Source organism: Nocardia sp. NBC_00508 (genome assembly GCF_036346875.1).
Classification (GTDB): domain Bacteria; phylum Actinomycetota; class Actinomycetes; order Mycobacteriales; family Mycobacteriaceae; genus Nocardia.
In genome coordinates this window covers 5159971-5216482 of sequence record NZ_CP107852.1, presented here as the reverse complement: position 1 = coordinate 5216482, position 56512 = coordinate 5159971, and the positions used below count along the sequence as shown (strand labels likewise).

Below are 56512 nucleotides of genomic sequence, written 5' to 3'. Positions count from 1 at the left end.
GAACCGGATGGCGCCGGGCCTGATCGGCTCCGACCGCGCCGACGCCTATCTGCGCGCGACGTTCGAGGCGGTGCGCCGATGATGCGGGCACTACAGCTCACCGAGCCGGGCGTGCTGGAACTGCGTGAGGTACCGATCCCGGAGATCGGTCCGGCCGATCTGCTACTGCGCGTGGGCGCGGCGGGCATCTGCCATTCGGATCTGCACGTGCTGGACATCCCGTTCCGGATGCGCGAGCAGCCGCTGACTCTGGGTCACGAGATCGCGGGCACCGTCGAGGCGATCGGCGGCGCGGTCGACGGCCGCCGCCCCTGCGAGCGCGGCGTGGTGTATCTGTGCTGGTCGTGCGGGGTGTGCCGGGAGTGCGTCGGCGGCAACGAGAACGTCTGCCGTGCCGCGGGCCGCACCGCCATGCCACCCTGCCCCGGGCTCGGCCCGGACGGCGACATGGCGGAGTACATCCGCGTGCCCGCGAGTTCGTTCGTCCCGATCGGCGACCTGGATTTCCTCCAGGCCGCGCCGCTGGCCGACGCCGCCCTGTCGAGTTATCACGCCATCCGCGGCGCTCGCGAGCAGCTCGGCCCGGGGTCGGTGGCAGTGGTCATCGGGATCGGCGGGCTCGGTCACGTCGCGGTGCAGATCCTCACCGCGACTACGGCGGCCCGGGTACTGGCCGTGGACGTGAGCGCCGACAAGCTCGAACTCGCCGCGCGGTGCGGTGCGGCCGAGGGACTCACGGCGGGCGCCGACACCGCGCGCGAGATCCTCGACCGCACCGAAGGCCGGGGCGCGGACGCGGTGTTCGACTTCGTCGGCGTGGACGTGACCGCGCGGCTCGCGGTGGAGTCGGTGGCGCCCAACGGGGCCTACCGGATGATCGGCCTGGGCGGCGGCGCTCCGGAAATCACGGCGGCACCGGCAGGCGGGCCGGGCTGGCCGTGGGGTGCCTCGATCCGAAAGTCCTATGGCGGCACCAAATCCGACTTGATCGACGCCGTGGCATTGGCCACCTCGGGCAGGCTATGGGTCGAGGTGGAGCGCTACGCCCTTGCCGAGGGCCGCGACGCCCTCGACCGGCTGGAGCGGGGCCTGGTCACCGGCCGAGCGGTCCTGGTCCCCGAGCCGTGACGAACCAATCCTGTGCAGTGACGAGGAAGTACCCGATATGACAAAGCCATTCGACCCGCAGGCAATCGCGGCGCAGGCGGCAGCCCAGCTCATCGGACCCGGCGGCCGGTTCGAGATGGTGGTGCAGGACGTGCTCGGCGCACCCATGCCGGTCGTGCGCCACCGCCGATCCTCGCTGCGCGAAGTGCTCGCCGCCTCGGTCGCCTACGGCGACCGGGACTACCTGGTCACCGCCGACCGCACAATGTCCTTCACCGAGCACGCCGCCGCCGTCGCGGCGCTGGCCACGGCTCTGCGTGACCGATTCGGCGTCGGCAAGGGCGACCGCGTCGGCATTCTCGCGGCGAACACGCCCGAATGGGTGGTCACGTTCTGGGCCGCGCAAGCGCTCGGCGCCATCGCGGTGGGCTACAACGCGTGGTGGGCGCCCCGCGAGGTCGCCTACGGCGTGCAGCACACCAGCCCCACCGTGCTCGTCGTCGACGCGAAGCGCGCGGCACTGGTGGCGGAACTGGACCTCCGGGTCCCGGTGCTCACCATGGAGCACGATGTCCCCGCGCTCCTTGCCGACTTCCGGACCGACACACTGCCACACATCGAAATCGACGAGGACGACCCCGCGGTGATCCTCTACACCAGCGGCACCAGCGGACGGCCGAAGGGCGCGGTGCACTCGCATCGAAACCTGGTGGCGGTCATCGACTATCACGTCTTCAACGACGCGCTCGCCGCCGCGTTCACCGGAGCCACGGAGCTGCCCACCGGACGGCGCTACTTACTCACCTCGCCGCTGTTCCACATCGCCAGCCTGCACAACTTGATAGTGCCCCGGCTGGTCACCGGGGATGCCGCCGTCATCCATCAAGGGTCGTTCGACGCCGACCGGGTGCTGCGACTGATCGAGGCCGAACGAATCACCAACTGGGGCGCCATGCCGACCATGGCCACCAGGATGCTCGAGCTCGACCTGTCCGCCTACGACCTGTCCTCGCTGGCGGCGTTCTCGCTGAACTCGGCGCCGTCCTCGGCCGCGCTGCAACAGGGACTGCGCGATCAGCTGCCTGTCGCGCGCAACGCCCTGGTGACCAGCTACGGGCTCACCGAATGCAGCACCGCGGCGACGCTGGCCGGCTCGGCAGAGCTCGCCGCGTTCCCGGACACCGTGGGCCGCCCGGTTCTCGGCGTCACGCTGGAGATCCGGGACAACTCCGGGAACCTCGTGCCCGACGGCACCGAAGGCGAGATCTACCTGCGCAGCCCATACGTGATGCTCGGTTACTGGCAGGACGAGGCGGCGACGGCCGCGGCGATCACCGCGGACCGGTGGCTGCGCACCGGCGACATCGGCGTCCTGGAGGACGGCAGACTGCGCTTGTCCGGACGCCGCTCGGATCTCATCCTGCGTGGCGGGGAGAACGTCTATCCCACCGAGATCGAGCAGTGCCTCGAGGAGCACCCCGCGGTGCGCGAATGCGCCGTCGTCGGCGTGCCGGATGCCGACCTCGGGCAGCAGGTCGCCGCCCTGGTCGTGGTCGAGAGCGCGACGGCGACAACCGAAGACGAGCTGCGCGCGTTCACCGCCGAACGGCTCGCCTACTACAAGGTGCCCGCACGCTGGCGGCTCACCACCACCGCACTCCCGCGCAACGCGACCGGCAAGGTCGTACGTACCGGCCTGGAGGTGTGAACACCCATGTACGACACCATCATCGCGAACGGACGCTGGTTCGACAGCACGGGCGCGCCCTCGGCTATCCGGCACCTCGGGATCCACGACGGCCGGATCGCGACCGTCTCGGCCGACCCACTCGACGATCCGGACTGTCCGACCATCGTCGACGCCACCGGAAAGTGGGTGATCCCCGGCATGATCGATATCCACACCCACTACGACGTCGAGGTGCTGCAACATCCGGCGCTGACCGAATCGGTTCGGCACGGCGTCACCACGGTGCTGCTGGGCTCATGTTCGCTGTCGACCATCCACGTCGGCGCCGCCGACGCGGGTGATCTGTTCGGGCGCGTCGAGGCGATTCCGCGCAAGCACGTGCTCGCCGCGGTCGGTGCGCACAAGACCTGGCGTTCGGCGCACGAGTACGTGGCCGCGCTGGAACAGCTGCCACTCGGCCCGAACATCGCCGCGTTCATCGGGCATTCGGATATCCGCGCCGCGCAGCTCGGCTTGGAGCGTGCCACCCGCAAGGACGTCCGGCTCACTGCCGGCGAACTGGCCGGGATGGCGGCGAAGCTCACCGAGGCGCTGGAGGCCGGGTTCGTCGGCATGTCCTCCCAGCAGCTGATGTTCGACAAACTCGACGGAGAGGTGTGCCGATCGCGCACCCTGCCGTCCACCTACGCGACCACCCGGGAGCGACACCGGCTCAACGCGATTCTGCGCCGGTGCGGACGGGTGCTGCAGGGTGGGCCCGACGCGGCACGGCCGCAGAGCATGGTCACCATGGCCGCGAGCAGCCTCGGCCTGTTCCGCCGCCCGCTGAAGGTCAGCCTGCTCGCGGCCGCCGACATCAAGGCGATTCCCGCGGTGGTGCACGTATTTCCGCTGATCGCGCGGGTGATCGGCGCGCTGGGCGGCAACTTCCGCTGGCAGCACCTTCCGGTGCCGTTCGAGGTCTATGCCGATGGCATCGACCTGGTGGTGTTCGAGGAGTTCGGTTCCGGCGCCGAGGCACTGCACCTGGCCGATCAGGTGGACAACCGACGGGAACTGCTGCGCGACGAACAGTACCGCCGCCGCTTCCGCGCGGACTACGACAAGAAATTCCGCCCCCGGGTGTGGCACCGCGATTTCTTCGACGCGCACATCGTCGAATGCCCCGACGCGGCGGTGGTCGGCAAGACCTTCGGCCAGGTCGGCCTGGACCGCGGTGGCGTGCATCCGGTGGACGCGTTCCTCGACCTCGTGGTCCAGCACGGCAGCAAGGTTCGTTGGCGCACAACGATTTCCAACCATCGACCGGACGTGCTCGATCGGCTCGCCGCCGATCCCGGTGTGCAGGTGGGATTCTCCGACGCGGGGGCGCATCTGCGCAACATGGCCTTCTACAACTTCGGGCTCCGCTTCCTGCGCCGAGTGCGCGATGCGGCCGACGCTGGTCGGCCGTTTCTGTCGGTGGAGCGGGCGGTGCACCGGCTCACCGGTGAACTCGCCGACTGGTACGGCCTGGAGGCCGGGCACCTGCGGGTGGGTGACCGGGCCGATGTCGTCGTGCTGGATCCGGACCGCCTGGACGATTCGCTGGACGCCTATGCCGAATCGCCGATCGTCCCGTTCGACAACCTGTCGCGCATGGTGAACCGCAACGACGAGACGGTCACCGCGGTGTTCGTCGGCGGCGTGCGGGTATTCGCCGACGGCACACCGGATCCCGTGCTCGGCACGCGCCGGACCGGCCGCTTCCTGCGCGCGACGACCATCGGCCGGTAGCCCCGAAGCACCTGCTCGGTCGGACTCGGCCACGTAAAATCGCGAGATATCCCGGCGATTCGTTCGCCGGGCAGCTCGCAGGGAGTCAGTGTGGACGTGTTCGAGCATCGAGGCAGGGCCGTGGTCTTCGATCGCGGGGGTAGCGGGTCTCCGGTCGTGTTCCTGCACAATGCAGGTGCGCAACGCCGCATCTGGGACGACCAGGTCGCGGCGCTGCGGCACGAGCACGAGGTCTTCGCGCTCGATCTTCCCGGATACGGGCGATCCGAGCAGCCCGCGGCGGGCTACCGGCTCACCGACTATGTGGACATGCTCGCGGCGTTCCTCAGCGCTCACCGGCTCACCGACGTGGTGTTGATCGGCAATTGCCTCGGCAGCGCCACCTCGCTGCGCTACACCATGCAGCATCCGGCCGGGGTGCGCGCCCTCGTCCTGATCAATCCGCTCACCTGGGACACCGTGAGTTCGGGGCAGTCGGCGGGACTGGCCTGGGCCGACGCGCGGCTGCCGCTGGCACCGGTGGCCGGCCGGCTCAGCCTGCCCGGCTGGGTGGTCTCGCTGATCGTCGCGAATCAGCTGGGCCCGCGTGGCCGCGGGCGGAAACAACAATACGAGCCGCGAGTGCGGGCGCACTGGTCCGATCGGGGCAGGCTGACCGCCCTGCACGGCCTGGTCCAGGATTTCCCGGCCTACCGCGCGTTGGACACGTTCGATCCGCCCCCGGGCTTCCCGCCGATCTGCACGATCTGGGGTCGGCGCAATCGCATCCTCTCCGCCGAGGCGGGCAAGCGACTCGATCGTGCGCTGCGGCCGCATACCGCGGTGGAGCTACCCGACTGCGGTCACCTTCCCATGGTGGAGGACCCGGATCGGGTCACCGAGATCATCAGCGGCTTCCTCGCGGCGACCGGCACGGCAGCCGTCCGCGCACAAACGAACGGCTGAGCCGCGCTCAGAGCGGAAAGCGGTCGGGCACAACTCGGTGACAGCAGGATCGTTTACGGATCAACCATTCCGCGCGATGACGGCACGGCACACCGTCGAAGCGGAACGTGCACACCGGCGCGGCGGGTAGCGCGGCGACGATGGCTTCGAAAGTCGTTGTAGAGGTATCTGTTCGCACAGCGGATACCTTCCGGCAGAGCAGGGTGGGGTTAGGAGAACGGGCCCGGGTGGAACCACGGCATCCTTCTCGGTAATCGGCCGCCATGGATTTGCCGTTAGCCAGGTGAGGCGGCGTTCACAGAGTGGCCTCCGGGCGTGTTTGGCCACGCGACTTGCGGGAATCCGGTCGGTAACGGCATCGAGAGAAGGGGTTTTGTCATGTTGTTGCGCCGACTCGCCCGGCCGCTACTGGCCACTGCGTTCGTCATCGATGGAGTCGATACGCTGCGGCGCCCGGACGAGCGGGTCAAGGCCGCGACCGAACTGGTAGAGCGGGGACAGCGGCAGCTTCCCGACGAGATTGCCGGAAAGTTGCCCTCTGATCCGGCGACCGTGGTGCAGATCAACGCGTTCGCCCAGGTGGGCGGCGGCGTGTTGCTGGCGCTCGGGAAGGCGCCGCGCCTGGCCGCCCTGGTGCTCGCCGCGACCGTCGTGCCCGCGACCATCACCGAGCAAGATTTCTGGAACGAGCAGGACCCCGCGCGGAAGTCAGCGAAGCGCACCGCGTTCCTGAAGGACCTCGGGCTGCTCGGCGGCCTGATGATCGCCGCCGCCGACACCGAGGGCAAGCCGTCCCTGGGCTGGCGCGGACGCCGGGCCGCACGTGACGCAGCCGCCACGGTATCGGCGGCGCTACCGTTCGGGGCGACCACGAACGGCGTTACCGGAGCCGCACTGCGCAGGCAGGCGCATGAGGCGGCGGAGCGAGCACGGGCGCTCGGGGCCGTCGCCGCGAGCAAAGGCGCGGAGCTGGCCGAGACGGCACAACGGCACGGGCCGGACTGGGCGGAGGTGGCGAAGGAACGCGGCAGCGATCTGGCCGGGGCCGCGAAGGTGCACGGCGCCGAGTGGGCCGAAATCGCCAGAGAACGCGGCACCGACTGGGCCGAAATCGCGAGGGAACAGGGCGCCGACTGGGCCGAAATCGCGAGGGAACACGGCGCGGACTGGGCCGAAATCGCGAAGGAGCACGGCGCCGACTGGGCCGAAATCGCCAAAGAGCGCGGGGGTCACTTCGCGGATCTGGCCAAGCAGCGCAGCGCGGAGTGGGCCGAAATCGCCAAGGAACGTGGCGCCGAGCTGGCCGAGGTCGCCAAGCACCGCGGACCCGAGATCGCGGGCGAAGCGCGGGAACGCGGGGCGCACACGGCCCATCTGGCACGAGAGCGTGGCGCACGAGCCGCACACGCCGCCCGCGAGAAGCTCGAGGCACAACGCCACTGACAGGACGTAGTCGGCCCGTGTTGCCGACGCCCCGCCCGGCGCGGACGTCAGTCGGGCTCCCTCCGACCGCGCCGGTTCAGCGGCCGCTTCGGACTTCGCACAGCCCTGTGCGAGCTTCAACCGAATCCCGCCGAGGACGGCCTCCCAGGGCCTGACCGCGTCGGTTCTGCGGCTGTTTCGACCTTCGCAGAACCCCGGCCGTGAGCTAAAGACGGATATCCGCTGGCGGCCCCTCCACAACTGCCTCGCCGCGAGAAACGTGACCGGCGACAGTTCGAGCACGAGGGTCGTTGTGTGGCACAGGGACCCGCGCGTCAGCTCGGCGCGAAGCCGGGGCGCGGTGGCGAGGTCGACCTCGCCGATCACCATCAGCATCGTCACGTCGCGGCACGGTCGGCACACTGAAAACCGAAGCGGGTCAGTCCGTTCGGTGTGACGAGACATGCGCTGACTCCTGGCTGGACGCTGGCACTGCACAGACCGTGTGAAGCACTGCGCGACGGGGCCGTACAGGACACCCTCGGATGAACCCCGCTCGCCGCCTGCCCATTTCGACCGGACACAGGCGTGCGGCGAAAGGTCAGGACGTACTCGCGCTACCCCCGCACGAAATCGTCACCGCTTCACCGTTGAAGTGGCGGCCGTGCTCGGAAACCAGCAGCAGCACGGCCTCGGCCACCTCGGTGGGCTGGATCAGATCGGCGTTCGGCGGGCCGGATTCGATGATGGCCATCCAGTCCTCCTTGGTGGGGTCCTCCTTGTCCGGCACCATGAGGCGCCAGGTGGCGGGATTCTGGATCATGGCGGTGTCCACGCCGGAGGGCAGCAGCGCGTTCACCGTGATGCCGTACTCCGCCACCTCCAGCGACAGCGATTTCACCAAGCCGAGTACGCCCCACTTGGTCGCCGCGTAGTGCCCGGCGTTGCGCACGCCCATCTTGGCCACGATGGACGAGGTGGCGACGACGCGGCCCCAGCGGCGCTCGATCATGTGCGGGACCACCGCACGGAAGCTGTGGAAGACGCCGGTCAGGTTGGTGTCGATCATGTCCTGCCACATCTGCTCGTCCATCTCGGCGATGGGCGAGTTGGACGCGATGCCCGCGTTGGCGATCAGGATGTCGATGCGGTCGAACTCCTCGATCGCGCGCTCGGCCACCGAGCACATCTGCTCGAGGCTGCGCACGTCGGCCCGCACGGTGATGCAGCGGCGGCCGGTCCGCTCGACCAGCTCGGCGGTCTCGGCCAGATCGTCGGGGGTGCTCAGCGGGTAGGGAAGACCGGGTAGCGATGCGGCGATATCGCACACCACGATGTCTGCGCCCGCGCCGGCGAGTGCCAGCGCGTGTGCGCGGCCCTGCCCACGGGCGCCGCCGGTGATCACCGCCACCCTGCCGTCGAGATTCCCCATGTCGGCCCCCTCACCAGTCGGTATTTGCATCGGCCGCCACCCATCGTGTCATGTGCGGGGTGCGGTCGGCGCCCGATTTCCGGCGGTACTCGCGGCGGTGCTCGACATCGGGGGCGCGGCGGCTCCGGTTCCGCGTCGCCTTGCTCGACCTCGCCCTCGACCGAGCACCAGCACCGGCGGCATGCCGGGCAGTGCGGCCTCCGACGCAGCGGATTTCCCAGGAATGGGCACTGGGAGTTGGGGTGCACCGTCCACCATCGGTCAGGGACGGAGCACGCCGACGCACGGCGTCGGAGGGGTGGTGCGTCGAAAAGCACAGGGGCAGTGGAACAATGAGTATCGTCCCTACCCCGGAGCGGGCACGGCTACAGCACGGGCGAGCCGATCCGACTGCGGCAGGGACACCACGTGCAACCCCTCCGACCTGGTCCCGTGACGCAGTGGGTGCGAGGTACGCTGCGCCCCGGAACGATCCCGCCCGTACCTCCTCGTCGTTCCGGGGTGCGGTCCAGCGCATCCACCATGGTTCCTGGAGCCCGATGACCGATTGTGAGTACCCTGGCGTGAATCTCGACCGAAAGCTCGGTGCCACACCGACCGAGCACGACAGCCCGACGGAGCACGATGGCGCAGTTGCCGACCGGTTCGCCGGCCAGCGGCTGCGCAGGCTGATCCACACGGCCATCGGCCTTTCCGATGATTCCATCGATTTGCTGACCGCCATGACCAGTCGCCTCCGCGCCGCCGAAGGGATGCTCTCGCGCGACCCGCTCGACGAGTATTGACCCGCCCGTGCACAGCAGGACGACCCGACGACCCGGAGCACACCGCTCGGCCGCATGTCGCCCCGACTGCCGGGAAGGCGTTGCCGAAGCGGCAACGATATTTGCCGATTCTTTACAAGCGGTGGATCGTAGGGCTCATGAGCACACATCAGCACGCGGACGGGGCGACGCCGACGACGGTGGAGTACTGGGAGGCCTTCTACTCCGAGCGCGAGCAGGTCTGGTCGGGACGGCCCAACGTTCTGCTCGTGCGCGAGATCGCCACGGTAGCACCGGGTTCGGCGCTGGATCTGGGCTGCGCCGAGGGCGCCGACGCGATCTGGCTGGCCGAACATGGCTGGCAGGTCACCGCCGCCGACGTCTCGGAGACCGCGCTTGCCCGCGCGCGGGCCGAGGCACAGCGGCGGGGGGTGTCGGAGAAGATCGATTGGCAGCGGCACGACCTCGCCGAGAGTTTTCCATCCGGGCTTTTCGATCTCGTCACGGCACAGTTTCTGCACTCACCGCCCGCTCAGGACGGTGAGCGGACGAGGATCCTGCGCCGGGCGGCCGAGGCGGTCGCGCCGGGTGGGCTGCTGCTGATCGTCGGGCATGCGGAATGGCCGAACTGGGTGGTGGAGCCGCCGTTCGACGTTTGGTTCCCGACCACCGCCGAGGTGCATACCGGGCTGGCGTTGGACCCCGCCGAGTGGCAGGTGGAGGTCGACGAGGTCGTCGAGCGCGAACACGCCGGACCGGAGGGACAGCCGGGCACCAGGAAAGACAACATCCTACGAATTCGCCGCCGCTGACGGTTCCGCAAACAACACGCGAATCTCCTTGCAACAGAGGGGAATTCAACGGCCGACTGCGGCGCGTTTACCCTGATATTACCCAGTTTTCATCGATTCGATACGGATTTCTCGATAGTCTGGACAATACCTACAGCGCGGTGGGGATTGAGAATCTCACGTCGGTCGGGGGGAATGTCGCCCGTAGGAGAGCTCCCGGTGAATAATCCAGTGTACGCGCGCGTGTTAGGTCCATTGACGCTCGCTCTCAACAATCACAATGCAACGCCGACCGCGCAGAAGCAGCGACAGTTGCTGGCTTTGCTCCTGGTCAGGCATGACACCGTCGTCCCGGTGACCACACTGATCGAAGAATTATGGAATGCCGATCCGCCGCGCAGCGCGGTCACGGTCGTGCAGACCTATGTGCTCGGCATTCGGAAGAAGATGGCCGAACGGCTCGGTGTGGGACAGGCAGAGGTGGCCGAACGTTTTCTCCGCACCCGCAGCAAGGGCTATTCGTTCAATGTGAAGGACTGCGTTTTCGATTTGCGTGACTATCAGTCCATGTCCGTGGCCGCCCGGTGCGCCGCCAAGGCCGGCGACGACCAGCGCGCGGTGGATCTGTTCAGCGCGGCGGAGGCGCTGTGGAGCGGTCCCGCGCTGGTCGACGTGGAGGGCGGAATCCCGCTCGCGGCGGAGATCTCGCACCTGGACCACCTGCGGCTGGCCAACATGGAGCTGCGGGTGGAAGCGGAGCTGCGCCTGGGCAGGCACCGCGAGGTGTGCCCCGACCTGGCGCGGCTGACCATCCAGCACCCGCTGCACGAGCGGCTGCAGGCCTACTACATGTTCGCCCTGTGCCGCTCGGGCCAGCGTGCCCGCGCCTTGGCCTCCTACCAGCAGTTCAGCCGCTCGATGCAGCGTGAGCTCGGCCTCGACCCGTGCCAGAAGCTGCAGAAGCTGCACCGGGACATCCTGGCCGCCTCCGATGTCTCGGTGAGCGCGATGCTGAACAGCCGTCACGCCCGCTATCTGATCGGATGGCACTCCCCCGAGTTCCGCACCACTTCTGCCGAAACCGCCTGAGGGACGCGGCCGACAGCCCGGGCCCGGCCCGGGCGAAGGCCGCCCCATCTCACGTCCGCCCGAGCAGCTCGTCCACCAGCGCGGTGGTGTGCGTCGCGGCGCGCATAGCCGGGTGGTCGAGCACCTCACGCAGAAAGTCCCTCGTCGTCGCCACGCGGGCGCCGGAGATCCGGAACTCCTCCAGCGCCCGCCGCATCCGCGCGAGCGCCCGGTCGCGGTCCGGCGCCCAGACCACGAGTTTGGCAAGCAGCGAATCGTAATGCGGCGGTATCGAATAACCGGCGTGCGCGTGTGTATCGACACGGACGAAAGGACCCCCTGGTGGAGTGAATTCGGCCAGCACTCCGGGCGCGGGTGCGAATTCATAGGACGGATCTTCGGCATTTATTCGGCATTCAATTGCCGCGCCGCGAAGCACGATATCTTCCTGATTGATGCCGAGCGGTTGCCCGGCCGCGATACGGATCTGTTCGGCGATCAGATCGATGCCCGTCACCATTTCGGTGACCGGATGTTCGACCTGAATTCGGCAGTTCACCTCCATAAAATAGTAATTGCCGTGCAGGTCGACCAGAAATTCCACGGTTCCGGCGCCGACATAGCCCACCTCGAGCACACCGTCTACCGCAGATTTGCCCATCCGCCCGGCCAGCCCCTCCGGAAGCAGCGGCGCGGGGGATTCCTCGATCAATTTCTGATGCCTACGCTGCACCGAGCAGTCCCGCTCGCCGAGGTGCACTCCGTTGCCGTGACCGTCGCACAGCACCTGGATCTCGACATGCCTGGCCGCGGCGAGGTACTTCTCCAAGTACACCCGGCTGTCGCCGAACAACATCCGCGCGGTCGCCCTGGTCTCCTGATAGGCCTGTGGGAAGGCGGCGCTGTCGTGCACCACCTGCATGCCCCGCCCGCCGCCGCCCGCCGCGGCCTTGATGATCACCGGGAATCCGATCGAGTCCGCCAGCGCGTGCGCCTCGTCGAGTTCCAGCGGGTCGAGGCTGCCCGGCAGCAGCGGCAGGCCCGCCTTCGCCATCAGCGTCCGCGCGGACTGCTTGTCACCGAGTTGGGCCATCACGTCGGCGGGCGGGCCGATCAGGGTGACGCCCGCCGCGCGGCAGGCGTCGGCGAAATCCGATGACTCGGAAAGGAATCCGTAACCGGGATGGATCGCATCCGCTCCGGTGAGCTCGGCGGCCGCCAGCACGGCCGCGGCATTCAGGTAACTGCGTTTGGCCGCGGGCGGACCGATCTGCACCGCCTCGTCGGCGAAATGCACCACCGCCGAGTCGGCGTCGGCGACCGAGTGCACCGCGACGGTGCGGATGCCGAGTTCACGGCACGTGCGCGCGACGCGCAGCGCGATCTCGCCGCGATTGGCGATCAGGATCTTCTCGAACATGGTCCCAGCCCCTACGCCACCGACCGGACGAGCACCTGCGGCCGTGCACCGAACCGCCGGAACCGGGCGCGGCGCTCGTCGGCCAGCTCCACACCGCTGCGCCCGACGAGCTCGCCGAGCGTCGCGGCCAGTGCGCGATACAACTGCTCGGCAGCGGCCACCGGAGCGGCAGCGACATCGTCGCCCGGCTCCGGCAGCACTGCGTCGACCACCCCGAGCCGAAGCAAGTCCCTGGCGGTCAGCGCGAGCGCGGCCGCGGCCTTCGGCGCCGCCGCGGGGTCGTTCCAGACGATCGCCGCACAGCCCTCCGGACTGATCACCGAGTACGTTCCGTTGGCGAACATCAGCACCCGGTTGGCGACGCCGAGCGCCAGCGCTCCCCCGCTGCCACCCTCGCCGATGACCACGCTGACCACCGGCACCCGCAGCGCGGACATCAGCCGGATGTTCTCCGCGATGACGATCGCCTGACCCTGCTCCTCGGCGGTCGCGCCGGGATAGGCACCCGGCGTGTCGATCAGGGTGATGACGGGCAGACCCAGCTTCTCGGCCATACGCATGAGTCGTGCCGCCTTGCGATACCCGGCGGGTGTCGGCATGCCGAAGTTGCGTTCCATCAGCTCTTTCGGCTCGTGACCCTTCTGGTGCCCGATCACCATCACCGGTTGCGTGCCGAGCCAGGCCGTTCCGCCGACCACAGCGGGGCAGTCACCGGAGATCCGGTCGCCGCGCAGCTCACGGAACTCGTCGAAGGCGAGTGCGAAGTAGTCGAGCGCGGTCGGCCGCTGGGGCGTGCGCGCACGGCGCACCTGCGCCCAGGGATCGTTCTCGGCGAGGCGGTCCGGATCGGTGATGACACCCGGGTCCGCGGAAACCAAGCTTTCGGTCGGATCGACCAGCGCCGCGACCCGCAGCAGTCCACCGAGCGCCTGGCGCAGGCCCGCGCGCGGCACGATCATGTCGATCAACCCGCGTTCCAGCAGGAATTCGGCGGTCTGGAACTTCGGCGCCAACTCCTGGCGAATGGTCTGCTCGATCACCCGCCGTCCGGCGAATCCGAGGCGTGCGCCCGGCTCGGCGATGAGCACGTCGGTCAGAGTGGCGAAGGACGCCGCGACGCCGCCGTAGGTGGGGTCGGTGATCAGGGTGACGGTGAGGATGCCCGCCCGGTCCAACTGTTCCAGCGCCGCACTCGTCTTGGCCATCTGCATCAGCGACAGCGGGCCCTCCTGCATCCGCGCGCCGCCGGACGCGGTGACGATGAGTAGCGGAATACGCTGCGCGAGCGCCGTTTCGGCCGCCGCGGTGATCATCTCGCCGACCGCGGTGCCGAGGCTGCCGCCGAGGAAGCGGAAGTCCATCGCGGCAATCACCACCGGGTGCCCTTCGACCGTGGCGTGCGCGCACAGGACCGCGTCGTGCATGCCGGTGCGGGCGCGAGCGGCGGCCAGCCGATCCCGGTAGGGCTTGGTGTCGGTGAAGCTCAGCGGGTCGTCGTCGGTCGCGGTCCCGGGCAGCGGCTCGAACCGGCCCTGGTCGGCGAGCTGGACGATGCGCTGCTCGGCGGTGATCGGTGTGTGCCTGCCGCATTCGCCGCACACGCCGAGATCGCGGGCGAATCGCTTGCCGTACAGCGGGATCAGGCATGCCGGGCAGAGCACCCAGTCCGCGGCGCCGTCGGGGCGGTGTGCTGACTTCATCACGCGTGTCTCCTGTGCTCGGGGAACGGGTGATCGGTCCGGACAGCGCCGGCCGGGCGATCACAGCGACAGCCTGCGCGCCCCCGCTAGAGAACAACTCGACTCCTCGGCTCGAGCGAGGTTCGAGCACCGCCCCCGATGCTTGGTCGCACGATCGAAGGGAGATAACGCCATGAACACCCACGCATCCGGTGGTGCGCGATGAGCCGCCGCGTTGTCGTCACCGGACTCGGTGTCCGCGCACCCGGTGGGTCGGGCAAGGACGAGTTCTGGAAGCTGCTGTCCGAAGGCCGCACCGCGACGCGCCGGATTTCGTTCTTCGACGCCTCACCGTACCGGTCCCAGGTCGCGGGCGAGGCGGATTTCGACCCCGTCCGGGAGGGATTGTCGCCCAGAGAGATTCGGCGCATGGACCGCGCGGTGCAGTTCGCCGTGGTCTGTGCGCGGGAGGCGGTGGCCGACAGCGGACTCGACGTCGCCGCGGTCGACCCGCACCGGCTCGGCGTGAGCCTCGGCAGTGCGGTCGCTGCGGCCACCAGTCTGGAGCGCGAATACCTGGTGCTGTCGGACTCCGGGAAGAACTGGCTGGTCGACGAGTCGTATCTCTCGCCGCACATGTTCGACTACATGGTGCCCAGCGTGATGCCCGCGGAAGTGGCCTGGAGCGTGCGGGCCGAGGGCCCCGTGGCGATGGTCTCCAACGGCTGCACGTCGGGCCTGGACTCGGTGGGCCACGCGGTGCAGTTGATCCGGGAAGGTTCCGCCGACGTCATGGTGGCGGGCGCGTCGGACACCCCGATCACGCCGATCGTGGTGGCCTGCTTCGACGCGATCAAGGCGACCACGCCGCGCAATGACGAGGCGGAGGTGGCCTCGCGGCCGTTCGACAACTCGCGCAACGGTTTCGTGCTCGCCGAGGGCGCTGCGATGTTCGTGCTGGAGGAGTACGAGAGCGCCCGCAAGCGCGGCGCGCGCATCTACGCCGAGATCTCCGGGTACGCGACCAGGTGCAACGCCTATCACATGACCGGCCTGAAGGCCGACGGCCGCGAGATGGCCGAGGCGATCCGGGTGGCGCTGGACGAATCCAGGATCGACCCGACCGGCGTGGACTACATCAACGCGCACGGCTCCGGCACCAGGCAGAACGACCGGCACGAGACCGCCGCGGTGAAGCGCAGTCTCGGCGGGCACGCCTACGCCACGCCGATGAGTTCGATCAAGTCGATGGTCGGGCACTCGCTCGGCGCGATCGGCTCGGTCGAGATCGCCGCCTCGCTGCTGGCGCTGGAGCACCAGGTGGTGCCACCGACGGCCAACCTGCACGAGCCGGACCCGGAATGCGATCTGGACTACGTGCCGCTGGTCGCCCGGGACCACCGGATGGACACGGTGCTCACCGTGGGCAGCGGGTTCGGCGGTTTCCAGAGCGCGATGGTGCTGCGCAAGACGGAGGCGGTGGCGGCATGATCCTCGTGACCGGAATGGGAGTGCTCGCGCCGAACGGCATGGGCGTGGAACGTTTCTGGGATGCCGTGCTGGCCGGACGTGGCGCAATCGCGCCGCTCGCCCGATTCGACGCCGGCCGCTCGGCGGCGCGCCTGGCCGGACAGGTGGCCGATTTCGACGCGGCCGAGCATCTGCCCAGCCGACTGCTGCCGCAGACCGACGTGTCGACCAGGATGGCCCTGGTCGCCGCGCAGTGGGCACTCGACGACGCAAAGGTCGACACCACGACGCTGACCGACTACGACATGGGCGTGGTGACCGGAAACGCCTCCGGCGGTTTCGAATTCACCCACCGCGAGTTCAACAAGCTGTGGTCGCTCGGCTCCGAGCACGTCAGCGTGTACGAGTCGTTCGCATGGTTCTACGCGGTCAACACCGGCCAGATCTCGATCCGGCACGGCATGCGCGGACCGAGCAGCGCGCTGGTCGCCGAGCAGGCGGGCGGGCTGGACGCGATCGGTCACGCCCGGCGCACGGTGCGGCGCGGCACGCCGCTGGTGGTCACCGGCGGTGTCGATTCGGCGCTGGACCCGTGGGGGTGGGCTTCGCATCTGGCCAGCGGTTCGGTCAGCACGTCCACCGATCCCGAGCGGGCCTACCTGCCCTTCGACGTCGGCGCGGCGGGGTACGTGCCCGGTGAGGGCGGCGCGATGCTGGTCGTCGAGGACGCCGCCGCCGCGCGGGCCCGGGGGGTGCCCAAGGTGCACGGCGAAATCGCCGGGTACGCCTCGACTTTCGACCCGCCGCCCGGCTCGGACCGGCCATCGGGTCTGCGCCGGGCCGCCGAACTCGCCCTGGCCGACGCCGGGATGACGCCCGGCGACATCGACGTGGTGTTCGCCGACGCCTCCGGCATCCCCGATCGCGACCGGGACGAGGCCGCGGCCATCGAGGCGATCTTCGGAGCCGGTGGCGTTCCGGTCACCGCGTCGAAACCCCTGACCGGACGACTGTTCTCCGGCGCGGGCCCGCTCGACATCGTGACCGCGCTGCTGTCGGTGCGCGATTCGGTGATCCCGCCGACCGCGTACACCACCACACTCGCCGAGGACTACCGGATCGACCTGGTTCTCGGCGCCCCGCGCTCCGCCACTGTCGGCGGCGCGCTCGTCCTGGCCCGCGGACGCTGGGGTTTCAACTCCGCGGTCGTCGTGCGCGCCGTGTCCGACTGAATACTCCCAGGAGCGAACCATGACCATCACCATCACCGAACTACGCCGGATTCTCGTGGAATGCGCCGGCGGCGAGGACCTCGCCGAACTCGACGGCGACATCGCCGCGGTCGAATTCGAGGAACTGGGCTACGACTCGCTCGCGCTCATCGAGACCGCGGCGCGGATCCAGCGCGACTTCGGCGTGACCATCCCGGAGGAGCAGCTCATCGAGGTCAGGACACCTCAGGAGCTGGTCGATATCGTCAACAGCCAACTGCAGGGTGTGGCATGAGCCGCGTGATGAGCCATCGAAAGGTGATTCAGGCCGCGCCCGACGTCGTCTACGACCTGGTCGCCGACGTGACCAAGTGGCCGGTGATCTTCGCGCCGAGCGTGCTGGTGCGCCACCTGCACCGCGGGCCGGACGACGAGCGATTCCGGCTGTGGGCGACCGTGAACGGCGCGGTGAAGAGCTGGACCTCGCGGCGGGTGCTCGACCCCGAGCAGCGCCGCATCGTCTTCGAGCAGGAGCGCAGCCAGGCGCCGATCGCGTCGATGGGCGGCTCCTGGTCGTTGCGCGAAACCGGCGCTGCCACCGAAGTCACGCTGGACCATCACTTCACGGTGGTGGACGGCGCCGATCCCGAGGAGATCGCCACGGCGGTGGACCGCAACAGTGAGACCGAGCTCGCGGCGCTTGCCCGCATCGCGGAGCTGGGCCACCCGGTCGAGGAGGTCGTCCACACCTTCGAAGACACGGTGACACTGCAATGCTCGGCCGCCGACCTGTACGACTTCGTCTATCACAGCGAGCGGTGGCCCGAGCACGTCCCGCACGTCAGCCGGATCGAGCTCACCGAGGACGACGACGGCGTGCAGCTGATGGAGATGGACACGGTGACCGCGGGCGGCATCCCGCATACCACCAAGTCGGTGCGTATCTGCTTCCCCGGCGAGCGGATCGATTACAAGCAGCTGCTGCCACCGGCGATGCTCTTCGGGCACAGCGGCGCGTGGGAATTCGCGGACGGCCCGGACGGCGCGGTGGTCACCGCACGCCACACGGTCGCGATCAATCCCGCCGCCGCGCGCGAGATTCTCGGCGCTGAAACGGATCTCGCTGATGCCCGCGCCTATTTGACCGAGGCGTTGTCCACCAACAGCCGCAATACGCTGCTGTGCGCGGTGCGCTACGCCGAGACGACGAAGTCGCCGACATGACAGCCACCAAGTCCTCCGCACCGCCGGTTGTGCGCGAGATCGCCGACGGGGTCTACGCGTACACGCACAGCCGCGGCGGGTGGTGTGTGAGCAATGCCGGTGTGCTGGTCGGGCCGGACGGCGCGGTGGTCATCGACACGCTTGCGACCGAGGGACGCACCCGGGCGCTCGTCGAGTTCGTCGACGGGCTCGGCCTCGGACCGGCCCGCACGATCGTGAACACCCACCACCACGGTGACCACAACTTCGGCAACCACCTGTTCGGGGCGACCGCCGTCGTCATCGGCCACGACCGGATCCGGCCCGAGATGGCCGAGACCGGCCTGGCACTGACGAAGCTGTGGCCGAACGTGGACTGGGGTGACGTGCGAGTCACGTTGCCGGGCATCACGTTCGGCGAACAGTTGACTCTGCACCTCGGCGAGCGGCGGGTGGAGCTCCGCCATCTCGGTTCCGCCGCGCACACCACCAACGACGTGGTGGCGTGGTTGCCCGAGGAGCGCGTGCTGTTCGCCGGGGATCTGGTGATGTCCGGCGCGGCGCCGTTCTGCCTGATGGGGTCGGTCAGCGGGTCGGTCGCCGCGGTGCGGCGGCTGGCCGCACTCGGCGCCGAGACGGTCGTCGCCGGGCACGGTCCGGTCACCGGACCAGAGATCTTCGACCAGACGCTGCGATATCTGCGGTGGGTGCAGGATCTGGCGGCGGAGGGACGCGCGCTGGGGTTGACGCCGCTGGCGATCGCGCTGGAGGCCGACCACGGCGAGTTCGCCGACCTGGTCGACCAGGAGCGGCTGGTCGGCAATCTGTATCGCGCCGATGCGGAACTGTCCGGCGGCCCGCTCGGCGAGCCGCTGGACGTGCTGTCCATCTTCGACGAGATGGTGCTCTACAACGGCGGGCAGGTGCCGGCATGCCTGGCGTGAGAACCGAATCCGTGCGGGTCTGCGTGGTCGGCGGCGGACCGGCCGGGCTGATGACGGGCCTGCTGCTGGCCCGTTCCGGCGTGGACGTGCTCGTGCTGGAGAAGCATCCGGACTTCCTGCGCGATTTCCGGGGCGACACCGTGCACACCTCGACGCTGCTCGCGATGGACGATCTCGGCCTGGCCGAGGAGTTTCTCGCGCTGCCGCACGTCGAGCTGTCGCAGCTGCCGATGGCGACGGCAATCGGTCCGGTCGTCTTCGCCGACTTCAGCGCACTGCCGGGACGTTTCCCGTTCGTGGCGTTCATGCCGCAGTGGGACGTGCTGAACTTCCTCGCCGAGGCGGGCCGCCGCTACCCGGGTTTCCGGTTGGTGCAGCAGGCGGAGGTCACCGAGTTGATCCAGCGCGACGGCGTGGTGACCGGGGCACTGGCCCGAACTCCCGAGGGACCGCTCGAGATCACCGCCGATCTGGTGATCGCCGCCGACGGACGCCATTCGATCGTGCGCCGCTCCGGGCTGCTCGAAGTCGCCGCCAGCGCCGCACCGATGGACGTGCTGTGGTTCCGGGTGACCAAGCCCGAGGGTGAGCGCCTGCCCACGGTCCGCAGTGGAAAAGGGTTCTTCATCGTCTGTATCGACCGCGGGGACTATCTCCAGGTCGCGTACATGATCCCGAAGGGCGCCTTCGCGATCATCCGGGACGCGGGGTTGGCGCGGTTCCGCGCGGATCTGGCCACCATCTATCCCGTGCTCGCGCCGCACTTGGATGCCGAGATCCTCGACTGGGACAACGTGAAACCGCTCGACGTCCGGGTGGATCGGCTGCGCCGCTGGTACCGGCCGGGACTGGTCGCGATCGGGGATGCGGCGCACGCGATGTCGCCGGCGGGAGGCGTCGGGATCAATCTCGCCGTGCAGGACGCCATCGCGGCCGCCAGGCTGCTGGCACCGGTCCTCACCGCGGGCGCGACACCGACCACGGCCACCCTGCGCGCCGTTCAGCGGCGCCGCGAATTCCCGATGCGCGTAGTGCAATTCGCGCAACTGCACCTGCTGTCCGACCTCTATCCCAGCGCTGGGCGCCCCGGCACCGACAAACCGTTGCTCGTCCGTCTGCTCCGGCGTTTCCCCCGCCTGCCCCGGCTGGTGGCCCGCGTGATCGGACTCGGCATCCTCCCCGAGCCCGTGCCGCCTCCGGCGAGCGAAACCGCCACGGCCCTATCGAAATCCAGGGAGAAATGATCATGTCGACCTACCTGCTCGTCCACGGCGCCTTCCACGGCGGATGGGTCTGGCAGCGGGTCACCCCGCTGCTCGAGGACGCCGGGCACCGAGTCCTCGCCCCTTCGCTGGTCGGTCTCGGCGACCGCGCCCACGCACTGACCGCGGACGTCGGCCTCGACACCCATGTCCGAGACCTGATCGACCTGGTCACCGCCGAGGACCTCACCGACGTCATCCTGGTCGGCCACAGCTACGCCGCCATCGTCGTCACGGCCCTGGCCGACGCCGTCCCCGACCGCATCGCCGAACTCGTCTACATCGACACCTTCGTCCCCCGCGACGGCGAAGCGGTCGCCGACATCATGCCCGGCATGGTCGAGGCCTTCGTCGCCGCGGCCGCCGCCCACGGCGATGGCTGGCGAGTACCGCCCCAAACCGAACCTATGGGCGACGGCGGGCTCTACGGCGTCACGGAGGAACCCGACCTCAGCTGGGTCGCGTCGATGCAGACCCCGCAATCCTTGAAGACCTTCCAGCAACCGCTGAAACTAACGAACCCCCAAGCCCTAGCAGCGATTCCGGTATCGCACGTCTATTGCAGCGAAGGCGGCGAGACCTTCAAAGCCATGCGCACCGCCATGCCCCGCACCCTCCCGCCCGCCGACCTCCCCGCCGATAGGCTCCTGGTCCTCCCGACCGGCCACGACTGCATGATCACCATGCCGCGCGAGCTAGCCGCGCACCTGCTCACTTTGGTCCACCGCCCAGCACCGGCACCTTAGCCCGGCAGACGGTAAGAATCCCCTCCGTGCTGCCCGACCTGCCAAAGGGCGGTGCTCGATGGACGGCAGTGGACTGTTCCGGCTCAGTGGACACACTGCGGGTTCGCGCAGCCGCTGCGGGGTCGCCTTCCGGAAACGCACGTCGAGTTCGATCCCCGTGCCGCGGCCGAGTCGGTGCTCGCCGGTCTCGACGCCTTCACCGACACCATCGACGCCGAACTTACCTGTGCCACACTGCTGTCCGGTATCGCCGCGATTGTCGGCGATGACGCCGAGATAGAGCCGGGCGATGCCGGTACAACCATCGATCAAGTCGGGCTGGAGTTCGAGCCAGCCCGACCATGGCGACCACGACGGGAGTGGAGGCGCAGGCGCGGCGATCAGTGGTAAGGCAATGGCTGCGGGTGCCGGTATCCGCGCATGGCGCGAGAAGTACCAGGTAGCAGGGCGGTGACGGTTGCCGCCAGCCAAACAAGCTGGGCTATGCCGATCCAGGTGAAGTGCTCGGCGGCAGCGCCCAGGTCGACCAGCCGGATCAGACCGTAGACATAATAGAGACTCACCAGTGCGCCGATGCCTGCCAGGATCCAGCGGGCAAATCCCAGCCGGACCACCAACAGGATCGTGAACACGGCCGAGACGCCGCCGACAATGATGGTCACGTACACCGCGAAATCCAGAGAGCCGGTTGTGTACTCGACGAGCGCCGCGCCGATGAGAGCGTCCAGCATGGACCCGTTGTGCAGGTCGGGGCCATCCCAACCGGGAACAACAGCCAAACCGGAAACAACGAGAACGGCGCACAGCAGGACGCACAACATGAAGAATCCACTTGACACATACGCCATGGCCGGGCTCGGCGACCGCTGCGGATACGAACCGGGCTGAGGGTACGGCCACTGCTGCCCGGTGTTGGGGTAGTTGGGCGGCTGGCCGCCGTGCCATGGCGCCTGCTGCGGCCCCCGGTTCGGCGGGTGGTACGGGTTGGACACTTGAATTCCCCTCGGTGCGGCAGCACCAGCCACAATAGCCGAACCCGCTCGAGTGGCCGCGGCCGCGAAACCGGTTGGCCTGCCCGATATTCCGCTCGTCAGGGCTTGCTTCCAGCGATTACGGGACCTACGCCGCACGTGGTCGATCCATATCGACGGCGTTGTAGGACCTCAGTGCCGGAGAGCTGGCCGGTTTGCGACCCGCCACTCAGCTCGAGTCCCCGCCCGCGTCGTATGCGGCGCGTGCCGCCAGCACCTCTCCCAGGTGCTCGCTGGACCATTCCACGATGCTGCTGAACACCGGGGCCAGAGTCGCGGCCAACGGGGTCGCCGCGTACTCCACCCGTGGCGGGACCTCGGCGTGGTAGGTCCGCGATACCAACCCGTCGCGTTCGAGTTGGCGTAGGCGCTGGGTGAGGACCTTGGGGGTGAGGCCGGGGATGCGCTGTTGGAGTTCGGTGAAGCGGAGGCGCCCGTCGTGGGTGAGGACCCAGAGGACCTGGGTGGACCAGCGGCCGAAGACCAGATCCCCGGCGCACCCAATCCTTCGGGTCACTCCCTCGACTCTCGCCATCCGTCGATGCTGTAGCCGGGCTCGAGCGGAGTCGAGCACGCTCGGACACCGAGAGACTGAACCGAGGAACCGCTGGGGTGCGATGTGACCATGCTCGAGCCGATCGATGTCGATGATGAAACGCTGCGCGCACACGTGGCCGGCGCGCAGATACCCGCGCTGCTGATGACCGTCGCGCACCTCACCGGCGACTATTCCTTGCTGCGTGCGGAGTATCGGCCCGCGGCCATGCCGTCCCAGCCGCGAGGTGGCCTCACCGACGCTGCGGAGGCCGACGTGCGAGAACAGGCACTCCAGGCGTTGGTCCGGCTGCGTGACGGCGACATCGAGGTGCCGCCGGCGCCGAAACCGGAGGAACTGCGGCGGATTACCAGCTGGGCCCTGGGATCGGACACCGAGGATCTGGTGCCGCTGCTTGCCGAGCAGATCGTGCTCGCAGGCACCGACCCGAAGGCGCCGACGTGGACGAAGGCGCAACTGGCTCCGGGCCGGGAGTTCCGGGTGGCAATCATCGGCGCCGGGCTGAGCGGGCTGCTCGCGGGCTACCGGCTCGCCCAGGCCGGTGTGCCGTTCACGATCTACGAGAAGAACCCCGGCCTCGGTGGAACATGGCTCGTCAACACCTACCCGGGCTGTCGCGTCGACGTCCCGAGCCATCTCTACAGCTACTCGTTTGCCCCGAGACTCGACTGGCCGGACCACTTCTGCACCCAGGACATGGTGCTCGACTACCTCCGCGACTTCGCGCACCGGAACGGACTGGTCGAGCACATTCGGTTCGGTGTCGAGGTCACCGCGATGGCGTGGGAGGAGAATTCGTCGTCATGGCGGCTCACCCTGCGCACCGCCACGGGGACCACCGGCGCGGTGTGTGACGGTGTTGTCAGCGCGGTCGGTCAGCTCAGCCGACCGCGCCTGCCCGCTATCGAAGGTCGTGACGACTTCGCCGGACCCGCGTTCCACTCTGCCGCATGGGACCACTCGGTCGATCTCGCCGGCAAGCGCGTCGCGGTCATCGGAACCGGTGCCAGCGGGTTCCAGATCATCCCGGAGATCGCCGGGACAGCGGCCGAAGTCGTGGTTTTCCAGCGGAATCCGCCCTGGCTGCGGCCGACCCCGCAGCTGCGCCAACCGATTGCGGCAAGTGCGCAATGGCTGTTTCGGCACGTGCCGTACTACGCGCAGTGGTACCGCTTCTGGTTATCCGCCCCCGGCCTGCGCGGCCTGCTGGACAGCTGGATTGTCGACCACACCTATCCACCGAGCGAACGAGCGGTATCGGCAGCGAATGAGCAGTTGCGCTCGCTGCTGCTTGCCGCGATACAGACCCAGCTCGCGGACGCACCGGAGATTCGCGAGCACGTGGTGCCACAGTATCCGGTGGGCGCCAAGCGTCCGCTGTGCGACGACGGTCGATGGGTTGCCGCACTGCAGCGGGACGATGTGCGGCTGGTGACCGAGCCGATCGAGCGGATCACGCCACGCGGCGTTGTCGCGGGACAGCAGGAGTCCGAGATAGACGTGATCGTGTATGCGACCGGATTCGAGGCGTCACGTTTCCTGGCCCCGATGTCGGTCACCGGCCGCCGAGGGCTGGACCTGCACGCGATGTGGGACGGTGCGCCACGCGCGTACCTGGGCATGACCATCCCCGGCTTCCCGAACCTGTTCTGCCTCTATGGCCCCAACACCAATATCGTCGGGCAAGGCGGCAGCATCATCTACTTTTCCGAGTGCGCGGTCAGCTACCTCCTCGACGCCGTGCGCCTGCTCCTCGTCACCGGGCAGCGTGCGCTGGACGTCCGCAAGGACGTGTACGACGAATTCGGCGCGTGGGTCGACCACGGCAACGAGAACCGCGCGTGGGGCTTCTCGACAACGTCCGGCTGGTACAACGAGGGTGGTCGCTCAGCGACGAACTGGCCCTACTCGGCCGACGAGTACTGGCGGAGAACGCATCACATCGACCCCGCCGACTATGACATCGCCTAGAAGAACGTCGGTACGAGCCCGACGGGCACGCCGACCAGGAGTCGATCGACTCGCGCCGTGCTCGTAGCACGCGAATCGGCCTGCTTCCCAGCCGAATCGACGACCTCCGCTCAATGTGCGCCGTCGCCCGCGTCGTAGGCGACGCGGGCGGCCAGCACCTCTCCCAGGTGCTCGCTGGACCATTCCACGATGCTGCTGAACACCGGGGTCAGAGTCGCGGCCAGCGGCGTCGCCTCGTACTCCACCCGTGGCGGGACCTCGGCGTGGTAGGTCCGCGATACCAACCCGTCACGTTCGAGTTGGCGTAGGCGCTGCGTGAGGACCTTGGGGGTGAGGCCGGGGATGCGCTGTTGGAGTTCGGTGAAGCGGAGGCGGCCGTCGTGGGTGAGGACCCACAGGACCTGGGTGGACCAGCGGCCGAAGACCAGATCGATGACCGGCGTGATCGGGCAGGGGTCGATGTCGGGCACGGTCGTCATGCGTCCTCCCGGTTGGTCACTTTCCGCTTGGTTACTACTATACTTTGGAAAGTACTGTGGTTCCAGGGACGCGAAACCCGAAGGGAGCACAGTCATGACGACGACAACAGTGGACGGGCGACTCGACCTGCCGCGCCGCTCCGGCGACCGCCCGCGGACCCGCGAGCACAACCCGCACCAGCAGCTCAGTCAGATCGCCCCACCGGACCTGCAAGAGGAGCTGTGGTCCCGGATGACCACCCTGGACGGCGTCCTGCTCGGCCGCAGCGGCATTGCCCTGCCCGATACCCGTGCCCTGCACCTGCGGCCGACCATTGCCGAGGGTCCCGGCGAGGCGTATCTCGCCGGCACCGAATTCGCTCACCTGCACGGACACGGCGATGGCAGCTTGCACATGTGCCTGCCGAAAGACGTGGTGGCACAGACCGTCCAGCAGGGCTGGGCGGAGCTGCACCCGATGGCCAGGCAGGGGTTCATGCCCGGGACGCTGGTGATGGTCTACGGGCCACGCGATCACGAGGAGCTGGAGATCATCTGGCGGCTGGTGCGGATCAGTCACCGCTTCGCCCGCAGTTCGGCTACAGCGTGATTAGAGCGGCGGCCGCCATCGTTGGTCCTATGAACGCGACCGATCTCGTCGGGACATGGGAACTCGTATCCTATTTCGACATCGACGAACACGATGCGACCAGCCAGGGGCCACTGGGAGATGACCCGCGCGGCCTGCTGATCTACGGCGCGCACGGCTATATGTCGGTGAGCATGATGCGCACGGACGGCGCCGCGGGGGCGACCCCGTTCATGGGCTACGCGGGTACCTGGCGGCGATCCGGCACGGAGGTGGTGCACGCGATCAGCGTGTGCTCCAACCCGGCGTGGGCGGACACCGAGCAGGTTCGCCAGATGTCGCTGACCGGAGACGTGCTGAGGCTGATCGGCTCCGCGCAGGTCGGCGGGCGGACCCAACGCCGGGTGCTCACCTGGCGACGCAGCCGCCCGCCTGCCTGAAATCCACTGTCATTCCGGAGAATACGAGAACAAGGGTTCGTCGAATTGCACCGGTTCGTTGTCTTCCTTCAGTATCCCGGTGACCACCCCGCCCGTCTGGGCGGTCACCGGGATCATCAGCTTCATCGCCTCCACGATGGCGATCTGCTGTCCCGCCTGCACTCGGTCGCCGACCTCGACGAAGGGGTCCGCGCCCGGCTCGGGGCAGCGGTAGAACACGCCGACGCTGGGTGCGCGCACCACCGCGCCGAGCGCCGGAGAGTCCGGCGCTGCAACGGATTCCACCGGAACCGCGGCGGTCGTCGCGGGTGTGGGTGCCGGCGCGGTGGCCTGCCACTCTGCCTCCACGGTCACCTCCCCCACCTGGAAACGCAAGGCGCTCGGCTGCTGTGGGAAGCCCGCGAGCAGTTGCAGGGCGCCGGTTTGAATCGCTTCCAAGACCCGGAGATAGTCCTCGTGTCCGGTGTCGCGGGGAGCCACGGCGTTCTCGTCTAGTGCGGTCATCGGCCCGGCCTCTCAGTAATTGCCCAGTCCGCCACAGACATTCAGCGCCTGTGCGGTGACCGCGCCCGCGCCGGGCCCGATCAGGTAGTCGACCATCGCCGCCACCTCGAACGGCTGCACGTAGCGCCCGATGGGCACCCGCGCGCTGACCCTGGCGTGCACCTCGTCGGTGTCGACACCCCACAGCCCGGAATACACCTCGCGAACCCGCTCGGCCATCGGTGTCTCCACGAATCCGGGGCACACCGCGTTCACGGTGATCCCGGTCTTGGCCAGCTCGAGACCGAGCGCCTTGGTGAAACCGACCACGCCGTGCTTGGACGCGGAGTACGGGGCGCCGTGCACCACGCCCTGTTTGCCGCCGGTGGAGGCGATATTGATGATGCGGCCGCTCCCGCGCTCCAGCATGCCGCCCGCGGTCAGCGCCGCCTTCGTCATCAGGAACACGCTGTTGAGATTGGTGTTGATCACGTCGAACCACAGTTCGTCGGTCACCTGCGCGGTGACGCCGCCGCCGCTGCGGCCTGCGTTGTTGATCAGGATGTCGATCGGGCCGTAGCGCCGCACGCCCGCGTCGACATACTCGCGGACCTGCGCGGCGTCGGCGACGTCGCAGACGGTGCCGTCCACCTCGTGGCCCTCGTCCTGCAGGCTCTTCACCGTGTCGGTCACCCGCTGCTGGTCGCGAGCGCAAAGGAACACCGCAATGCCCTGGGCCGCCAGGCTTTTGGTGATCTCAAGGCCCATTCCGCTGGTTGCTCCGGTGACCAGCGCGACGCGCCGATTTTCCGCCATGACTCCTCCATCGGTCGATCTTCCGAACTCGCCGGGCTTCTCGACCACCAGGGTCGCCGGGCGTCCTATAGATCCGGTCAACCGGCGGTTGCACGCTGCGGCTCAACCGAGGCTCGAGCGACGTCGGCCACGGTGGCGTACAGCCGCGGCCCGCCGAACCTTAGGGAGCAACCATGACCACCGTCGCAAGCCGCACCGAGTTGTACGCCGAGGTCCAGCAGTTCTACGCCGAGCAGATGCAGCGGCTGGACAACCGCGACATCCCCGGATACGCCGAGACCTTCACCGAGGACGCGGAATTCGAGCACACACCGGGCATTCCGCCCGCCCGGACCAGGGCGGGCATCATCGCCGACCTGATCGAGTTCCACAAGCGCTTCGAGACCGACCCGATGCAGCGCAGACATTGGTTCAACATGATCAACCTGCGACCGCAGGAGGACGGGACCATCGTGTCCACCGCCTACTGCCTGGTGGTGAAGATCCGCCCGAACAGCAAGCCCGAGATCGCGCCGAGCTGCGTCGTGCACGACGTGCTCGTCCGCGTCGACGGAGCGCTGCTGACCCGATCGCGGCGCGTCGTCCACGACTGAGCACATCCGACCGTCCCCGAAAACTCTTCGAGGAGAGATTACGTGAACTCCGTTCAGCCAGACTTGCTCACGCTCGCCGCCGAGGCCCAGGAGCTCCTGTTCCGGGAGGCCCGCACGGCGAATACCTTCACCGACGAGCCGGTCACCGACGAGCAGATCCGCGCGATCTACGAATTGGTGAAATACGGGCCGACGTCGATGAACCAGCAACCGCTGCGCATCGTGCTGGTGCGCGGCCAGGAGGCGCGAGACCGGCTGGTCACCCACATGATCGACAACAACAAGCCGAGGACGGCCGCCGCGCCGCTGGCGGCGATCCTGGCCGCCGATCTGAATTTCCACGAGAACTTGCCGAAGGTGTTCCCACACGCGCCCGACGCCAAGGACTACTTCGCCGACGCGGACCACCGGGCCGAGTCCGCGCGGTTCAATGCCCTGATCCAGATCGGCTACTTCATCCTCGGCATCCGCGCGGCGGGACTGGCGGCAGGACCGATGAACGGGTTCGACGGCGCGGGGCTGGACAAGGACTTCTTCCCGGACGGCAACCACACCGGTCTCGTCGTGGTCAATATCGGCCGGCCGGGCGCGAACGCCTGGTTCCCACGCTCGCCGCGATTGGACTACGACGAGGTGGTCAGCACGATTTAGGCCGGTCCGGTCACCAGGCCTCCTCGGTCCGGCTCGGAGACGCTACGGCGTTGCCCGCGAGAGACTCTCGCGGGCAATGTCCGCGCCGACAGCACTACGCCGCGGTACTGTCGGCGCCCCAGCTCACACACCACTGAGCTGGGGCGCCGATTCGGCAAAGCGAGCGCGCCGGACACCGGCGGCCAGTAGTCCGACCGCGACCCAGGCGAGCGCCCAGGGGGCGGGCTCCAAAGTCACGGCGGCGACCACGGACCAGATGCCCAACGTCCAGGCGATGAACAGCGGCGGCACGATGCCCCGGCGATCCAGCCACAGGACAACCATCCCGAGCACCATCAACGGCACGCCGAAGCTGCCCGCGGTCAGCCAGAACGACGCCATGGCCGGGCTCATCTCGGTGACTCCCTCTTCCGGTTTCCACAGCTCCGCGCTGAACCACGAATCGGCGTGCTCCGGAGCCGTCAATACGTAACTGGCCGCCGTGTGCCCGAACCCGAGGAAGACAAAAAGACGACCGGCCCACTTGATCATGTGAATCACCCATTCATTACGGAACTGTCAGTTTCGATACTGCTAGTTCCGTATAGTAGGAGCGTGCCGAAGCCGAAACAAGCCGTGGGACGGCCCCGCAACCGTGAGGTCGATCTCGCTATCGTCCGGGCCACGCGAGAGCTGCTTGCCGAGAACGGGTATGCCGGACTCACCGTCGACGCGGTGGCGGCGCGGGCGGGTGTCGGCAAGGCCGCGATCTACCGCCGGTACGCCACAAAGCAGGAAATGATCTTCTCCGTAGCGGTGCACGACATGCGGGAGCAGCCACCACCCGACGGAGGCTCCTTGCGCGCGGACCTGGCCGCGGTAGCCCGCACCATCGCAGCGCAACTCGTCCGCGCCCCTTCCGACGTTCTCGCCGGTTTACTCGCCGACGTCTACGCCGACGACGCGCTGGCAACCCGCTTCGCGGAGACCTTCCTCGAACGCGAGCGACACGTCCTGACCGAGGTGCTCACCCGCGCGGTCGCCCGCGGCGAACTCGAAACCCTGCCCGACCCGACCACCGCGCAGGCACTCCTGCTCGGCCCGATCTTCGCCTGGCTACTGATCCTGGACGGCGACCGCGACAAAATGCCCGAACTCACCCACACAGTCGCCGAAGCAGCAGCAAGCGCACTGCTGTCCGCGAACCCCGACTAGGTCAACCCAAGCCCACCGAAGGGTGGAAGTGTCCTCGCGACATCAGACCCCGGACGTCGGCGACCCGGTCCACCGCGAGAGAAGTCTGCGCTTGCCACTGATCATCCGACAGGACGGCAATCAGATCGGCGAAGTCGGCGCGTTCGGCGCGCGCCAACGCTTTGGCGTCCACACTCACCAGTACATCACCGGCAATCCTGGCGACCTGCCGGTGGCACCCCTCCCGGGGTATGTGTCCGGCAGCCCCGAGAGGCCCCGAGGCCCGGCGAATGGTGACTTCGGTCCGCGCACTGTCCGCGCTGGGTCGTTGGCAGCGGTCGGGTTTCAGCGATGTGCGGGCTGGAAGATGTCGTCCAGCGGGGTGCCGGAGGTGGGGGCGGCGCCTTCCTCGGCGAACCATTCCCAGCGCATGACGCGGGCCAGAACGGGGTTGGGCATGCGCAGTAGCGTTTTTGCGATGGTGGCGAAGCGGCTGGAGCCTTCGATGATCGAACGGTGGGCGGACAGCGCGGTTTTGCGTTGGGCGGTGGAAGCGCTGACGTCGATTCGATGGGTGATTTCCAGGCGTGGGCTGTACAGGGCGGCGAGGGCCGACGGGTCGTAGCGCAACGGGAACCGCAATCGTTCGAGTGAACGTACGAGGCGTGTGAAGCTTTCGCGGGGCAAGGTGGCGTCGAGGACGCGCGGGACCCCGGCCAGTTCGGCCGCGCGCTTGCCGACCTCGTGCACGCGAACGTGGTCGCGGTGTCCGTAGCCGCCGTTGCGGTCATAGCTGAGCAGGACGTCGGGACTCTCCTCACGCAGGATAGCGGCCAACCGCTCGGCCGCCTGCTCGGGATCTGCCCGCACGAACCGCACCCGATCCGGCGGGTCCGCGTACAGCACCGCGCCGTGACCGCTGTCGGCATAACCGAGGTGCGCCACCCTGGTCACGCCGAGTGCGGCGGCGCTGGTCTCCAACTCGCACAGCCGCACGGCCTTCCGGCCATCCAGATCTGCCATGTGGCCGTCGGTGGCCACCACTATCACCGTCCGATGCCCGGCGGCGGCCAGCTCGGCCAGTGTCCCTCCGGTCAGCAGCGTCTCGTCGTCCGGATGCGCGTGGAATGCCACAACGGTCGCCATCGCCCCAGTGTGCCAGGGGCGCTCACCACAGGTCCCTGGCCAGCTTGGTGGCGCCGACGAGCATATAGCCGCCGGTCAACGCGACCATGGCGATCGCGGCCGGGCGCGGGACGTCACCGCGGGCGACGCGCACACCCCCATGGGTGGTGTCCAGAATGTCCACCATCAGAGCGAGCCGCTGCCAGCGCGGCAATTCCTCCTGCGGCGCGGTCAGATAGCCGAGCCCGAGCGCGATCGCCCTGGCGCCGAAGATCCGCGTCAGGTAATCGAGTTCGGGCGTAGGACGCACACCCAGCACCCTGGTCAGTGTCCGCGGCGCCGCGAGGGCGGCCGCGCCGAGCGCGACACGGCCGAGTGCGAGGCCGCGCAGCGCACCGGCCAGCGGGGAGCGGGACTGCCGCATGATATTCGTCGCCATGTCCCGAGCCTGGCCTACCACGCCGATCAGGTCGATTACCCGCGAGGTAATCGACCTGCGGCGCCCGGGCAGCCCTCGTCCGTCCGCCCGAGCACCGCGGCGCGATCAGAAAATCATCAGAATCAGCGCTTTCTGCACAGTATCCAGAATGCGGCCGATGGTGATCGCGATTTCGACGGTGCCCATGACGAGCCCCTTTCCTCGGGATGGCAAATCCTCGACTCATCAATTCAAGCTCGGCCGAACAAGATTCGGAAGCACCAGCGGTGTCCCGATTCGAAACGCGAGACCAGGCGTTAGTACACGGCGGACTGCCGAGACCATCCAGGACGCCGATTCGATCGGTGAATCCTGCTCGGCGACACTATATTCCGATGACATCAATGATCGGCGCCAGCACAAAGTTGTCATGGACCCGCAGGTCGCGGCTGAACAATGCGATCGTGACGGTCATCGGAGGCAATCCCGCTCTACGGCCACCCGACCTGACTCAGCCAGCGATCCTGCCGAGCAGATGACGCAGCGCCGGTTCCAACGCGGGCGCGCGGAACTGGTGACCCGCCTGCGCCAGCCGGGCGGGGACGACGCGCTGGCTGGCGGACGCCAGCTCCCGGTTGCCTTCGCGGCCGAGCAGCAGCGCGGGCCCGAACCGGGGTACCGGGAGCAGTGCGGGACGGTGCAACACCCCGGCCAGCACCCTGGTGTACTCGCTATTGCGAATCGGTTGCGGCGCAACGGCATTGACCGGTCCGGATAGCGCGGTATCCCATAATGCGCGGTAATGCACATCGATCAGGTCATCGATCCCGATCCACGACCACCACTGGCGCCCGTCGCCGATACGTCCGCCGAGCCCCGCCGTGAACAGCGGGCGCAGTAGCCGCAGCGTGCCACCGCGCGGGGACTGCACGATCCCGGTGCGCACGCGAACCACGCGGACACCCGATTCCGCGGCGGGGGCCGAGGCGGACTCCCAGCTGTCGACCAGGTCGGCGAGGAAGCCGTCACCGCGCGCCGCATGCTCGGTCAGCGTCTCGTCGCCGCGATCGGAGCCGTAGTAGCCGATCGCGGAGGCGCTGACGAAGACCGGCACCGCCGCCCGCGCCGCGACCTCGGCCAGTCTGCGCGTCGGCCCGATCCGGCTGTCGGCGATGGAGCGCTTGTGTTTCTCGGTGAACCGGCCCGCGATCGACGCACCGGCCAGATGCACCACCGCGTCCACGCCATCGAGCAGATCCCGTGCCGGATCGGTGGTACGCCACTGCCTTTCGTCCGCGGCCCGCGGCGGGTGGCGGACCAGCCGCACCACACGGTGCCCTCCAGTGGTCAAAAACGCGGTCAGGGCCGAACCGACCAGGCCGGACGACCCGGTCACCGCGATGGTCTTGGACACGAAACCCGCCCGCATCGCCCGCGCGTGCGCCGCAAGATCGTCGGCGAGCTGACGATGCCGGTAGGCGAACATGGGACGCAGCACCGCGGCGGGCACCGGCGCGTCCACCTCGTCCACCACCCGGGTGTGCCGCTCGTCGACGACCTCGAAATCGTGGGTGTGCCGCCAAGGCAGCAGCCCAGCGGGCAGCGAGCCGATTCCGTCGACGGTCACCGCGTCGACGAACCGGTGCGGCGGGTCGTATTCGCGCGGATCGTGCCGAGCCACCCAGCGCAGCCCGCCGGGCAGCCCGAGCACGACCTGTCCGTCGGACAGCGAATCCGATTCGGCGCGGGGCGACACCGGCTGCCACGGTGGGGCCAGCCGGGTGAGCGCGCCGGGGCGGGAGTGCCAGGCGAACACCTCGGACCGAGGGAGATCGATGACGCTCGCGTACTCGATGCCCATGCCGCAACTGTAGTTCGAAACCAACCGCCCGCACGTTTGCCAAACGTTTGCTGTATCGAAATCTTCCCAAACCGTAATAAATGGTCACCCGGAAGCAGCCGGCAGCACGAGGCCAAGATTAGAACTTGTTCTACCATGTGTCGTGTCCCGGCCGACGCCAACGGAGGAGCTGCCATGCCGCTGGACCCCACGCCCGCGGCGCTGCGGACGGCCGTCGAGGCGTCGCCGCGTGCGGTCGCCGCACACGACAAGGCCGCGTGGGTCGACCTGTTCACCGACGATGCCCAGGTCAACGACCCAGTCGGCGCGCGCCCGCAGATCGGCCGCGCGGCCATCGAACGCTTCTACGACACCTTCATCGGGCCGAACACCATCGCATTCCGCGTCGACCGCGACCTGGTACACCCGCCCACGGTGCTACGCGACCTGACCATCGTCACCACGATGCCGACCGGCGCCACCGTCTTCGTCCCGATGCACCTTCGCTACCGCTTGGTCGAGCAGGACGGGGTCTGGAAGATCACCTATCTGGCGGCGCACTGGGAGTTGGCGGCCATGATCTGGCAACTGCTGCGCACCGGATTGCCCGGGATCGCCGCCGCACTGAAGCTCGGTCCGCAGGTGATCGTCAACCAGGGCTTCGGCGGGATGCTCGGACTCATGCGGGCGCTCGGCGGCGTTGGTCGCGGCGGGAAGCGCGCCACGACAAAAGTTTTCGCCGCGGCGGCGAGTACCGACCTGCCCCGGGTCCGCGAACTGCTCGGTAATCGAGCGGACATCGAGTTGCCGGTGGGAACACCGGTCTCCACGGAAGAGTTCACCAATCGGGCGCGAAATATGCGCTGGAAAAAGGTGATCGCAGCAGGCCGCACAGTCACCGCAAGCGTCCGACTCGGCGACGCATCCGGGGTTGCGGTGGTGGAGTTCGCCACCAATAGCAATCATATAGCAACCATTCAGTTCCACCTCGCCGCCGTCTGATCTCAGCTGCCAGGGCATGGATCGCCGTGCTCAGCCGTGCGCGGTCACCGTGCAGCCGCCGGAACCACGTCACTCGCCTGCGCCCCGACGCGGCATAGCCGGACGCACTGCGGCGCCCGGCTGTCCAAACGAATTCCTTATCTGGTGCAACCGTTCGTGATATCAGCCGTGCGCGCTGGGCTTCGGACGATCACGAGGTCAGCTGCGCGGCTCCAGCGCGGATATCGGCTCGATCGGACACCGACTCCTGAAGGCGGCCGGGCGCAGAGGCCGGGTCCTCGGCCCAACCCGGCGGGCCGAAGATGTACCCGAGCCGTCCACGCCAGGTGGTGGCGCCGCGCACGTCACGGACCAGTCCGGCGAGCTCGTGATAGTTGACCTTCAGCGGATTATCGGTGCCGATGTTCTTGGTGAGGCCGTACCGGATGGGTTCGGTTTCGGCTGCGAAGCTACCGAACATGCGGTCCCAGATGATGAGAACACCGCCGTAGTTCTTGTCGATGTAGGGCTGGTTGGAGCCGTGGTGAACGCGGTGATGCGCCGGAGTGTTGAACAGGAACTCGATCGGGCGCGGCAGCGTCTTGATGCGCTGGGTGTGGATCGGGAACTGGTAGAGCAGGCCGATACTCTGCAAGAGGAAGATCATCCATGCCGGGAACCCGAGCAGAGCCGCGGGCACCCACGCCACACCGCGCAGGGTACTGGCGACCGGATGCAGCCAGGGCAGCCGGATCGCGGTGGAGAGGTTGAAGTACTCACTGGAGTGGTGCACGCTGTGCGCGGTCCACAGCAGGCGGACCCGGTGGTCGGCGCGATGCGCCCAGTAGTAGCAGAAGTCCGTCACCACCAAGCCGAGTGCCCACACCCACCACGCTCGCGGCGAGAGATACAGCGGTGTGATCGCCGCGGCGGCGACCACGGCCGAGAATGGCAGCAGATGCTGCAGCAACGGTTTCGCCACCCTGCTCAGGGTGAACGTCGCCACGTTGGAGGCGGTGTCGCGGGCCGAGCCGCTGCTGTCGGATCGGTCGGGATCGCGGCGGAAGGCGATCCACTCCACGAACATCAGCACCGCGAACGCCGGAATGGCCCAGATAAACAATTCCACACGGCCCATGAGTTCTCCTTCAACCGTCTGCCGTCGACTTCGACGCTACGGGCGCTCGCCTGCGCGAACATCGCGCCGACGAGTGATTCCGCGTCCCCCACGCGGGGGACGCGGACGCGCTGGATCGCGGGCACCCTGAACAATCGGCGTACCGGAGCAGCCGGGCTTGCTCGCTAGGATCGCCCGCGAAACCCGACGGGACCAGAGACGGAGGCGGTGGCGAACTGTTGGATGTGAGCAGATCGCTGGCCCGCCAGTCGGCGGTGGTCGCCGTGGTCGCCGCGCTCATCGACGCGGTGGTGCTCGGACTGTCCGGCGTGTTCGCCATGGCCCCATGGCAGACGGCGGCCGCCGTCACAGTGATCGTCGCCGCCGACCTGGCCTTGGCGGCACCGCCTCGAACGGCGGGTGTGGTGGCCGTGGCGCAGGTGCTGGTGCGATTGCTCGCCGTGCTGCTGCTGTATCGGTACGGATTCCCGGTCCGGTTCGCCGACGTGGGATTCCTGGTGGCCGGATATCGCGCGGGGGCCTGGCTCGGCGGTCCGAAGTCCGTGCTGACCATGCTGCTGTTGAGCTGCGGCGTCGCGTCGGCGCATATGTTCACCGACAGCCCGGCGGCGCACGACTGGCGGCTGCTGCTCGCGTCCACCGTCGCGGCGGGCTGCGTACCGTGGCTGGTCGGCCGCTACACCGCCGCACGCGGCGCCTACATCGCCGACCTCGAGCAGAGCGCGCGGCTGCGTCATCAGGAGCACCGGGCCGCGCTGGAGCGCGCCGTGACCGAGGAGCGGGCCGCGATCGCACGGGACCTGCATGACGTGATCTCTCATCACGTCAGCGCGATCGGCATCCATGCGGGCGCGGCGCGGCTGGCGCTGGGCGGCGCGGCGAGCACGGCGGCCGTGCGATCGCTGGCTGCCGTGGAATCCAGCAGCAGGGCGGCGATGACCGACCTGCGCCGCCAGCTCGATCTCTTGCACGGACGCGACGACGACGGGCAGCGCCAGCCGGGACTCGCGGACATCGACGGGCTGATCGAGCACGTACGCGAAGCCGGGCTGGAGGTTGAGGTGACGGTGCGCGGAACTCCCGTCGACCTACCGGATTCGCTGAACCTCACGATGTATCGCATCGTGCAGGAGATGCTGACCAACGCGCTGCGGCACGGCGACGGAACGCGGGCGCGGCTGGAGGTGGAGTACCTCCCGAAGCGGGTGGTGCTGCGAACGACCAACCCCCTTCCGCTCGAACCCGCCGCAGGCACCTCGCTCCCGCGCGGTCTCAACGGCATCCGCCGCCGCGCCGAGCTGTTCGACGGCGAACTGGACTACGGCCGTACTGCCGACCACTGGCACACCAGCGTCTCCATGCCGATCGGAGGATCGTGAACACAGCCATCCGCGTCCTGATCGCCGACGACCACAGCATGTTCCGCTCCGGTCTGCGTGCCGTCGTCGACAGCCAGGACGATCTGGACTGCGTCGCCGAGGTGAGCGACGGCCGCGCCGCGATCGCAGAGACCGCCCGGCTGCGACCGGATGTCGCGATCCTCGATGTCCGGATGCCGAAGCTGGACGGGCTGGCCGCCACCGGTGCGATCGTTGCCGCGGGCGGCACGCACGTCCTGGTGCTCACCACCTACGACAGCGATGCCAATCTGTATCGCGCGTTGCAGGCAGGCGCGAGCGGATTCCTGCTCAAAAGCCTGCCGCCGGAAGAACTGGTCGCCGCCATCCGCATCGCGGCGCGCGGCGACGCGCTGATCGACCCGTCGATGACCCGCCGCCTGGTATCCCGGTTCGCGAGCAGTCTCGCGCCGCCGCGCACACCGCCGGAGGTGGCGCAGCTCACCGCCCGCGAGCTGGAGGTGTTGCTCCTGCTCGCCGACGCGCGCAGCAATGCCGAGATCGCGGCCGTGCTCGGCGTCGGCGAAGAAACGGTGAAGACACACGTCTCGCGCATCCTGGCGAAACTCGACGTCCGCGATCGCATCCACGCGGTCGTCTATGCCCACCAGCACGGTCTGGTCTCCCGCGGATCTCCGCGCGCGGACTGAGCGGGACCAGCCCTGCCAGTCGATCTCGCAGCGCTCCGGACCGCTCGAGCAGCGTCCTACGACCTGGCTGTCCCGCTAGCCTTCGCCACCACGCACCGCCGCCGTCGATACCGACTACGGCAGCGGTGCGTGGTTGTGGTGTTCACCGGCGGGTGGCCCTACTGCGCCACACCGGCTGGCAACCGGCCCCGCGACCGATCAGGCGCCGGTAGGCGGTTCGCCGACCGTGGTCGTGGGATCGATGATGCCGAAAACCTCGCCCTGCGCTCCCTGCACGATGCCCATGCGGCCGAAGGGGCTGTCGTCGGGGCCCGACATGATTGTGGAGCCCAGATCGCGTGCCTTGTCCAGCGCGGTATCGGCGTTGTCCACCTGGAACCAGGCCAGCCAGTAGGACGGATTGTCGCCCGGCATCTTGGTCGAGTCGTTGATGCCGCCGATTCCATCGCCGTCCTGGGTACGGCTGAAGGTCGAGTAGATGAAGTTCTGACCGTCGCCGATTTCGGTATAGTGCCAGCCGAAGACGTTGGCGTAGAACTCCTGCGCGCGCTTGTAGTCGCTGGTGTGCAGCTCATTCCAGCAGTAGGCGCCGTGCTCGTTGTAGATGGCCGCGCCGCTGTGCGCCTTGGACTCCCACACGCCGAAGACCGCACCGGTGGGATCGGCGCCGACGAACATCCGGCCGACGTCGAGGACGTCGAACGGCGCCATCATCAATGCACCGCCCGCGGCGGTGACCTTTTCGGCGACGGTGTCGGCGTTGTCGGCGGCCAGGTAGGTGGTCCACACGGAGGGCATCGGCATGCCCTCCGGCTTGGGTCCGATTCCCGCGGCCGCGCGGCCGTTGCGCATCGCCATGAGGTATCCACCCGCCTCGGGCGGACTGTCCTGGATCTCCCAGCCGAAGAGTTCGCCGTAGAAATCGCGGGCCCGTGCGGGGTCGTCGACCTGGCAGTCGACCCAGCACGGCGTTCCCTGCGGCCAGCTTCCGTCATGAGTGGGCATTGCGGTGCCTCCTGACATCGGTTGCTGAGGTGCGGCCGAGACAGCCGACACAGGGCTTAGTCAACCATCAGGAGTGCGCCGAGGTGGCCCGAATCGACCGACCGCGCCGGCTCGATTACCGAATCGCGATCCCCCACATAAGACCCCCTATACAGAACAGTCCCCGGTAGTCTCCATCGAAACCGTGAGTCTCAGTCGTCGCTGACGACTCCGGTGTTTCGACTGGCTTGCCGGGGGCCTAGCCAGATCTTGGATCAGTGTCGTCACTGCCAACAGACGTCTCCGCCGACAATATGCACTTCTCCGGTGTTCCGGTGTAACTTCCTATTTTCCTCCCGGATTTTTCTCCCGTCAATAGGTCCGCGCGCCCGAATTATGGCCGTGTCCGACTCCCGCTTCCCCAGGCTCGCACCGGAGCCGCGAGGCGCGCCGCGGTAGACCCGGAGTCCGTCGCGACGATGTGCGACCGGCTTGCTCCTCCTATATCTTGTCCGAGTCGGTGCCGAACCGCTCTTGTTCGAGGGCGACGATTTCCACGAACCGACGTCGCGGTCGCAGTGCTGCCCGATATCGGCGCAGGAGACGAATTGACCGCGTTCGCTCGATGACCTGCATAGCCTCCGGCCGCAAATGCACCGCGAAACCGCCGCTCGCCGGTGGCGAATTCCCCCATTGGGCGACCAGGGAGCTCCGCGCGATACACGAAGATCGTTCCTGCGGTGTGCACTGTAATAGGTTGTGGCACAATCGCATAGACATGCCGACCGAGGGGAGTCGCAGTGATCGGAGACCGGAACGCCGCCGAAATGTCAGCTACCGGAGAAGGTCTGGACGAGGATCCGGCACTGCTGCGCCGGGTACTCGGGGCGCGATTGCGACGGCTACGCGAGGCGGCTGGGATCAGGGGTGAAGCCGCGGGCCGAGCGATACGAGCCTCACACTCCAAGATAAGCCGCCTCGAGGCCGGGCGGGTGGGCTTCCGCGCGATGGATATCGATGACCTGCTGACTCTCTATGGCGTGCACGACGCCGATACGCGGGCCGAGTACCGGCAACTGGCGCGGCGAGCCAATGCCGTGGGGCGCTGGCAGGCCGATGCGGATCTGACGCCGCCGCGGCTGGACACTTATCTAGCGCTCGAGGACGCTGCCACGTTGATCCGTTGCTACGCGCCGGGTTTGGTGCCGGACCTGGCGCGGACACCGTCCTACGCCCACACGGTCTTCGCCATCGCCCATCCCGAACCGACAGGCGAGATCCAGCGCCGCATCGAGTTGCTGATGCGGCGACAGCACCTGCTCACCCGCTCCGACCCGCCCTGGGTGTGGTTCGTCATCGAGGCAGCCGCGCTGCGCCGCCCGATCGGCGGACATGAGGTCTGGGATGCGCAACTGGACCACCTCGCCGACCTGGCGGCGCGCCCCAACATCACCGTGCAGGTGCTGCCCGACCACGTCGGCGGCCCCGCCATCAACGAAACCCCCTTCACCCTCCTGCGTTTCGCCGCACCCGAGCTCAGCGACCTCGTCCACCTCCCGCACGCTACCGGCGCCCAGTTCCTCGACAAACGCGGCGACCTCGACCGCCACAACGCGATCTGGGACCGACTGTGCGTGTGCGCCACACCACCGGAACAGACCACCGAGCTCATCGACGCGCTCCGAACCACGCACTCCCCCACCGCATAACCACAACAGCTAGAGGCACTACCGAAACGCATGTCCGACAACTACATCAGCGCGCAGCCGCCGACCGAAATCGACGTCACCATCGCCCACGAAGCCCGCGTCTACGATTACTGGCTCGGCGGCAAGGACAACTATCCCGCCGACCGGGCACTCGGCGATGCCATCGCTGAACACATCCCCACCATCAAGACCATGGCCAGGGCCAACCGGGCCTTCCTCACCCGCGCAGTCCGCTACCTGGTCATCGAGGCCGGGATCACGCAATTCCTCGACATCGGCACGGGCATCCCCACCGCGGGCAACACCCATGAGGTCGCCCAGGGGCTCGATCCCGCCGCTCGCATCGTCTATGTCGACAAAGACCCGATCGTGCTCGCCCACGCGCGCGCGCTCATGACCAGCACACCGCAGGGCCGCACCCGCTTCATCCACGCCGACCTGCACGACCCCCACTCCATCCTCGACCACCCCGCGCTCGCAGACACTCTGGACCTGACAAAACCCGTCGCCATCATGCTCGTCGCGATCATGATGTACTTCCGCGACAGCGACCACCCCCACGACATCATCGGTACGCTCCTCGACGCCCTCCCGTCCGGCAGCCACCTCGTCATCACCCACCCCACCGCCGACTTCGACCCCGACGCCATGGCCGCCGTCACCGCCGCCGCGGAAGCCTCCGGAATCGCGTTCCACCCCCGAAGCGAGACCGAGACCGCCTCCCTGTTCACCGGCACCACCATCGTCGACCCCGGACTAGTCCCGGTCGCCACCTGGCGGCCCGAACTCACCGACCGCCCCACCGCCGTCACCAAGGCCGACAGCGCGTGGTACTGGGCCGGCATCGGGCACAAACCGTGACTATGCGGTCCACCTCGGGCAGCCGCCATACCGGAGGTTGAGCCGACCAACTCAACCCTGAAGCGGCGTCCTGCTGCGCCACCTCGACAGCTGGCGCTGCTGCGCGCGAACCCGGAGCTGCTGCGCCGGTCGAGTACTCCACACATGACTCAGGCCAGGGAGATCGGAATCTCCCTGGCCTGAGTCGCTTGTAGCGGGGACAGGATTTGAACCTGCGACCTCTGGGTTATGAGCCCAGCGAGCTACCGAGCTGCTCCACCCCGCGTCGGTGAACACAACATTACACATGGGTTCGCAAGGACTGCAAATCGCCAGTTCAGAGGGGTTTTTGCACCCCTGCCGCGGACACGGGACCCGCAAATACGGGTAGGAGATGACCGAGCCTCCGAACTCGGTGCGACAACGCCCGGCGCGCCATATCGACACAGCTCGCATGCTTCAAACGTGACACATATCACCATTTCATGGTGATCTCACTCACATAACGATGCGATAACTTGCCGCGTATTCAGCGTGTCAGGACGTTTACGAGCTGCCGAAATGCCGATATTTGAGTTATTCGCTTCATGCAATTCCGGCGTTATCGAGATGTGATCTGCTGAGATTTCTTCGTTACCGTCAGTCCACGGCCCGGAACAACCGTGACGGGCTCGAACTCGAACCGCCGAACACCGGTGACCCTGTCCCGCGGCTCGAGGATCCCCGACGACCTGGGGACAGGGACACGGCAGAGAGCTCCATCGCCGTGCCGGCGGGCGCAGGGAGGGAATCGACCATGACTGAGAACCGGAAGTTCAGCACCCGCGCCCTCGGCTTCGCCGCCATCACCGGCGCTCTTGTTGCCGTTCCGTTCGCATTCTCCACCGCTTCGGCCACCGCCGCGCCGACCCACGACTGGGACGGTGTCGCGCAGTGCGAGAGCGGTGGCAACTGGGGGATCAACACCGGTAACGGCTACTACGGTGGCCTGCAGTTCTCGCAGAGCACCTGGGCCGCCAACGGTGGGCAGGGCTCCGCGCACAACGCGAGCAAGGAAGAGCAGATCCGCGTTGCGGAGAACGTGCTCGCCACGCAGGGTGCCGGTGCCTGGCCGACCTGCGGCAAGTACCTTCGCGCCGGCACCTCCGAGCCGGAGCCCGCCGTCCGGCCCGAGCCCGCCATCCAGCCGGAGTCCATTCCCGCCGTACCCGTCGTCCCCGCCCCGAGCGAGACCCAGACGGTGGTCGACCAGGCCAGGTCCGCCGCGGGCGAGCTGGCGAAGCGGTACGGCATGGAGGGCCAGTTCCAGCAGATTCTGGAACAGAACAGTGCGCTGATCGACTCGTTCGGTCGCTGACGCCTACCTGCGCCGTATCCCACTGGCGCCGGACATAAAAGACGCCGCCATCGCAACGATGGCGGCGTCTTTTTGCTGTCCTACCTCCAGCGGCGTCCTACCTCAGCGCCCCGCGTCCTGATAGGCCTTGACCGCGGCTTCCAATTCGTCGAGCGCCCGGCCGAAGTCCTGGAAGTTTCCGCTGCGCATGGCATTTCGCACATTCTCGATCCTCCGGTTCAATTCGGCCGCAGCGGCGTCCTTGGCGGAGGACGATCCCGTCGCAGGCGGCGGGGCGGCAGCGGGGGCCGGGGTTCCGGCATTGGTCCCGTTGTTGCCCTGCTCGACCGGCGCGGGACCCGTGCCCGGCTTCGGCCTGGTGCCCGAGTCACCGCCGAACGGCGTCGCCAGCGCGCCGGCACCGGGGATCACCTGGTTCAACGCCTCGGCCAATGTGGAGGCATAGCCGACCTTGACACTGCCTGCCTCGTCCCGATAACTCACCAGCACCCGCAGTAGCTGCGGGAAAGTCGCGGTGTTCGGGCCGGTATTGCGTTCGTTGTAGAACGGCTCCACATAGAGGATGCCGCCGTCAGCGACCGGCAAGGTCAGCAGATTGCCATATTTGATCTTGTTCGAATTCGACAGCAGCGTTTTCTCGCGAGAGACTTCCGGCGCCGTCGTCATACGGTTCTGTGTCTGCTGCGGACCCAATGTCTGTGTGTCCGTGGGCAATCGCAGAATCGTGAATTTCCCGTACCCGTCCGGATCCGATCGCACCGATATATAGGCCGACAGGAACTGCCGGTTGTACCCGACCATGGCGCTGGTCAGATTGAACGTGGGCTTGTTCGTTTTGGAGTCACCGAGCAGCACGTAGTACGGCGGCTGGCTCGCCGTCGTCCCACCCTCGGTGGTCGGGTCGGCGGGGACCGACCAGAAGGCGTTGTTGGTGAAGAACTCGCGTGGGTCGTTCACGTGGTACTTGGTCAGCATCTCGCGCTGCACCTTGAACAAGTCCTCCGGGTAGCGGAAGTGCGCCCGCAGTTCCGGAGAGATCTCGCCCTCCGGCTTCACCGCCCCGGGGAATACCCCGCGCCACGCCTTCAGCACCGGGTCCGACGAGTCGACCTCGTACAGCGTGACGGTGCCGTCGTAGGCGTCGACCGTGGCCTTGACCGAGTTGCGGATGTAGCTGACCGACTTGCGCGGCAGCAGCCTGCCGGTCTTCTTGTCGATGCTGTCCTCGAGCGCACCCTCCAGCGACGTGGTCTGCGCGTACGGGTAGTTGTCCAGCGTGGTGTAGGCATCCACGATCCAGACGATGCGACCGCCGACGACCGCGGGGTAGGCGTTGCCGTCGGGGGTCAGCCACGGCGCGACCTTCTGCACCCGCTCACGCGGGCTGCGGTTGTAGATGATCTTGGAGTCGTCGTCGATCGCCGAGGAGAACAGGATGTTGCGCTCGGCGTACTCGGCCGCGAAGGCCAAGCGGTTGAACCAGTTGCCGATCGGCACGCCGCCCTTGCCGGTGTAGGTGTACTGCGCGGTGTCGGAGTCGTATTCGCGCGGGCGCTGACCGTCCATCGCGCCGACGATCGCGTAATCCTGGTTGGACTGTGAGATCAGCTCGCCGAAGTACACGCGCGGCTGGTCCACCTTGATCCGCTGCTTGTCCGACGGCGTGAACAGGTCGCTGACCATGAAGATCGGGTAACCGCTGTCGCTGCTGCCGCCGGTCGCGTTGGGGTCTTCGGACTGCGGCTTGTTCACCCGGTTGGCAGGGGCGGCGACGAAGCCGTTGCCGTGGGTGTACACGGTGTGCCGGTTGATCCAGTCGGTCTGGTTGCCGCTCAGCGCCGCGGGCGAGAGCTCACGGGCGGCGACGATGTAGTCCTGCACATCGCCGTCGAGGTTGTAGCGGTCGATGTCCAGCGACTCGGGGAAGCCGTAGAAGTTCTTCAGCTGGCGCAGCTGGGTGAAGGTCGGCGAGAGGATGTTCGGGTCGAGCAGCCTGGCGTTGCCGATGGTCGCGGCGTCCACCGAAACCTCGAGCGGGCTCTTACTGCTCTCGCCCTTGTAATCCTTGTAGTCGATCCTGTCGTTGGTGATGCCGAACGCCTGCCTGGTCGCGGCGATATTGCGTTCGATGTACTCGCTCTCCTTGTCCGCTGCGTTGGGACGCACGGAGAACTGTTCGACCACCAGCGGCCACACCGCACCGACCAGGATCGAGGACAGCACCAGCAACGCGGCCGCCATCGCGGGCACACGCAGATCGCGCAGCACGATGCCGGCGAAGAATGCGAGCGCGCAGATCACCGCGATGGACAGCAGGATCAGCTTGGCGGGCAGCACCGCGTTGATATCGGTGAACGAGCCGCCGGTGAAGGTGGGTTCCTTGCGGCTGCTGGACAGCAGTTCGTACCGGTCGAACCAGTACGCGATCGCCTTGAGCAGCACGAAAAGCCCGGCGACCACGGCAAGCTGGATGCGCGCCGGGCGGGTGAGCGTGCCCTCCCGCCCGGTCAGCCGCAGGCCGCCGAAGACGTAATGGGAGACCAGGCTGGCGAAGAACGCGATGACCACCGCGACGAACAGCCAGTTCAGCACCATCCGGTAGAAGGGCAGGTCGAAGGCGTAGAAGCCGACGTCGAGGCCGAATTCCGGGTCCTTCTCGCCGAACGAGCCGCCGTTGAGGAACAGCTGCACGGTGACCCAATTCGACTGCGCCACCAGGCCGGACAGCAGGCCGAGCAGCACCGGGATGCCGATGCCGAACAGCCGCAGCCTGCTCATCACGGTGGTGCGGTAGCGCGCGATCGGGTCGTTCGGTCCGGCCACCGGCACGAACACCGGCCGGGTCCGGTAGGCCAGCAGCAACGCCAGCCAGACCACCAAGCCGACGAACGCCGCCACGACGATGAACAGCAGGATGCGAGTGCGCAGCACGGTGAGATACACATCGCGGAAGCCGACCTCGCCGAACCACAGCCAGTTCGTGTAGGTATCCGTCAGCCGTGGCCCGAGCAGCAGCAGTGCCGCTAAGACGATGGCCGCCACCAGCAGCACACGGCTGCGTCGGGATAGCGAAGGTAAGCCGGTGGGGGGCCGCATGCCCACGATGCCACTCTCCAAGGTCCGGCGACGCTCGCACCGATACGCCCGGCCGATGCGCCGCAGTCCGATGTTTCGGGCGGTCCTTGGCGGACCGTCTCGGCCCCACTCTACGGAAATCGGACACCGTGCAGCTGGCAGGGTTCCGGTTGCCGCGCCGACGGATGATGGTCCGGGTTGGGCGGTCGTCCTGGACGGCCGTTTGATTGGATGTCTCCGTGACGCCAGACCTGCACGCCGAACTCGTCCTAGCCCGTTCCGTCCGGGAGGTGGCGGAATTCGTGGATGCCGAGGGGTGGGGTCGTCCGCCGCAGATGTTCGCGCTGGTGCCGACGGCGGACCTGGTCGCGGCGCAGCCGGAGCTGGAGGATCAGCTCGACGCGGGCGACGAGCTGACGCCGGTCGCCCAGGAGGCGTTCCCGGACGACGTGACCGGCGGATCGATCGCCCTGGACGAGTTCCTGGCCACCACCAGTTGGCCACCCGCCGTCCAGGGGTGCGTGCTGGTTCAGGAGATCGTGGTGCTCCCGCCGGACGCGGAGTCCACGCTGGACGACGCGCTCGCCCCGCTGCTGGCCGACCACGACGCCGCGGATGCCGCCGCGCGCGCCGCCGCCGAGGCACACCCGGAGCGCCGGGGGGCGCGGCTGTTCGCCGCGGTACTACGCGATGGCGCGTCGCTGTGCCTGCTGCAGCTGCGCCCCGAAGACGACGCCGACGACTTCGGCGACCTCGATCTGCGCACCTACCCGAACCTGGCGCCGAACCTGGTCGAGGCGCTGCACCACACCTTGGACTAGGCGCTCGTCCGCCTCTCCGAGTCTTTAGGCCGTACCAGTTAGTGACGCGGGATTTGCGTTCAGGTCCTGCGTTGGGTGCCGCCTCAGTTCTGGGCGTTCCCGGTGAGTTACCCATGTGCTCACGGAATCAGTTTTGCGCCTCGATTCTGGGGTTGTGAGCTTGGCGGCGGCGCGCCCACGCCTCGCGGCAGTGGCCAAATACTACGCGGGTTGAGCGCCCATCCAGGCAGCTCACCCGCAGGTGATCGGCTCCTTGCCTGCCGTGATTTCGTTGAGCGACTGCACCGCGCCGGTGAGGTTCTCGACCTTCACCAGCCGGAGGCCGTCCGGGCTGCGCTGCCTGGCCTCGTTGCAGTTGGCCGCGGGGACCAGGAAGGTCTCCGCGCCCGCCTCGCGTGCGGCCATCATCTTGTACTGGATGCCGCCGATCGGCCCGACCTTGCCGTCCTGATCGATGGTCCCGGTGCCCGCCACGAACTTGCCGCCGTCCAGTTCGCCGGGGCTGAGCTTGTCGATCAGAGCCAGGCTGAACATCAGGCCCGCCGACGGGCCGCCGATGTCGGCGAGGTTGAACGCGACCTGCATGGGCGGGCGAGCACCCTCGCCGGGGGTGATGCCGAGGTAGCCCTTGCCCGCGTCGTCGGGGCGGGCGCCGAGCGTGATCGTCGCGGTCTGCTCGGCGCTGTCGCGCCGGTACACCACGGTGAGCGGGCTGCCGGGCGCCTGTGTGGACACCGCGGAGACCACGTCCTTCGGCGCGGTCGTCGGTGTGCCGTTGATGCTGATCAGCTCGTCGCCGGCACGCAGAACATCACCGGCCGGGCCGTCGTCGGCGACCTTGCGTAGCAGCACGACCGTCGGCAGGTTCAGATAGTTCAGCGCGGCGACCTCGGCGTTGCCCTCGGAGTCCTTGAAGTCCTGTTGGTTGGACTTGTCGATCTCCTCGCGCGACACGCCGGGCGGGTAGACCTCCGAGCGCGGCACCAGACCGTGCTTGCCGCTGGCCCAGAAGCCGAACGCCTCGAAGATGCTCAGCCCGTCGCGGACCGACACCGTGGTCATATTGAGGTGACCGGTGGTCGGATCGACCTCCGTGCCGCGGACGTCGACGACCTCCTTGCCGTCCACCTTGCCGAGCGTGTTGAAGGTGGGGCCGGGACCGAGTGCGACGAACGGCACGGTCAGCACACTGCCGACGACACCGAGCACGACCACCGGGATCAGGGCGGCCACCAGAGTGAGGATCCGACGATTCACCCGGACCACAGTAATGACAGCCTGCGCCGCGAGGCGGTAGAGGCGGTCATTTCGCCCGCGCGCGCCGCGGTCGGTTTCGCGCGCCGCGAACATCGAGGCACGGTGCTACGCGCGTAACGTTAGGAACATGAGTGACCTCCCCTTCGGATTCTCGAACCGCGACGACGACGAGCGCAAGCGCGGCGACGACCCGAGCGGTGCCGGTCCGAACGATCCGTTCGGGATCGGTGGGTCCGGCGCGGGCGGATTCGACCCGGCGCAGCTCGGGCAGATGCTGACCTCGCTCGGCCAGATGCTCAGCGGCATGGGACAACAGCCGGGCGGAGCGCAGGCCGGGCCGGTCAACTACGACGTCGCCAAGCGGCTGGCCCGTCAGCAGATCGGCGCGACCGTCGCCCCGGTGACCGCGGGCGCGGCGAGCGCGGTGGCCGACGCCGCGCACCTGGCCGAACTGTGGCTGGACGGCGCGACCGCCCTGCCCGCCGGGGCCACCAAGACGGTGGCGTGGACCGCCAACGACTGGATCGAGCAGACCCTGCCCACCTGGCAGCGGCTGTGCGACCCGGTGGCCCAGCAGATCTCCGGGATGTGGACTTCGTCGCTGCCCGAGGAGGCCATGCAGTTCGCCGCGCCGATGGTCGGCATGCTCGCCCAGATGGGCGGCCTGGCTTTCGGCTCGCAACTCGGCCAGGCGCTCGGCCAGCTCGCCAAGGAGGTGCTGACCTCCACCGATATCGGCCTCCCCCTTGGCCCCACCGGCACCGCCGCCCTGCTGCCCGCCGCCATCGCGGAGTTCAGCACGGGCCTGGAACAGCCGGAAAGCGAGATCCTGGTGTTCCTCGCCGCGCGCGAAGCCGCCCACCAGCGGCTGTTCGGGCACGTGCCGTGGCTGCGCCAGCAGGTGCTCGGCGCGGTCGAGGATTACGCCCGGGGTATCCGGATGGACTTCTCCGCACTGGAGCAGGCCGCGCAGGGCATCGACCCGATGTCGCTGACCGATCCCGCGAAGCTCGAGGAAATCCTGTCGCAGGGCACGTTCGAGCCGCAGACCACGCCGGAACAGAAGCAGGCGCTGGAACGGCTGGAGACGCTGCTCGCGCTGATCGAGGGCTGGGTGCAGGTGGTGGTCACCGACGCCGTCTGCGACCGGTTGCCCGGCGCGGGCGCGCTGGCCGAGACGCTGCGCAGGCGGCGCGCCACCGGCGGGCCAGCCGAGCAGACCTTCGCGACACTGGTCGGCCTGGAGTTGCGTCCGCGCAAGCTGCGCGAGGCGGCGGCGTTGTGGCGCAGGCTCACCACCGACGCGGGCATGACGGCGCGCGACCGGGTCTGGTCGCACCCCGATCTCCTCCCGGACTCCGCTGACCTGGACTCCCCCGCCGGTTTCATCGACTCGGTGATCGGCGGCGGAACAACCGCCTTCGACGATCCGCTGGCGCAATTGGCCGAGACCGAGGCGCGCGAGCAGGCCGAACGCGAGAGCAAGGACGGCGGTTCCGGCCCGGACCTCGGCAAGGAGGGCGGCGCGCCCGCCTGATCCACCCTGTGGATGACGCGAAACCCTGTGGATAACCGCGGGTTTCGAAACGAGTCACGCATTGCGTGTTTCGCATACTGCTGACATGACAACGATGTGTCGCGGTCCGCGGTTGCGTCCGAGGGTGACCGTCTTGGTTCGCCCGACCGGCGTGGTCCAGCTCGGATGTGATCCCGAGACCGCCGTGGTGCTGGGTCCGGAAGGCATGGACTTCAAGGCCGTCCTGACCTTCCTCCGCCTACTGGACGGCCTGCGCACCAAACCGCAGATCATCTGGCGAGCCGGGGAATGCGGCATCGATCCGGATCGTGCCGTGGCACTGCTCACCCTGATCGATGAGGCCGGGCTGCTCGACCATCCCGAGGACCGGGCCGGCCGGGTCCTGGCGGTGCGGGTGCACGGGCTGGGCCCGCTCTCCGACGCGGTCTCGACCGGGCTGTGTGCGCTGGGTGTGCGGCCGAGCCGTTCCCGGGACTACCCGTCCGGTCCGGCGACGGTACGCACCTGGAGATCGGACCTCGTGGTACTGGCCGACGCGCTGATGCCCGACCCGCGGTTGGTGAGCGACCTGGTGCTGTACCGGATTCCGCATCTGCAACTGCGCATCCGGGACAACAAGGGCGTCATCGGGCCGCTGGTGCTGCCCGGCGCCACCAGCTGCCTGCGCTGCGCAGACCTGATCCGCGCGCAGAACGACGCCGAATGGCCGCATCTGGCCGCCCAGCTGCTCGGCCGGGTCGGCCATGCCTCCCCTGCCGGAATCGCCGCGACAACCGCGGTCGCCCTCGGCGAACTGGAGGCGATCCTGGATTGTTCGCCGCGTCGCACCCCGGCCACGTTGAACGCGACAGTGGAGTTGGATCTGGATTCGCACGTCCTGGATCGGCGGGTGTGGCACCGTCACCCCGCATGCGCGTGTGCGCGAGTGCCCGCGCACCTCGGCGCGGGAGCGAGGGGGTGATCAAGATTGCCATGGCAGATTCGCTGGCCCGTCCGCCATGATGGGTACGTGTCAGAGATCGCGCGCAGTCGCTCGTCCCGCAACGCCAAGTTGGCCAAGATCCCGCTCGGCATCGCCGGCCGGGCCGCCGTGGGATTCGGCAAGAAGCTCGCCGGAGGCGACAAGACCGAGATCAACGCCCAACTCAACCAGAGGGCCGCCGAGCAGCTGTTCACCGTGCTGGGTGAACTCAAGGGTGGCGCCATGAAGTTCGGACAGGCGCTCAGCGTGATGGAGGCGGCCGTTCCCGAGGAGTTCGGCGAGCACTACCGCGAGGCACTGACCAAGCTGCAGGCCGCCGCGCCGCCGATGCCGGCAGCGACCACGCACCGCGTGCTCGACCAGCAGCTCGGCACTCAGTGGCGCACCCGCTTCCGTGAGTTCGACGACATACCGGCCGCGTCGGCCAGCATCGGGCAGGTGCACCGGGCGGTGTGGTCGGATGGGCGCCCGGTCGCGGTGAAGGTGCAATATCCCGGCGCGGACGAGGCGCTGCGCGCGGACCTCAAAACCCTGTCCCGCATGACCGGCCTGCTCGCGTCGGTGGTTCCCGGTGCGGACGTGAAGCCGATTCTCGCCGAGATCATCGAACGCACCGAAGAGGAGCTGGACTACCGCAACGAGGCGGCCAATCAGCGCGCCTTCGCCAAAGGCTTCGACGGACACGGCGAAATCGTAGTGCCGAGGGTGGTGGCGAGCGCGCCGAAGGTGATCGTCACCGAATGGCTGGACGGCACCGCCGTTTCCGCGATCATCAGGCAGGGCGCCGAGGACCCGGCGGGCACCCTCGCGCTGCGCAATCGCGTCGCGGGTCTGATGGGCCGATTCCACTTCTCCTCCCCGGAGGCCGTCGGACTGCTGCACGCCGATCCGCATCCGGGCAATTTCATGATGCTGCCCGACGGCAGGCTCGCCGTCATCGATTTCGGCGCCTGTGCGCCGATGTCCGACGGCTTCCCGCCCTTCCTGGGCCGGATGCTGGCCCTCGCGGTCGAGGAACGCTTCGCCGAACTCACCGAGCTGCTGTACGACCATGGCTGGGTGATTCCCGGCCGGGCCGTCTCCCATCAGGAAATCGCCGACTATCTGCGGCCGTTCACCGACCCCATCCAGGCCGACTCGTTCCACTTCACCCGCAGGTGGATGCAGCGGGTGGCGGGCAAGGCTTCCGAGTTCTCCAGCCCGGAGATGAAAACCGCTCGGGCGCTGCAACTTCCGGCGGAATACGTGATGATCTTCCGGGTGCTCGGCGGTTCCGTCGGCATCCTGGCCCAGTTGGATGCCGAGCTGCCGTTCATGGAGCTGGTCCGCACCTGGATGCCCGGCTTCCGCGAGGAGCGCTGTGTTTGATTTGCAGCGCCTACTGTGTTTGATTTGCAGCGCCTGCGGCGCTGCGTGTTCACGGCCCCGGGAAGTCTCGCGCCCGAGCGACCGAGACTCGCGCCTTCGGCGCATGCACTTCGGTCACTCGGACGCGAGACGGGCCGCGAACGGCGCTCGTAAGACTCGCACCTGACGGGGCTGGGAGAGCGATGGACGAGCGGGTTTGTAGCAGTGCCATCAAGCTTGCGCTTCGACGGGAACGTATCAGCCACAACGCAGGCCAGCCGCCCACCGGACAACGGTGAGCGGCTGGCTTGCTTTCTCGTTCGTTGGCTCGGCCCGTGCCGGGACCGACCGAATCGAGCACATCGACCGGAGGGAGGGAGGGAGGGAAGTCACTCCCCGACTCATGCTGTGCCCCTTGTCGGCATTCGCGGGCCCTACGTGGTTACGCGAACTGCCGCCTCCGGGCCTGACGCTCATGCCGGGACCGCGACCTTGCGCGGACGACCACGTGGACGCTTGCGGGCGATCACGACACCCTGGTCGAAGATCTCACCACCCCAAACACCCCATGGCTCACGCCGATCGATGGCCGCGTTCAGGCAGCCCTTACGGATCGGGCAGGTCGCGCACAGTGCCTTGGCCTGCTCCAACTGGACCGGGCTCTCGGCGAACCAGAGGTCCGGGTTGCCGGCACGGCAAGGCAGGGCCTTGGCGGGCTCCTGGGGACGAGTAGTCGACGCCACGGTTCGGCATGTCACGTCAGTAGCGGCTTGTGGCCAACCCTGTGCGGTGAACACGTCGTTCTCCTTCAGCTCGTTTGCAGCGGTTCGTTTCGTTGTCGCGAAACCGGTGCCGGGTGGCTGAAGGGCCGGAGAAGATTGGCCACGGTTTCGCTGTCGTGCGATCCGTGGCCAGGAGGGCGGGGAGGAGTTCCCTACCTAGGTCGACATCTGCGTCGAATCCTGTTCACGGTCGCTGGGTGTGCGGTGCGGAGGCGTGCTGCCCGCGGATCCGCCGACTCGAAGCCGAACTCGTCCGCGAAGCCGCCGACTGCTGCCTCGGCAGCCGTCGGGTGCCAGCCCGCGCTGGGCTTGCCCTGGACTTCGGTGCGAATGAATACGGGCATGGCAGCAGAATTCACTTTCGTGCCGGACATGCCGCAGGCACCGATTCCGGACAGACCGATCCCCTGCAAGGCGAGGATCCCCCGGGAGGCCGCCATGGGCGCATAGACCGCAACGCCATTGGCGTCGAAGTTCATGATGTTGTCCATTGCTCTGCCTCCCTCCTGTACTCGGAGTGTGTCGGTAACTGTGCGCGCCGAGATGACCTCCCGGTGCGTGAAATCCACCATAGGCAAGATCGTCGACGACGACAACCTATTTTCTACCTGCGGTTTTGTGATATGGATCGGAGACGGGACGCGACGATCGCGAGTACGTCAGCGCCGAACTGGTCGATCTTCTTGGCGCCGATGCCCGCGATCGCGGCCAGCGCGGCGTCGTCGGCGGGCAGTTGTTCGGCGATCGCGGTGAGCGTGGTGTCGGTGAACACGACGAATTCCCGCACACGCAACGCTTCCGCCTTCTCCGCACGCCATTCCCGCAGTGCGACAAGCAATTCGGCGTCCAGCTCGGCCGGGCAGCGGCGGCAGCGGCCTAGCATGGTGGCGTACGTGCCGATCAGCGGTTTGGCGCAGACCCGGCAGGTCGGCCGGACTCCGTTGGACGCGCTGGCCGGTGCCGCGATACGCGAGGCGGGCGAGTCGTCGGGGACGAGGCCGTTGAGGAACCGGGAGCGCCGCCGAGTGCGCCTACCTCCCTCGTTCCTCGCCAGCGCCCAGGACAGCCGCAATTGCTTCCGCGCCCTGGTGACCCCGACATAGAGCAGCCGCCGCTCCTCCTCCAGCGCGGCCTCGTCGGCGACCGAGCCGTTGTCGGCGAGAACGTGCTGGATGGGCAGGGTGCCATCGGAAAGGCCGACGAGGAATACCGCGTCCCACTCCAGGCCCTTGGCCGCGTGCAAAGAGGCCAGCGTCACGCCCTGCACCGTCGGTGGATGCCTGGCCTCGGCGCGGGTCGCGAGCTCGCGCAGCAGCCCGGTCAGGTCGAGTCGATCGTCGTGGCCGACCAGCTCCTCGGTCAGGCGCACCAGGGCGACCAGCGAGGACCAGCGTTCCCGCGCCTGAGCGCCTGCGGGCTCGGTGGCGGTGAGGCCGATCGGGGCGAGCGCCGCGCGGACCAGCGCGACCAGGGCGCTGCCCTTGCGCGCCTGGTCGGGCAGGTCCTCGCGGGACTCGGCTCGACGCAGCGCCTGCACGGCCTGCTTGACCTCGGTGCGCGCGAAGAAACCCTCGCCGCCGCGCACCTGGTAGGGGATGTCGCGCTCGGTGAGTGCCTGCTCGTAACTCTCCGAGTGGGCGTTGATGCGATAGAGCACCGCGATCTCCGCGGCGGGCGTGCCCGCCTCGATGAGCCGGGCGATCGCCCCGGCCACCGCCGCCGCCTCGGCCGGAGCGTCGTCGTATTCGGCGAACGCGGGCTCGGGTCCGTCGGGCCGCTGCCCGACCAGTTGCAGTCTGGTGCCCGCGATGCGACCGCGCGCCGCGCCGATCACCCGGTTGGCCAGCGACACCACCTGCGGAGTCGAGCGATAGTCGCGTTCCAGCCGCACCACCCGCGCGTCGGGGTACCGGCGGGAGAAATCGAGCAGATAGTTCGGCGTGGCACCGGTGAACGAATAGATCGTCTGGTTGGCGTCGCCGACCACGGTGAGGTCGTCGCGGTCGCCGAGCCAGGCGTCGAGCACCCGCTGCTGTAGCGGCGTGACGTCCTGGTATTCGTCCACGACGAAACTGCGGTAGCGGCCGCGGAATTCGTCGGCCACCGCCGGATAGTCCTCCAGCGCGGCCGCTGTGTGCAGCAATAGGTCGTCGAAGTCCAGCAGCAGCCCGTCCGGCGTGGCCTTGAGTTTCTCGTAGCCCGCGTACACGTCGGCGACGCGCATGGCATCGTAGGGCGTCTCGCGCCTGCGTTCAGCGACCGCTGCCGCGTAGTCCTCGGGTGCGATGAGCGACGCCTTCGCCCATTCGATTTCGGTGAGCAGGTCGCGAACGCTGTCGGTGGCCGTGGACAGTCCCGTCCGGTTCGCCGCCTGCGTGACGATCGGGAACTTGGCGTCGATCAACCGCCACGGCACGTCACCGACGATCTGTGGCCAGAAGTACTTCAGCTGCCGCAGCGCCGCCGCGTGGAACGTGCGCGCCTGCACCTGGGTGGCCTCGCCGCCGAGTCCGAGCGCGCGCAACCGGGTGCGCAACTCCCCCGCCGCCCGCGCGGTGAAGGTCACCGCGAGCACCTGGTCGGCCTTGACGTGCCCCTGCGCGACCAGATGCGCGATGCGGTAGGTAATGGTCCTGGTCTTGCCGGTGCCCGCGCCCGCGAGAACGCACACCGGACCGCGCGGCGCGCGCACTGCCACTGCCTGCTCGGGATCGAGGTCGGGGAGGTGGAGTGCGGGCACGCGGTCCATCATGACAGCGCCCACCGACACAGCCCGCATGGTCATCCGGTCCGACCCGATTGGATCGTCTCATCCGCCAGCTGTCGCCGTGGCACGCTCCTGCTGCGCGCTGCGTGATATTCATGCGCGGTTCGCGGGCATCTCGCGCCCGGGGCCGAATCGCAGGGCAGTGATCGCGGCCGGACCCGCCGCCGGGTGATCAGTGGTTTCGATCGCGCAGCAGCCGCAGGGATCGCGCGAACGCAGCGCCCTGCCTGCCGAGCGGCGCGAAGAACTCCTCGTCGCAGGCCTCGACCGCCACGATGGCGCGGTTCGCCAGTGCCGCACCGGCTTCGGTGACAGCGAGGGCTTTGGCCCGGCGATCGCTCGGGTGGTCGCGGCGCTCGATCAGGCCTTTTTGCGCGAGGACGCGCAGCACCTGGGAAGTCATCATCGGGTCGGTGGCGGCGTGCTCGGCCAGGTCACGCTGCCGGACCGGATCGTCGCGGCCGGCGGCAAGGTAGACCAACGAGGCGAGCAACACGAACTGCACGTGGGTCAGGTCGAACGAGGCCAGCGCCGCCCGCTGCGCGCATATTGAATACGGAGCAACCGACCGCGGAGAATGTTCGAGTTGGAACAGTGCGAGGTGCTTCAGTGTTGCATCATCCGTGACTGACGCGAACCCCACTCTGACGATGTACTCGACCACCTGGTGCGGCTACTGCCGCAGGCTGAAGACGCAGCTGGACGAGGCCGGTATCAGCTACGTCGAGATCGATATCGAACAAGATCCGGCGTCGGCCGCGTTCGTCGGCAGCGTCAACGGGGGCAACCACGTCGTGCCCACCGTGAAGTTCGCCGATGGCTCCACCGCGACCAACCCGTCGCTGGCGACCGTCGAGCAGACCCTCGCCGGTCTGTCCTGATCACCTGCTCCGCGCGGGCCGTGCCGGTCCGCGCGTGAGCGAGCACACAGCCGAGCACTCGCTCGTGCCGAAGCTGAGCGCCAGCGGGGCGGAGGCATGAGCGAGCGTCAGCGAGCGAACAACGGACACAGCCGAGCACTCGCTCGTGCCGGAGCTGAGCGCCAGCGAGGCGGAGGCATGAGCGAGCGTCAGCGAGCGAACAACGGACACAGCCGAGCACTCGCTCGTGCCGGAGCTGAGCGCCAGCGAGGCGGAGGCATGAGCGAGCGTCAGCGAGCGAACAACGGACACAGCCGAGCACTCGCTCGTGCCGGAGCTGAGCGCCAGCGAGGCGGAGGCATGAGCGAGCGCCAGCGAGCGAACCGAGGACACAGCGCGCGATCGCACACGATGGCGCCGAGCGCCGGCCAGGCGGAGTGGGGAGCGTGCGCTCAGTCGATCGCCGCCCAGGATTCGACGATGGTTCGCGCGATGGAGATCGAACCGGGCAGCAACAGCCGCGACTCCTCGCTCCGCGTCGACCAGTCGCCCATCGCCAGCGCTTCGCGCACCTGGGCGCGGGTGAACCAGTCGGCCTCGGCGATCTCGCCGTCGGAGAAGGCCAGCGGCTGGTCGGGATCGGCGACCGCGGCGAAGCCGAGCATCAGTGAGCGCGGGAACGGCCACGGCTGGCTGCCCAGGTAGCTGATCTCGCGCACGTCGAGGCCGACCTCCTCGCGCATCTCCCGTTCGACGCAGCGCTCCAGCGACTCACCCGCCTCGACGAACCCCGCCAGCAGCGAGAACAGCGACTTCGGCCAGCTGTGCTGGCGCGCGAGCAGCGCCCGATCGCCGCCGTCGTGGATCAGGCAGATCACCGCGGGATCGATGCGCGGGAATTCCTCGTAGCCGCTCTCGGTGACGCGCGACCACCCGGCCTTGGACGCGGTGGTC

The 56512-nt window shown here is 68.2% G+C and carries 56 protein-coding genes and 1 tRNA gene (2 of these 57 running past the window's edge); 34 read left to right on the top strand and 23 right to left on the bottom strand.

Features of this window, described 5'->3' with window-relative positions:
• The 6 genes from OHA40_RS23230 to OHA40_RS23205 form a co-directional block, all read left to right on the top strand.
• On the top strand, positions 1 to 82 hold the 3' end of the coding sequence (locus tag OHA40_RS23230; RefSeq protein WP_330228993.1) for a serine hydrolase domain-containing protein. Its footprint begins 1076 nt before the window's first position; the window shows 82 of its 1158 coding nt (coding positions 1077–1158); the start codon falls outside the window, past its left edge; its stop codon occupies positions 80 to 82.
• Entirely contained in the window at positions 82 to 1128 is a 1047-nt protein-coding gene (locus OHA40_RS23225; RefSeq protein ID WP_330234340.1) for an NAD(P)-dependent alcohol dehydrogenase, read from the top strand. Before OHA40_RS23230 ends, OHA40_RS23225 begins: the two co-directional genes overlap by 1 nt.
• Before the next feature lie 37 nt (positions 1129 to 1165).
• A complete protein-coding gene (locus OHA40_RS23220; protein ID WP_330228992.1) occupies positions 1166 to 2815 on the top strand; it encodes a class I adenylate-forming enzyme family protein in 1650 nt (549 codons plus the stop codon).
• Between the two features lie 6 nt (positions 2816 to 2821).
• The gene (locus tag OHA40_RS23215) at positions 2822 to 4573 is read left to right on the top strand and encodes an N-acyl-D-amino-acid deacylase family protein (RefSeq protein WP_330228991.1); all 1752 of its coding nucleotides are present in this window, start codon (positions 2822 to 2824) and stop codon (positions 4571 to 4573) included.
• 90 nt (positions 4574 to 4663) lie between these two features.
• Positions 4664 to 5518, top strand: coding sequence for an alpha/beta fold hydrolase (locus OHA40_RS23210; protein WP_330228990.1), 855 nt, complete (start codon positions 4664 to 4666; stop codon positions 5516 to 5518).
• Between the two features lie 378 nt (positions 5519 to 5896).
• Positions 5897 to 6961 (top strand): DoxX family protein, encoded by a 1065-nt coding sequence (locus OHA40_RS23205; RefSeq protein WP_330228989.1) that lies wholly within the window; start codon positions 5897 to 5899, stop codon positions 6959 to 6961.
• A gap of 580 nt (positions 6962 to 7541) precedes the next feature.
• Here the strand turns inward: OHA40_RS23205 and OHA40_RS23200 are convergent.
• The gene (locus OHA40_RS23200; protein ID WP_330228988.1) at positions 7542 to 8372 is read right to left on the bottom strand and encodes a mycofactocin-coupled SDR family oxidoreductase; all 831 of its coding nucleotides are present in this window, start codon (positions 8370 to 8372) and stop codon (positions 7542 to 7544) included.
• Between the two features lie 563 nt (positions 8373 to 8935).
• Between OHA40_RS23200 and OHA40_RS23195 the strand changes: the two genes are divergently transcribed.
• The 3 genes from OHA40_RS23195 to OHA40_RS23185 all read left to right on the top strand — a co-directional run bounded on the left by OHA40_RS23195 (position 8936) and on the right by OHA40_RS23185 (position 11016).
• Entirely contained in the window at positions 8936 to 9157 is a 222-nt protein-coding gene (locus OHA40_RS23195) for a hypothetical protein (RefSeq protein WP_330228987.1), read from the top strand.
• Positions 9158 to 9294: 137 nt separating this feature from the next.
• Positions 9295 to 9948 carry a class I SAM-dependent methyltransferase gene (locus OHA40_RS23190; RefSeq protein ID WP_330228986.1) on the top strand — a complete coding sequence of 218 codons (654 nt, stop codon included), beginning with the start codon at positions 9295 to 9297 and terminating at the stop codon, positions 9946 to 9948.
• A gap of 333 nt (positions 9949 to 10281) precedes the next feature.
• Positions 10282 to 11016 (top strand): AfsR/SARP family transcriptional regulator, encoded by a 735-nt coding sequence (locus tag OHA40_RS23185; protein ID WP_442943795.1) that lies wholly within the window; start codon positions 10282 to 10284, stop codon positions 11014 to 11016.
• 49 nt (positions 11017 to 11065) lie between these two features.
• Here OHA40_RS23185 and OHA40_RS23180 read toward each other — a convergent pair whose 3' ends face one another.
• Positions 11066 to 12415 carry an acetyl-CoA carboxylase biotin carboxylase subunit gene (locus OHA40_RS23180; RefSeq protein ID WP_330228984.1) on the bottom strand — a complete coding sequence of 450 codons (1350 nt, stop codon included), beginning with the start codon at positions 12413 to 12415 and terminating at the stop codon, positions 11066 to 11068.
• A gap of 11 nt (positions 12416 to 12426) precedes the next feature.
• Positions 12427 to 14115 carry an acetyl-CoA carboxylase carboxyl transferase subunit alpha gene (gene accA, locus OHA40_RS23175; RefSeq protein WP_330234339.1) on the bottom strand — a complete coding sequence of 563 codons (1689 nt, stop codon included), beginning with the start codon at positions 14113 to 14115 and terminating at the stop codon, positions 12427 to 12429.
• Positions 14116 to 14316: 201 nt separating this feature from the next.
• Between accA and OHA40_RS23170 the strand changes: the two genes are divergently transcribed.
• Genes OHA40_RS23170 through OHA40_RS23135 form a run of 8 tightly spaced genes read left to right on the top strand, consistent with a single transcriptional unit; the run spans position 14317 to position 21320 of the window.
• The gene (locus tag OHA40_RS23170; RefSeq protein WP_330228983.1) at positions 14317 to 15585 is read left to right on the top strand and encodes a beta-ketoacyl-[acyl-carrier-protein] synthase family protein; all 1269 of its coding nucleotides are present in this window, start codon (positions 14317 to 14319) and stop codon (positions 15583 to 15585) included.
• Positions 15582 to 16796 (top strand): ketosynthase chain-length factor, encoded by a 1215-nt coding sequence (locus OHA40_RS23165; RefSeq protein ID WP_330228982.1) that lies wholly within the window; start codon positions 15582 to 15584, stop codon positions 16794 to 16796. Before OHA40_RS23170 ends, OHA40_RS23165 begins: the two co-directional genes overlap by 4 nt.
• A 19-nt stretch (positions 16797 to 16815) precedes the next feature.
• Positions 16816 to 17070: an acyl carrier protein gene (locus OHA40_RS23160; RefSeq protein WP_330228981.1), complete on the top strand. Its 255-nt coding sequence runs from the start codon at positions 16816 to 16818 to the stop codon at positions 17068 to 17070.
• Positions 17067 to 17999 carry an aromatase/cyclase gene (locus OHA40_RS23155; RefSeq protein WP_330228980.1) on the top strand — a complete coding sequence of 311 codons (933 nt, stop codon included), beginning with the start codon at positions 17067 to 17069 and terminating at the stop codon, positions 17997 to 17999. Before OHA40_RS23160 ends, OHA40_RS23155 begins: the two co-directional genes overlap by 4 nt.
• Complete coding sequence (locus tag OHA40_RS23150; RefSeq protein WP_330228979.1) at positions 17996 to 18922, top strand: MBL fold metallo-hydrolase; 927 nt, start codon at positions 17996 to 17998, stop codon at positions 18920 to 18922. The genes OHA40_RS23155 and OHA40_RS23150 overlap by 4 nt, the downstream gene beginning before the upstream one ends.
• Positions 18910 to 20166: an FAD-dependent oxidoreductase gene (locus OHA40_RS23145; RefSeq protein WP_330228978.1), complete on the top strand. Its 1257-nt coding sequence runs from the start codon at positions 18910 to 18912 to the stop codon at positions 20164 to 20166. Before OHA40_RS23150 ends, OHA40_RS23145 begins: the two co-directional genes overlap by 13 nt.
• A gap of 2 nt (positions 20167 to 20168) precedes the next feature.
• On the top strand, positions 20169 to 20930 hold the full coding sequence (locus OHA40_RS23140; protein ID WP_330228977.1) for an alpha/beta hydrolase: 762 nt from the start codon (positions 20169 to 20171) through the stop codon (positions 20928 to 20930).
• A gap of 51 nt (positions 20931 to 20981) precedes the next feature.
• On the top strand, positions 20982 to 21320 hold the full coding sequence (locus OHA40_RS23135) for a hypothetical protein (RefSeq protein WP_330228976.1): 339 nt from the start codon (positions 20982 to 20984) through the stop codon (positions 21318 to 21320).
• On the opposite strand, the gene OHA40_RS23130 is transcribed toward OHA40_RS23135, so the two are convergent.
• Both OHA40_RS23130 and OHA40_RS23125 read right to left on the bottom strand, forming a co-directional pair.
• A complete protein-coding gene (locus OHA40_RS23130; RefSeq protein WP_330228975.1) occupies positions 21311 to 21751 on the bottom strand; it encodes a hypothetical protein in 441 nt (146 codons plus the stop codon). The genes OHA40_RS23135 and OHA40_RS23130 overlap by 10 nt on opposite strands.
• Positions 21752 to 22130: 379 nt before the next feature.
• On the bottom strand, positions 22131 to 22478 hold the full coding sequence (locus OHA40_RS23125) for a winged helix-turn-helix transcriptional regulator (RefSeq protein WP_330228974.1): 348 nt from the start codon (positions 22476 to 22478) through the stop codon (positions 22131 to 22133).
• 108 nt (positions 22479 to 22586) lie between these two features.
• Between OHA40_RS23125 and OHA40_RS23120 the strand changes: the two genes are divergently transcribed.
• Entirely contained in the window at positions 22587 to 24488 is a 1902-nt protein-coding gene (locus tag OHA40_RS23120; protein WP_330228973.1) for a flavin-containing monooxygenase, read from the top strand.
• A gap of 110 nt (positions 24489 to 24598) precedes the next feature.
• On the opposite strand, the gene OHA40_RS23115 is transcribed toward OHA40_RS23120, so the two are convergent.
• Complete coding sequence (locus tag OHA40_RS23115) at positions 24599 to 24967, bottom strand: winged helix-turn-helix transcriptional regulator (RefSeq protein WP_330228972.1); 369 nt, start codon at positions 24965 to 24967, stop codon at positions 24599 to 24601.
• A 94-nt stretch (positions 24968 to 25061) separates the two neighbouring features.
• On the opposite strand from OHA40_RS23115, the gene OHA40_RS23110 reads away from it, so the two are divergent.
• Together OHA40_RS23110 and OHA40_RS23105 are read left to right on the top strand one after the other, a co-directional pair.
• Positions 25062 to 25556, top strand: coding sequence for a luciferase domain-containing protein (locus OHA40_RS23110; protein ID WP_330228971.1), 495 nt, complete (start codon positions 25062 to 25064; stop codon positions 25554 to 25556).
• Between the two features lie 29 nt (positions 25557 to 25585).
• Positions 25586 to 25975: a lipocalin-like domain-containing protein gene (locus OHA40_RS23105; protein ID WP_330228970.1), complete on the top strand. Its 390-nt coding sequence runs from the start codon at positions 25586 to 25588 to the stop codon at positions 25973 to 25975.
• A gap of 9 nt (positions 25976 to 25984) precedes the next feature.
• Here the strand turns inward: OHA40_RS23105 and OHA40_RS23100 are convergent, their stop codons facing one another.
• Both OHA40_RS23100 and OHA40_RS23095 read right to left on the bottom strand, forming a co-directional pair.
• Positions 25985 to 26479, bottom strand: coding sequence for an acetyl-CoA carboxylase biotin carboxyl carrier protein (locus tag OHA40_RS23100; protein WP_330228969.1), 495 nt, complete (start codon positions 26477 to 26479; stop codon positions 25985 to 25987).
• A gap of 12 nt (positions 26480 to 26491) precedes the next feature.
• Positions 26492 to 27274, bottom strand: a complete 783-nt coding sequence (locus OHA40_RS23095; protein ID WP_330228968.1) for an SDR family NAD(P)-dependent oxidoreductase — start codon at positions 27272 to 27274, stop codon at positions 26492 to 26494.
• A gap of 173 nt (positions 27275 to 27447) precedes the next feature.
• Between OHA40_RS23095 and OHA40_RS23090 the strand changes: the two genes are divergently transcribed.
• Together OHA40_RS23090 and OHA40_RS23085 are read left to right on the top strand one after the other, a co-directional pair.
• Positions 27448 to 27867 (top strand): nuclear transport factor 2 family protein, encoded by a 420-nt coding sequence (locus tag OHA40_RS23090; RefSeq protein ID WP_330228967.1) that lies wholly within the window; start codon positions 27448 to 27450, stop codon positions 27865 to 27867.
• A gap of 42 nt (positions 27868 to 27909) precedes the next feature.
• On the top strand, positions 27910 to 28518 hold the full coding sequence (locus OHA40_RS23085; RefSeq protein ID WP_330228966.1) for a malonic semialdehyde reductase: 609 nt from the start codon (positions 27910 to 27912) through the stop codon (positions 28516 to 28518).
• Between the two features lie 123 nt (positions 28519 to 28641).
• Here the strand turns inward: OHA40_RS23085 and OHA40_RS23080 are convergent, their stop codons facing one another.
• Positions 28642 to 29049 carry a DUF6463 family protein gene (locus OHA40_RS23080; RefSeq protein ID WP_330228965.1) on the bottom strand — a complete coding sequence of 136 codons (408 nt, stop codon included), beginning with the start codon at positions 29047 to 29049 and terminating at the stop codon, positions 28642 to 28644.
• 63 nt (positions 29050 to 29112) lie between these two features.
• On the opposite strand from OHA40_RS23080, the gene OHA40_RS23075 reads away from it, so the two are divergent.
• On the top strand, positions 29113 to 29712 hold the full coding sequence (locus OHA40_RS23075) for a TetR/AcrR family transcriptional regulator (protein WP_330228964.1): 600 nt from the start codon (positions 29113 to 29115) through the stop codon (positions 29710 to 29712).
• 1 nt (position 29713) lies between these two features.
• Here OHA40_RS23075 and OHA40_RS23070 read toward each other — a convergent pair whose 3' ends face one another.
• The 4 genes from OHA40_RS23070 to OHA40_RS23055 form a co-directional block, all read right to left on the bottom strand.
• A complete protein-coding gene (locus OHA40_RS23070; RefSeq protein ID WP_330228963.1) occupies positions 29714 to 29890 on the bottom strand; it encodes a hypothetical protein in 177 nt (58 codons plus the stop codon).
• Between the two features lie 146 nt (positions 29891 to 30036).
• Positions 30037 to 30837, bottom strand: coding sequence for a PIG-L deacetylase family protein (locus tag OHA40_RS23065; RefSeq protein WP_330228962.1), 801 nt, complete (start codon positions 30835 to 30837; stop codon positions 30037 to 30039).
• Between the two features lie 22 nt (positions 30838 to 30859).
• Positions 30860 to 31255, bottom strand: a complete 396-nt coding sequence (locus OHA40_RS23060) for a hypothetical protein (protein ID WP_330228961.1) — start codon at positions 31253 to 31255, stop codon at positions 30860 to 30862.
• A gap of 490 nt (positions 31256 to 31745) precedes the next feature.
• The gene (locus OHA40_RS23055) at positions 31746 to 33095 is read right to left on the bottom strand and encodes a TIGR01777 family oxidoreductase (protein ID WP_330228960.1); all 1350 of its coding nucleotides are present in this window, start codon (positions 33093 to 33095) and stop codon (positions 31746 to 31748) included.
• 174 nt (positions 33096 to 33269) lie between these two features.
• On the opposite strand from OHA40_RS23055, the gene OHA40_RS23050 reads away from it, so the two are divergent.
• Complete coding sequence (locus tag OHA40_RS23050) at positions 33270 to 34076, top strand: nuclear transport factor 2 family protein (RefSeq protein WP_330228959.1); 807 nt, start codon at positions 33270 to 33272, stop codon at positions 34074 to 34076.
• A gap of 190 nt (positions 34077 to 34266) precedes the next feature.
• Here OHA40_RS23050 and OHA40_RS23045 read toward each other — a convergent pair whose 3' ends face one another.
• Positions 34267 to 35193 (bottom strand): sterol desaturase family protein, encoded by a 927-nt coding sequence (locus OHA40_RS23045; RefSeq protein WP_330228958.1) that lies wholly within the window; start codon positions 35191 to 35193, stop codon positions 34267 to 34269.
• A gap of 224 nt (positions 35194 to 35417) precedes the next feature.
• On the opposite strand from OHA40_RS23045, the gene OHA40_RS23040 reads away from it, so the two are divergent.
• Both OHA40_RS23040 and OHA40_RS23035 read left to right on the top strand, forming a co-directional pair.
• Positions 35418 to 36572, top strand: a complete 1155-nt coding sequence (locus OHA40_RS23040; RefSeq protein WP_330228957.1) for a sensor histidine kinase — start codon at positions 35418 to 35420, stop codon at positions 36570 to 36572.
• Positions 36569 to 37240: a response regulator transcription factor gene (locus tag OHA40_RS23035; RefSeq protein ID WP_330228956.1), complete on the top strand. Its 672-nt coding sequence runs from the start codon at positions 36569 to 36571 to the stop codon at positions 37238 to 37240. The genes OHA40_RS23040 and OHA40_RS23035 overlap by 4 nt, the downstream gene beginning before the upstream one ends.
• A gap of 198 nt (positions 37241 to 37438) precedes the next feature.
• Here OHA40_RS23035 and OHA40_RS23030 read toward each other — a convergent pair whose 3' ends face one another.
• Positions 37439 to 38245 (bottom strand): VOC family protein, encoded by an 807-nt coding sequence (locus OHA40_RS23030; RefSeq protein ID WP_330228955.1) that lies wholly within the window; start codon positions 38243 to 38245, stop codon positions 37439 to 37441.
• Between the two features lie 779 nt (positions 38246 to 39024).
• Here OHA40_RS23030 and OHA40_RS23025 point away from each other — a divergent pair.
• A complete protein-coding gene (locus tag OHA40_RS23025; protein ID WP_330228954.1) occupies positions 39025 to 39933 on the top strand; it encodes a helix-turn-helix domain-containing protein in 909 nt (302 codons plus the stop codon).
• A 30-nt stretch (positions 39934 to 39963) separates the two neighbouring features.
• Complete coding sequence (locus OHA40_RS23020; protein ID WP_330228953.1) at positions 39964 to 40794, top strand: SAM-dependent methyltransferase; 831 nt, start codon at positions 39964 to 39966, stop codon at positions 40792 to 40794.
• 191 nt (positions 40795 to 40985) lie between these two features.
• Here the strand turns inward: OHA40_RS23020 and OHA40_RS23015 are convergent.
• A tRNA-Met gene (locus OHA40_RS23015) sits at positions 40986 to 41059 on the bottom strand.
• A 510-nt stretch (positions 41060 to 41569) separates the two neighbouring features.
• Between OHA40_RS23015 and OHA40_RS23010 the strand changes: the two genes are divergently transcribed.
• Positions 41570 to 42130 carry a transglycosylase family protein gene (locus tag OHA40_RS23010; RefSeq protein ID WP_330228952.1) on the top strand — a complete coding sequence of 187 codons (561 nt, stop codon included), beginning with the start codon at positions 41570 to 41572 and terminating at the stop codon, positions 42128 to 42130.
• A gap of 102 nt (positions 42131 to 42232) precedes the next feature.
• On the opposite strand, the gene OHA40_RS23005 is transcribed toward OHA40_RS23010, so the two are convergent.
• Entirely contained in the window at positions 42233 to 45232 is a 3000-nt protein-coding gene (locus OHA40_RS23005) for a UPF0182 family protein (protein WP_330228951.1), read from the bottom strand.
• Positions 45233 to 45444: 212 nt separating this feature from the next.
• Between OHA40_RS23005 and OHA40_RS23000 the strand changes: the two genes are divergently transcribed.
• Entirely contained in the window at positions 45445 to 46026 is a 582-nt protein-coding gene (locus OHA40_RS23000) for a PPA1309 family protein (protein WP_330228950.1), read from the top strand.
• A gap of 231 nt (positions 46027 to 46257) precedes the next feature.
• Here OHA40_RS23000 and OHA40_RS22995 read toward each other — a convergent pair whose 3' ends face one another.
• Complete coding sequence (locus OHA40_RS22995) at positions 46258 to 47283, bottom strand: YlbL family protein (RefSeq protein WP_330228949.1); 1026 nt, start codon at positions 47281 to 47283, stop codon at positions 46258 to 46260.
• A gap of 127 nt (positions 47284 to 47410) precedes the next feature.
• Between OHA40_RS22995 and OHA40_RS22990 the strand changes: the two genes are divergently transcribed.
• The 3 genes from OHA40_RS22990 to OHA40_RS22980 all read left to right on the top strand — a co-directional run bounded on the left by OHA40_RS22990 (position 47411) and on the right by OHA40_RS22980 (position 51170).
• A complete protein-coding gene (locus OHA40_RS22990) occupies positions 47411 to 48820 on the top strand; it encodes a zinc-dependent metalloprotease (RefSeq protein ID WP_330228948.1) in 1410 nt (469 codons plus the stop codon).
• Positions 48821 to 48905: 85 nt separating this feature from the next.
• Positions 48906 to 49781 carry a hypothetical protein gene (locus OHA40_RS22985; RefSeq protein WP_330228947.1) on the top strand — a complete coding sequence of 292 codons (876 nt, stop codon included), beginning with the start codon at positions 48906 to 48908 and terminating at the stop codon, positions 49779 to 49781.
• Positions 49782 to 49829: 48 nt separating this feature from the next.
• Complete coding sequence (locus OHA40_RS22980) at positions 49830 to 51170, top strand: ABC1 kinase family protein (protein WP_330228946.1); 1341 nt, start codon at positions 49830 to 49832, stop codon at positions 51168 to 51170.
• A gap of 452 nt (positions 51171 to 51622) precedes the next feature.
• Here the strand turns inward: OHA40_RS22980 and OHA40_RS22975 are convergent, their stop codons facing one another.
• The 4 genes from OHA40_RS22975 to OHA40_RS22960 all read right to left on the bottom strand — a co-directional run bounded on the left by OHA40_RS22975 (position 51623) and on the right by OHA40_RS22960 (position 55203).
• Complete coding sequence (locus OHA40_RS22975; protein ID WP_442943794.1) at positions 51623 to 51946, bottom strand: WhiB family transcriptional regulator; 324 nt, start codon at positions 51944 to 51946, stop codon at positions 51623 to 51625.
• A gap of 137 nt (positions 51947 to 52083) precedes the next feature.
• Entirely contained in the window at positions 52084 to 52422 is a 339-nt protein-coding gene (locus tag OHA40_RS22970) for a hypothetical protein (protein WP_330228945.1), read from the bottom strand.
• A 113-nt stretch (positions 52423 to 52535) separates the two neighbouring features.
• Positions 52536 to 54683, bottom strand: coding sequence for an ATP-dependent DNA helicase UvrD2 (locus OHA40_RS22965; RefSeq protein ID WP_330234337.1), 2148 nt, complete (start codon positions 54681 to 54683; stop codon positions 52536 to 52538).
• A 187-nt stretch (positions 54684 to 54870) separates the two neighbouring features.
• The gene (locus OHA40_RS22960; protein WP_330228944.1) at positions 54871 to 55203 is read right to left on the bottom strand and encodes a MarR family winged helix-turn-helix transcriptional regulator; all 333 of its coding nucleotides are present in this window, start codon (positions 55201 to 55203) and stop codon (positions 54871 to 54873) included.
• 145 nt (positions 55204 to 55348) lie between these two features.
• Here OHA40_RS22960 and OHA40_RS22955 point away from each other — a divergent pair, with 145 nt between their 5' ends.
• Positions 55349 to 55579, top strand: coding sequence for a mycoredoxin (locus tag OHA40_RS22955; RefSeq protein WP_330234336.1), 231 nt, complete (start codon positions 55349 to 55351; stop codon positions 55577 to 55579).
• A 431-nt stretch (positions 55580 to 56010) separates the two neighbouring features.
• Here OHA40_RS22955 and nudC read toward each other — a convergent pair whose 3' ends face one another.
• On the bottom strand, positions 56011 to 56512 hold the 3' portion of the coding sequence (gene nudC / locus OHA40_RS22950; RefSeq protein ID WP_330228943.1) for an NAD(+) diphosphatase. Its footprint extends 404 nt past the window's final position; only the last 502 of its 906 coding nucleotides appear in the window; its start codon lies beyond the right edge, outside the window; it ends in the stop codon at positions 56011 to 56013.

Coding starts and splice junctions, on each gene's coding strand:
- OHA40_RS22990 (WP_330228948.1), top strand. CDS start 47,411: ATGAGTGACCTCCCCTTCGGATTCTCGAACCGCGACGACGACGAGCGC.
- OHA40_RS23115 (WP_330228972.1), bottom strand. CDS start 24,967: ATGACGACCGTGCCCGACATCGACCCCTGCCCGATCACGCCGGTCATC.
- OHA40_RS22965 (WP_330234337.1), bottom strand. CDS start 54,683: ATGATGGACCGCGTGCCCGCACTCCACCTCCCCGACCTCGATCCCGAG.
- OHA40_RS23020 (WP_330228953.1), top strand. CDS start 39,964: ATGTCCGACAACTACATCAGCGCGCAGCCGCCGACCGAAATCGACGTC.
- OHA40_RS23140 (WP_330228977.1), top strand. CDS start 20,169: ATGTCGACCTACCTGCTCGTCCACGGCGCCTTCCACGGCGGATGGGTC.
- OHA40_RS23030 (WP_330228955.1), bottom strand. CDS start 38,245: ATGCCCACTCATGACGGAAGCTGGCCGCAGGGAACGCCGTGCTGGGTC.
- OHA40_RS23160 (WP_330228981.1), top strand. CDS start 16,816: ATGACCATCACCATCACCGAACTACGCCGGATTCTCGTGGAATGCGCC.
- accA (WP_330234339.1), bottom strand. CDS start 14,115: ATGAAGTCAGCACACCGCCCCGACGGCGCCGCGGACTGGGTGCTCTGC.
- OHA40_RS23095 (WP_330228968.1), bottom strand. CDS start 27,274: ATGGCGGAAAATCGGCGCGTCGCGCTGGTCACCGGAGCAACCAGCGGA.
- OHA40_RS23105 (WP_330228970.1), top strand. CDS start 25,586: ATGAACGCGACCGATCTCGTCGGGACATGGGAACTCGTATCCTATTTC.
- OHA40_RS23010 (WP_330228952.1), top strand. CDS start 41,570: ATGACTGAGAACCGGAAGTTCAGCACCCGCGCCCTCGGCTTCGCCGCC.
- OHA40_RS23145 (WP_330228978.1), top strand. CDS start 18,910: ATGCCTGGCGTGAGAACCGAATCCGTGCGGGTCTGCGTGGTCGGCGGC.
- OHA40_RS23100 (WP_330228969.1), bottom strand. CDS start 26,479: ATGACCGCACTAGACGAGAACGCCGTGGCTCCCCGCGACACCGGACAC.
- OHA40_RS23065 (WP_330228962.1), bottom strand. CDS start 30,837: ATGGCGACCGTTGTGGCATTCCACGCGCATCCGGACGACGAGACGCTG.
- OHA40_RS23060 (WP_330228961.1), bottom strand. CDS start 31,255: ATGGCGACGAATATCATGCGGCAGTCCCGCTCCCCGCTGGCCGGTGCG.
- OHA40_RS23045 (WP_330228958.1), bottom strand. CDS start 35,193: ATGGGCCGTGTGGAATTGTTTATCTGGGCCATTCCGGCGTTCGCGGTG.
- OHA40_RS22970 (WP_330228945.1), bottom strand. CDS start 52,422: ATGGACAACATCATGAACTTCGACGCCAATGGCGTTGCGGTCTATGCG.
- OHA40_RS22985 (WP_330228947.1), top strand. CDS start 48,906: ATGACAACGATGTGTCGCGGTCCGCGGTTGCGTCCGAGGGTGACCGTC.
- OHA40_RS23180 (WP_330228984.1), bottom strand. CDS start 12,415: ATGTTCGAGAAGATCCTGATCGCCAATCGCGGCGAGATCGCGCTGCGC.
- OHA40_RS23080 (WP_330228965.1), bottom strand. CDS start 29,049: ATGATCAAGTGGGCCGGTCGTCTTTTTGTCTTCCTCGGGTTCGGGCAC.
- OHA40_RS23150 (WP_330228979.1), top strand. CDS start 17,996: ATGACAGCCACCAAGTCCTCCGCACCGCCGGTTGTGCGCGAGATCGCC.
- OHA40_RS23200 (WP_330228988.1), bottom strand. CDS start 8,372: ATGGGGAATCTCGACGGCAGGGTGGCGGTGATCACCGGCGGCGCCCGT.
- OHA40_RS23190 (WP_330228986.1), top strand. CDS start 9,295: ATGAGCACACATCAGCACGCGGACGGGGCGACGCCGACGACGGTGGAG.
- OHA40_RS23170 (WP_330228983.1), top strand. CDS start 14,317: ATGAGCCGCCGCGTTGTCGTCACCGGACTCGGTGTCCGCGCACCCGGT.
- OHA40_RS23220 (WP_330228992.1), top strand. CDS start 1,166: ATGACAAAGCCATTCGACCCGCAGGCAATCGCGGCGCAGGCGGCAGCC.
- OHA40_RS22955 (WP_330234336.1), top strand. CDS start 55,349: ATGTACTCGACCACCTGGTGCGGCTACTGCCGCAGGCTGAAGACGCAG.
- OHA40_RS23090 (WP_330228967.1), top strand. CDS start 27,448: ATGACCACCGTCGCAAGCCGCACCGAGTTGTACGCCGAGGTCCAGCAG.
- OHA40_RS23050 (WP_330228959.1), top strand. CDS start 33,270: ATGCCGCTGGACCCCACGCCCGCGGCGCTGCGGACGGCCGTCGAGGCG.
- OHA40_RS23130 (WP_330228975.1), bottom strand. CDS start 21,751: ATGTTGTGCGTCCTGCTGTGCGCCGTTCTCGTTGTTTCCGGTTTGGCT.
- OHA40_RS23205 (WP_330228989.1), top strand. CDS start 5,897: ATGTTGTTGCGCCGACTCGCCCGGCCGCTACTGGCCACTGCGTTCGTC.
- OHA40_RS23215 (WP_330228991.1), top strand. CDS start 2,822: ATGTACGACACCATCATCGCGAACGGACGCTGGTTCGACAGCACGGGC.
- OHA40_RS23110 (WP_330228971.1), top strand. CDS start 25,062: ATGACGACGACAACAGTGGACGGGCGACTCGACCTGCCGCGCCGCTCC.
- OHA40_RS23120 (WP_330228973.1), top strand. CDS start 22,587: ATGCTCGAGCCGATCGATGTCGATGATGAAACGCTGCGCGCACACGTG.
- OHA40_RS23055 (WP_330228960.1), bottom strand. CDS start 33,095: ATGGGCATCGAGTACGCGAGCGTCATCGATCTCCCTCGGTCCGAGGTG.
- OHA40_RS23165 (WP_330228982.1), top strand. CDS start 15,582: ATGATCCTCGTGACCGGAATGGGAGTGCTCGCGCCGAACGGCATGGGC.
- OHA40_RS23155 (WP_330228980.1), top strand. CDS start 17,067: ATGAGCCGCGTGATGAGCCATCGAAAGGTGATTCAGGCCGCGCCCGAC.
- OHA40_RS23225 (WP_330234340.1), top strand. CDS start 82: ATGCGGGCACTACAGCTCACCGAGCCGGGCGTGCTGGAACTGCGTGAG.